Origin of the sequence: Coprococcus eutactus (assembly GCF_001404675.1) — a bacterium.
Taxonomy (GTDB): domain Bacteria; phylum Bacillota; class Clostridia; order Lachnospirales; family Lachnospiraceae; genus Coprococcus; species Coprococcus aceti.
Genome location: NZ_CYXU01000005.1, coordinates 1 through 57,671, shown reverse-complemented (window position 1 = coordinate 57,671; position 57,671 = coordinate 1). Strand labels below are relative to the sequence as shown.

At 45.1% G+C, this 57,671-nt stretch carries 34 protein-coding genes, 6 tRNA genes and 1 other RNA gene (1 of these 41 running past the window's edge); 4 read left to right on the top strand and 37 right to left on the bottom strand.

Features of this window, described 5'->3' with window-relative positions:
- Nucleotides 1-94 carry the start of a nitroreductase family protein gene (locus ARA78_RS10235; RefSeq protein WP_015533958.1) on the bottom strand. It extends 449 nt beyond the left edge of the window, so 94 of the gene's 543 nt are visible here — the first part of the coding sequence; the start codon lies at nt 92-94; its stop codon lies beyond the left edge, outside the window.
- 24 nt (nt 95-118) lie between these two features.
- Entirely contained in the window at nt 119-832 is a 714-nt protein-coding gene (locus tag ARA78_RS10230; protein WP_055147001.1) for a hypothetical protein, read from the bottom strand.
- 198 nt (nt 833-1,030) lie between these two features.
- Here ARA78_RS10230 and rnpB point away from each other — a divergent pair.
- An RNA gene (rnpB, locus tag ARA78_RS10990) (RNase P RNA component class A) lies at nt 1,031-1,390 on the top strand.
- Nucleotides 1,391-1,506: 116 nt separating this feature from the next.
- On the opposite strand, the gene ARA78_RS10225 is transcribed toward rnpB, so the two are convergent.
- Genes ARA78_RS10225 through ARA78_RS10205 form a run of 5 tightly spaced genes read right to left on the bottom strand, consistent with a single transcriptional unit; the run spans nt 1,507 to nt 7,363 of the window.
- Entirely contained in the window at nt 1,507-2,514 is a 1,008-nt protein-coding gene (locus ARA78_RS10225; protein ID WP_015533961.1) for a uridine kinase family protein, read from the bottom strand.
- 8 nt (nt 2,515-2,522) lie between these two features.
- Entirely contained in the window at nt 2,523-3,248 is a 726-nt protein-coding gene (locus ARA78_RS10220) for a tRNA (adenine(22)-N(1))-methyltransferase (RefSeq protein WP_015533962.1), read from the bottom strand.
- A 47-nt stretch (nt 3,249-3,295) separates the two neighbouring features.
- A complete protein-coding gene (rpoD, locus tag ARA78_RS10215; protein ID WP_022216124.1) occupies nt 3,296-4,483 on the bottom strand; it encodes an RNA polymerase sigma factor RpoD in 1,188 nt (395 codons plus the stop codon).
- Nucleotides 4,484-4,515: 32 nt separating this feature from the next.
- Nucleotides 4,516-6,330 (bottom strand): DNA primase, encoded by a 1,815-nt coding sequence (gene dnaG / locus ARA78_RS10210; RefSeq protein ID WP_022216125.1) that lies wholly within the window; start codon nt 6,328-6,330, stop codon nt 4,516-4,518.
- A gap of 28 nt (nt 6,331-6,358) precedes the next feature.
- On the bottom strand, nt 6,359-7,363 hold the full coding sequence (locus tag ARA78_RS10205) for a deoxyguanosinetriphosphate triphosphohydrolase (RefSeq protein WP_022216126.1): 1,005 nt from the start codon (nt 7,361-7,363) through the stop codon (nt 6,359-6,361).
- Nucleotides 7,364-7,523: 160 nt separating this feature from the next.
- Between ARA78_RS10205 and uvrC the strand changes: the two genes are divergently transcribed.
- Together uvrC and yfbR are read left to right on the top strand one after the other, a co-directional pair.
- Complete coding sequence (uvrC, locus tag ARA78_RS10200; protein ID WP_055280543.1) at nt 7,524-9,347, top strand: excinuclease ABC subunit UvrC; 1,824 nt, start codon at nt 7,524-7,526, stop codon at nt 9,345-9,347.
- Between the two features lie 13 nt (nt 9,348-9,360).
- Entirely contained in the window at nt 9,361-9,963 is a 603-nt protein-coding gene (yfbR, locus tag ARA78_RS10195) for a 5'-deoxynucleotidase (RefSeq protein WP_055147010.1), read from the top strand.
- An 85-nt stretch (nt 9,964-10,048) separates the two neighbouring features.
- On the opposite strand, the gene ftsH is transcribed toward yfbR, so the two are convergent.
- Nucleotides 10,049-11,854 (bottom strand): ATP-dependent zinc metalloprotease FtsH, encoded by a 1,806-nt coding sequence (gene ftsH, locus ARA78_RS10190; RefSeq protein WP_055280542.1) that lies wholly within the window; start codon nt 11,852-11,854, stop codon nt 10,049-10,051.
- Nucleotides 11,855-12,116: 262 nt separating this feature from the next.
- Between ftsH and ARA78_RS10185 the strand changes: the two genes are divergently transcribed.
- Nucleotides 12,117-12,830 carry a hypothetical protein gene (locus tag ARA78_RS10185; RefSeq protein ID WP_055147013.1) on the top strand — a complete coding sequence of 238 codons (714 nt, stop codon included), beginning with the start codon at nt 12,117-12,119 and terminating at the stop codon, nt 12,828-12,830.
- A gap of 76 nt (nt 12,831-12,906) precedes the next feature.
- On the opposite strand, the gene ARA78_RS10180 is transcribed toward ARA78_RS10185, so the two are convergent.
- The 29 genes from ARA78_RS10180 to ARA78_RS10040 form a co-directional block, all read right to left on the bottom strand.
- The gene (locus ARA78_RS10180) at nt 12,907-31,764 is read right to left on the bottom strand and encodes a fibronectin type III domain-containing protein (protein ID WP_055280484.1); all 18,858 of its coding nucleotides are present in this window, start codon (nt 31,762-31,764) and stop codon (nt 12,907-12,909) included.
- A gap of 201 nt (nt 31,765-31,965) precedes the next feature.
- Complete coding sequence (locus ARA78_RS10175) at nt 31,966-32,586, bottom strand: hypothetical protein (RefSeq protein ID WP_055280541.1); 621 nt, start codon at nt 32,584-32,586, stop codon at nt 31,966-31,968.
- Nucleotides 32,587-32,690: 104 nt separating this feature from the next.
- Nucleotides 32,691-33,653, bottom strand: a complete 963-nt coding sequence (gene srtB, locus ARA78_RS10170; RefSeq protein WP_055280483.1) for a class B sortase — start codon at nt 33,651-33,653, stop codon at nt 32,691-32,693.
- Nucleotides 33,654-33,660: 7 nt separating this feature from the next.
- Nucleotides 33,661-34,635, bottom strand: a complete 975-nt coding sequence (locus tag ARA78_RS10165) for an LCP family protein (RefSeq protein WP_172674920.1) — start codon at nt 34,633-34,635, stop codon at nt 33,661-33,663.
- Nucleotides 34,636-34,732: 97 nt separating this feature from the next.
- Nucleotides 34,733-35,968 (bottom strand): serine hydroxymethyltransferase, encoded by a 1,236-nt coding sequence (gene glyA, locus ARA78_RS10160; RefSeq protein ID WP_015533968.1) that lies wholly within the window; start codon nt 35,966-35,968, stop codon nt 34,733-34,735.
- A gap of 46 nt (nt 35,969-36,014) precedes the next feature.
- Complete coding sequence (locus tag ARA78_RS10155) at nt 36,015-36,959, bottom strand: glycosyltransferase family 2 protein (RefSeq protein WP_242849715.1); 945 nt, start codon at nt 36,957-36,959, stop codon at nt 36,015-36,017.
- Between the two features lie 43 nt (nt 36,960-37,002).
- Complete coding sequence (locus ARA78_RS10150) at nt 37,003-37,944, bottom strand: hypothetical protein (RefSeq protein WP_022216134.1); 942 nt, start codon at nt 37,942-37,944, stop codon at nt 37,003-37,005.
- 146 nt (nt 37,945-38,090) lie between these two features.
- Nucleotides 38,091-40,667 carry an ATP-dependent chaperone ClpB gene (gene clpB / locus ARA78_RS10145; protein ID WP_055280480.1) on the bottom strand — a complete coding sequence of 859 codons (2,577 nt, stop codon included), beginning with the start codon at nt 40,665-40,667 and terminating at the stop codon, nt 38,091-38,093.
- 129 nt (nt 40,668-40,796) lie between these two features.
- A complete protein-coding gene (locus ARA78_RS10140; RefSeq protein ID WP_055280479.1) occupies nt 40,797-42,245 on the bottom strand; it encodes an LPXTG cell wall anchor domain-containing protein in 1,449 nt (482 codons plus the stop codon).
- 207 nt (nt 42,246-42,452) lie between these two features.
- Complete coding sequence (locus tag ARA78_RS10135) at nt 42,453-43,901, bottom strand: glycoside hydrolase family 1 protein (protein ID WP_055280478.1); 1,449 nt, start codon at nt 43,899-43,901, stop codon at nt 42,453-42,455.
- 65 nt (nt 43,902-43,966) lie between these two features.
- Nucleotides 43,967-44,689: an NAD-dependent protein deacylase gene (locus ARA78_RS10130; protein WP_022216138.1), complete on the bottom strand. Its 723-nt coding sequence runs from the start codon at nt 44,687-44,689 to the stop codon at nt 43,967-43,969.
- A 23-nt stretch (nt 44,690-44,712) separates the two neighbouring features.
- Nucleotides 44,713-45,972 (bottom strand): YbbR-like domain-containing protein, encoded by a 1,260-nt coding sequence (locus tag ARA78_RS10125; protein WP_022216139.1) that lies wholly within the window; start codon nt 45,970-45,972, stop codon nt 44,713-44,715.
- Nucleotides 45,962-46,885, bottom strand: a complete 924-nt coding sequence (cdaA, locus tag ARA78_RS10120) for a diadenylate cyclase CdaA (RefSeq protein ID WP_055147046.1) — start codon at nt 46,883-46,885, stop codon at nt 45,962-45,964. Before cdaA ends, ARA78_RS10125 begins: the two co-directional genes overlap by 11 nt.
- A 91-nt stretch (nt 46,886-46,976) precedes the next feature.
- A complete protein-coding gene (locus tag ARA78_RS10115; protein WP_015533973.1) occupies nt 46,977-47,999 on the bottom strand; it encodes a hypothetical protein in 1,023 nt (340 codons plus the stop codon).
- Nucleotides 48,000-48,001: 2 nt separating this feature from the next.
- The gene (locus ARA78_RS10110; RefSeq protein ID WP_015533974.1) at nt 48,002-48,433 is read right to left on the bottom strand and encodes a hypothetical protein; all 432 of its coding nucleotides are present in this window, start codon (nt 48,431-48,433) and stop codon (nt 48,002-48,004) included.
- Between the two features lie 124 nt (nt 48,434-48,557).
- Nucleotides 48,558-49,301 carry a tetratricopeptide repeat protein gene (locus tag ARA78_RS10105; protein WP_022216142.1) on the bottom strand — a complete coding sequence of 248 codons (744 nt, stop codon included), beginning with the start codon at nt 49,299-49,301 and terminating at the stop codon, nt 48,558-48,560.
- Complete coding sequence (locus ARA78_RS10100) at nt 49,298-50,245, bottom strand: vWA domain-containing protein (RefSeq protein WP_015533976.1); 948 nt, start codon at nt 50,243-50,245, stop codon at nt 49,298-49,300. Before ARA78_RS10100 ends, ARA78_RS10105 begins: the two co-directional genes overlap by 4 nt.
- A 19-nt stretch (nt 50,246-50,264) precedes the next feature.
- Entirely contained in the window at nt 50,265-51,296 is a 1,032-nt protein-coding gene (locus tag ARA78_RS10095) for a VWA domain-containing protein (protein ID WP_022216143.1), read from the bottom strand.
- A complete protein-coding gene (locus ARA78_RS10090) occupies nt 51,287-51,763 on the bottom strand; it encodes a hypothetical protein (RefSeq protein ID WP_022216144.1) in 477 nt (158 codons plus the stop codon). The genes ARA78_RS10095 and ARA78_RS10090 overlap by 10 nt, the downstream gene beginning before the upstream one ends.
- 45 nt (nt 51,764-51,808) lie before the next feature.
- The gene (locus tag ARA78_RS10085; protein WP_022216145.1) at nt 51,809-52,699 is read right to left on the bottom strand and encodes a DUF58 domain-containing protein; all 891 of its coding nucleotides are present in this window, start codon (nt 52,697-52,699) and stop codon (nt 51,809-51,811) included.
- A 16-nt stretch (nt 52,700-52,715) separates the two neighbouring features.
- Entirely contained in the window at nt 52,716-53,705 is a 990-nt protein-coding gene (locus ARA78_RS10080) for an AAA family ATPase (protein ID WP_015533980.1), read from the bottom strand.
- Nucleotides 53,706-53,988: 283 nt separating this feature from the next.
- Nucleotides 53,989-55,659 (bottom strand): Na+/H+ antiporter NhaC family protein, encoded by a 1,671-nt coding sequence (locus tag ARA78_RS10075; protein WP_022216147.1) that lies wholly within the window; start codon nt 55,657-55,659, stop codon nt 53,989-53,991.
- A 984-nt stretch (nt 55,660-56,643) separates the two neighbouring features.
- Nucleotides 56,644-56,823, bottom strand: coding sequence for a DUF951 domain-containing protein (locus ARA78_RS10070; RefSeq protein ID WP_015533982.1), 180 nt, complete (start codon nt 56,821-56,823; stop codon nt 56,644-56,646).
- Nucleotides 56,824-56,938: 115 nt separating this feature from the next.
- Nucleotides 56,939-57,011, bottom strand: a tRNA-Phe gene (locus ARA78_RS10065).
- Nucleotides 57,012-57,022: 11 nt separating this feature from the next.
- A tRNA-Met gene (locus tag ARA78_RS10060) sits at nt 57,023-57,096 on the bottom strand.
- A 14-nt stretch (nt 57,097-57,110) separates the two neighbouring features.
- Nucleotides 57,111-57,192: transfer RNA gene (locus ARA78_RS10055), tRNA-Tyr, on the bottom strand.
- Between the two features lie 37 nt (nt 57,193-57,229).
- Nucleotides 57,230-57,302: transfer RNA gene (locus ARA78_RS10050), tRNA-Thr, on the bottom strand.
- A 16-nt stretch (nt 57,303-57,318) separates the two neighbouring features.
- Nucleotides 57,319-57,390 (bottom strand) — tRNA-Glu (locus tag ARA78_RS10045).
- A 16-nt stretch (nt 57,391-57,406) separates the two neighbouring features.
- A tRNA-Asn gene (locus ARA78_RS10040) sits at nt 57,407-57,478 on the bottom strand.
- Nucleotides 57,479-57,671: the final 193 nt, after the last annotated feature.

Here is a 57,671-nt window from a genome sequence, read left to right as displayed (position 1 = left end):
GCTCAACAATCTCTCTGACTGTGTCAACACTCACCATCTCATCTGTAAACTTTCTCACACTTCTTCTGGTCTTGATACATTCTACTGCGTTCATACAATGTCCTCCTGGTGTAAAATCTTATAATAATCCCTGGATATATAATATCCCGCTCGTGAACTTGTCACCGACGTTATTCACGTAATTCCTGTATTCCTTATAGTCTATATAATACTTCTTTCCCCATGAAGATACAACAAGATATTCTCTTCCTTTTATAGTGCACACTCCTGTAACAGTCACATAATGTGAGTGGACATTCTCCCTGATGGAGCTCTTCAGCTCACCGTCCTTGTCCACATAAAGGCTGATACCCTTCTTGCCAAATGGATTGTATCTGTTAGGTCCTATGGCCAGTATGACCGGCTTATTCTTTCTTATGAGATGTCTTATATCTCTCAGCATCGATTCATCGGACTGCATCATCTTCCACTTTGCCTTGAGCCCTATGTCGTTCAGCATGAAATATCTGTTCATCGTATGCTTGAGTGTTATTCCCAGCATACCCTTGTGCATGAGAAGTATCACGTAGTGCACATAGAAAAATCTCACATACTCAAGATAGTCATGCTTGTTGTATAAGCCTTTTGGCTTGTTGATCTTTCGGATGGCATCGGTCATCATATTCGGATTCTGCTCAGCAAGATACATCGTGAGGTCTGCCATGGCTATAACACCACATCCGACCTTCTGCATCTTCTTTGACTTTGACCAGTTCTGATTGCCACCGTAGCTCACCAGATTCAGATTCTTTATCTTCACATAATCTCTATTAGTTAAATATACATCTTCCATTGTTAGTCCTTTCCAGCGCTGTGTGCGCCATATGCCTGAAGTCATATATTAGTCTGCTCGTCTTTGCTATAGATTATATCATGAATCGCAATCCACATCAAGCATTCTTAACTGTGTTAAGTAGTTTTAAAAACTACATTCGTTGTTTTTTGATTATTTTCACTTTACTTTTTGTCGGTGATTTGTTATAAGATTATATGAGTTGGATAAGTGATCGCGGCTGCATTTTTGCAGGTGAGGAAAGTCCGGGCTTCACAGGGCAGGATGCCGGATAACGTCCGGTGGAGGCGACTCCCAGGCCAGTGCAACAGAAATATACCGCCATATTCGTATGGTAAGGGTGGAAAGGCGAGGTAAGAGCTCACCGCTGCCATGGTAACATGACAGGCTCTGTAAACCCCATCCGAAGCAAGACCAAATATAGCTTCTGCAAAGGAGCTTGTGGAATGATACAGTTGCCCGCTGCATTTCAGGTAGGTTGCTTGAGTTTTATGGTAACATAAATCCTAGATAGATGATCACTCTCGACATAACCCGGCTTACAGTCCAACTCATTCCCTTTCATAGTATTTTTCTTATATTTTGAACAAAAAATACGGCACGGAGACATTTGTTTTGCCTCTGTGCCGTATTTTTGTATTGTTGGTTATTCTTTATCCTTGTGTAAACCTTCATCATATCCTGAAGCATCCGCCACCTATAAATTCTCTGAGTATGGAATTTGCTGGTATGTATTCTGTGTCTATGTCGTGGAACATATCTATCAGACGCAGAAGTCTCGCCGCATCCTGGTAATGCTCTGAAGTCTCATCTACCCCGAGCAGCAATGGTCTCGCCTCACGCCGTATGGCGGTATATTCGTACAACAGTCCCGAGTTAAACATCTCATCAGCCTCGCTCTCATATGGGAAGATATATTTCTCCTCTCCCCTTCTGACTGAGCTCCACATGGAAAGTGTCTTCTCCACATCGTTCCCTCTGGTCCTGCTGTCTCTGACTATTCTCCTGAGCAGTCTGCTGTCTATGGTTGAAACCTTTGCCGGCTCGCCGTCCTCACCTTCAACGTACAACTGATTAAGGGGACTTATGTATATCTTGTACTTGTCTTCATCCGCCAGTCCGTATGTCATCTTCGGGTTAAGCGAATGGATTCCTTCCATGATGATAACATCATTTTCACCTATTTTGAGAAGGTCCCCATGATATTCCCTCACTCCGGTCTTGAAGTTGAAAACCGGAAGCTCTATCTCTTCACCGTCCAACAGCCTTGTCATATCCCTATTAAGTGTTTCAAGATCCATGGCCTCCAGGCACTCGAAATCATAGTTGCCATTCTCATCCTTAGGATTGTCTTCACGGTTCACAAAATAGTTATCCGCAGCTATCGCATGTGGTCTGAGTCCCATGGCACGAAGCTGGATACTGAGTCTGTGGGAAAGTGTTGTCTTGCCCGCCGAGCTCGGCCCGGATATCAGTATTATCCTACGCTTCTGTTCGGAAACTTTTCTGGCTATCTCATACATGCAGTTACTCTGCATAGCCTCGCATACCAGTATGAGCTCCAGTCCCTTTCCTGAATCGATCATCTCGTTCAGCCTGTCGATCGAATCGATACCGACTTTCCTCGCCCACTCCTTTGCAGTTGTCTTTAATGATGTTATACTTCTCTGCTCATCACCCATATAAATATCTACTCCATATCCGATATAAGTCTCAATGCCTCTTCCATGCATTCCTTTTCATGTGTGAGCTCACCGGCACGCCGTCTGGCATTGACCGTATCCGCCTTCTTCAGTCCATCAAGGACTTTTCCGGTCGAATCAAGCTTATCCCTCAGATACTCTCCGAGGATCTTGTCATGATTATGTATGAGGTAATATCCGTATTTATAATATACTTCATCCATGGCTGACTTATTACCAAAATCCTGTGCTGTCACATCCACGTTCAGTACAACGTAGTATTTGCCAGCATCTATCAGCATTTTTTCCTCTGTGATCTTCCAGCCATTCTCTGCGATGTATCTTCTCAAATGCTCTGTCTCCGACTGGGGCTGCAGCACGAGCTGACCGGCTGACTGTACCACATCCATGCCGGCTTCAAGTATATCCGTTATGAGGATTCCTCCCATGCCGGCTATTATGATGGAATCCACCTCACCCGGAGAGATAGTTGCAAGTCCGTTTCCGAGTCTCAGATCAATACGGTCTGTCATATTCCATCTGGCTATATTATCCCTGGCTATAGCACACGGACCGGTTCTAACATCTGATGCTATGACCCGGTCCGATATGCCATTTGCCACAAGGTATATGGACACAAATGCATGGTCGCATCCAATATCACACACTCTGCCGCCGGGCTTTACCATGTCGGCAACAGTCTTCATACGAAGTGACAATTCTATATCTTTCATAATTATTATCCTCGCACCATCCATGCCAGATCGCGCGGTCCTCTCTGCTAGTTATACAGGAAATCCTTGAGCTTTCTGCTTCTGTTAGGATGTCTCAGCTTTCTGAGCGCCTTTGCCTCGATCTGTCTGATACGCTCTCTTGTGACATTGAACTCCTTGCCGACTTCCTCAAGGGTTCTTGGTCTTCCGTCATCCCATCCAAATCTGAGCTTTATAACTCTCTGCTCTCTCTCTGTAAGTGTGCTGACTACCTCGTCGAGCTGCTCGTGCAGCAGTGTCTGGTTTGTCGCCTCAACAGGTGTAGGGATACTCTCATCCTGTATGAAATCTCCAAGATGGCTGTCCTCCTCCTCACCGATAGGAGTCTCCAGTGATACAGGCTCCTGTGCGATCTTCATGATCTCCTGAACTCTCTCCTTTGGAAGTCCCATAACCTCTCCGACTTCCTCTGGAAGCGGCTCTCTGCCGAGCTTCTGAAGCAGATCTCTGCTCACTCTGGTAACCTTGTTGATGGTCTCAACCATATGAACCGGGATTCTTATGGTTCTCGCCTGATCTGCGATGGCCCTTGTGATGGCCTGTCTGATCCACCATGTCGCATATGTTGAGAACTTGTAACCCTTTCTGTAATCAAACTTCTCCACGGCCTTGAGCAGACCGAGGTTACCCTCCTGTATTAGATCGAGGAATAACATTCCACGTCCAACATATCTCTTGGCTATACTTACAACAAGTCTGAGGTTGGACTCAGCAAGCTTCTTCTTTGCCATCTCATCGCCTGCCTCCATTCTCTTGGCAAGCTCTATCTCCTCCTCCGCGCTGAGCAGAGGCACCTTTCCTATATCCTTCAGGTACATCTTGACAGGATCCTGTGTTGTGCTTGATATATCACCTGTATCTGTGAAATCTATCTTCTCAACATCCTCGCCCTCAGCGATCACGTCCTCGTCAAGTGTTGGCTCCTCCTCATCGTCATCTGTTATCTGAAGTATGTCCACACCGTTCTTTTCAAGGAAATTGAAGATCTTCTGCATGGTATCCAGATCAAGGGCAACCTCCTTGAGATCGTTAAAATGCTTGATGAGCTCTGTGTCCTCTATAACGTTCTTCTTGCTGTGAGCTATGTCAAGCAATTCCTGAAGCTTTGTGTTGAACTTTGCGTTGATCGCATCGTCCTCACTCACCTTGATCATATACTTGTCTTCATTTGAATTGATCGCATCCATTGTACTCATATCTTTCCTCCACATAATGTATTGTTTATTTCTTATAAAATAACTTTAAACTTTTCTATCTTTTTCCTGTCCTTGATGAGCTGCTGAACCTTCATCATGTCATTCTCGCTCTCAAGCTGTTTTTTTATGCTGGCAAGCTTTATCTTTTTCACGACCTCGGTTATGGCATTGCCAACCTCCTCCTCGGTCATGTCTATCGCCAGATCTGTCTGGAGCATGCCTGCCACCAGTCTCTGTTCCTCCACATCCTGGAATGTGTTCACCACCACAGCGGGCTCAACCTTGTGCTTCTCCCTGTACTGTGAGTACAGCTTGTCCGCTACGGTCCGGTATATTCCCGGCTCAAAGTCCGCCTCACTCACCACGCCGTCAAGTCTGGCAAACAGCTCCGGCCGGTTCACAAGCCATGTGAGCAGCAGCTTGGCGGTCTTATTATCCTTTGTCTCAGGTCTTCCCGGAGCTCCCGCGCTCTGGTCTCCCGGAAACTCTTCATAGCCCTGCTGTTCCTGGAGTCTGCGGGTCTCCCGCTCCACTATCTCCGGCTTTGCCGTGCCCGCAACACCGTAGGCATGTACCTTCGCGGCAAGGGCATCCTTGTCGATCACATATTTCCTCGCTATGGCATCGACATAATTATTTCTCTCCAGGTCGTCCTCAATATATGCCAGTTCCCTCGCTATCTGGTTCTGGAACTTGGTCAGCTCACCCGGATCGCTCTGGTCATATTCCTCAGAATATATCCTTGCAAGGAACATCATTCCGCTCTCAGCTTTCTTTATCCTCTCCTCAAATGCCTCGCTTCCAAGGTTCTGTATGAACTCATCGGGATCCTTGTACGGTCTCATATTGATGACCCTTGCGCCGACTCCGACCTCCCGGAGAATTGCTATGACCTTCTTCGTCGCCTCCACGCCTGCGCCGTCACTGTCGTACGCCAGATAAACCTCATCGGCATATCTCTTTATTATCCCAGCATGTCCAAATGTAAATGCCGTTCCAAGGGATGCCACGGCATTGTCAAATCCTGCCTGATGCATGGAGATGACATCCATATATCCCTCACAGCATATAAATCCTTTTCTCCTGCTCCGCCTTGCTATGTTCATGGCAAACAGCGTATGGCTCTTGTCGAACACCGCAGTATCACTGGTATTTATATATTTCGGTTTTCCATCGCCCATGACTCGTCCGCCAAATGCGATGACCTTGCCGTTTATATCCAGTATCGGGATCATGGCTCTGTTCCAGAACTTGTCCACACCGCCTTCCTTCTCGCTGATCTCAACAAGTCCCGAGCCCTTCATCTGATCATCTGTATATCCCTTGCTCTTCAGATACCTGTACAGATCATCCCTGTATATATCTGAATATCCAAGCGCAAATTTATTTATCGTCTCATCAGAGAGACCTCTTGTCTCGTGAAAATACTCATAAGCCTTCTCACCATGCTGGCTGTGCTTCAATATATAATGAAAATATGCAGCCGCAGTCTTGTTCATCTCCCTGAGCGTTATCTTATACTGCTCCCTCGACCTCTCCTGGGCGTTCATGGACTTCTCAGGGAGCTGTACTCCAGCCCTCTCCGCAAGCCTCTCCACCGCCTCCGGGAAATTGAGGTTCTCATATTCCATGACAAATGTAAACACGTTGCCACCGACTCCGCAACCGAAGCAGTGATACATCTGTTTTTCCCTGTTGACCTTAAATGACGGAGTCTTCTCATGGTGGAACGGACAGCATGCCTCGTAATTCGCGCCCTTCTTCTTAAGGCTTGCGTAGCTTCCGATAACATCCACTATATCATTTCTTGACAAGACTTCATTTATCACGTCATCCGAATAATACAATTCGATTCCTCCTGTTTGTCAGGTATGCTCAGACCTTCCAGGACTTCGGTATATATATACTCTTAAATGTCTCTATCGCATAATTGTCTGTCATACCAGCTATGTAGTCGCACACGACTGTCTTGGGATCCTCTCCCATATATATCATCTCAACACATTCATTTGTCAGCCTGCTGGCGTCCTCAATGAAGTATTCATACAATATCCTCAGCATCTTGTCGGCCTTGAGCTCCTCGCTCTTGGCTATCGGGTTAGTGTAGAGATATCTGAACATGTATGTTCTCAGCTTCCCCAGAGCATCCCCGATCTCCGCCGACATACCGACATAATCCTTGTCCTGACTCGTATTTATCACATCATGTATGAGACAGTTCAGTCTGGTGCGGGTATTCTTCCCGAGAATGTCGGTGATATTGGTCGGAAGATCCTCCTCCTTCAATATGTTACCCCTTATCGCATCATCTATATCATGATTGACGTACGCTATCTTGTCCGCCAGTCTCACACACTGTCCCTCCAGCGTATGCGGAGTGCATGATGTCTTATGGTTTAGCATTCCGTCCCGGACCTCCCAGGTTAGATTAAGTCCCTCACCACGGTTCTCAAGACGTTCCACAACCCTTACGCTCTGAACATTGTGGCTGAAATTATTGCCCGCGCAGGCCGCAAGTGTCCGCTCACCGACATGTCCAAATGGCGTATGTCCCAGGTCATGTCCCAGCGCTATCGCCTCCGTCAGATCCTCGTTGAGCCTGAGTGATCTGGCTATCGTCCTTGCTATCTGCGACACCTCCAGAGTATGGGTCAGTCTGGTCCTGTAGTGATCATCACCCGGCGACAGAAATACCTGAGTCTTATGCTTAAGTCTCCTGAACGCCTTGCAGTGGAGTATCCTGTCCCTGTCTCTCTGGTAGACCGTTCTGAGGTCGCACTGCTCCTCCGGTCTGTCACGTCCTGTGGACTGATCACTGAACGCCGCATATCTGCTGAGCACTTCGTGCTCCCTTTTTTCCTGCTGTTCCCGTATCGTCATAGAATCTCTCCTATCACATGATCAATATTTCTTACCACACATTTTTATTATTCTCCGTTTTTTCTCAAAATCCTTTTTTATTTTTCAAATTTTCTGAGGAAAGAATGACATGATAGTAAGTATAGTGATATACTTATCTAAGATTTTTGAGGTGAATGACATGTTTGATTTTGAAGAAGAACTTAAGAAGCTCCCCCATGTCCCAGGAGTATATCTCATGCACGATTCGGGGGATCATATTATATATGTAGGAAAAGCCATAGATCTGTACAACAGAGTACATCAGTATTTCCAGACCGGCTACAAGAAATCCCCGAAGATTCAGAAGATGGTATCCCATATTGCATGGTTTGAATATATTGTCTGCGGTTCAGAGATCGAGGCTCTCGTTCTAGAGTGCAACCTTATAAAGGAGCACAGACCGCATTACAACACCATGCTCACGGATGACAAGGGTTATCCCTATATCCGCATTACTGTGGAGGAGGATTACCCGCGCATACTGTACAGCCATCAGATGAAACGGGATCACTCCAAATATTTCGGCCCATACACCAATTCCAAAGCGGTGAAGGATATCATAGAGCTGCTGAAAAAGCTGTATCACATCAGGAGCTGCAACAAGGTTCTGCCAAGGGATATGGGCCTTGAAAGGCCCTGCCTGTATCACCAGATAAAGCAGTGCATGGCGCCCTGTCAGGGATATATCTCCAAGGAGGATTACAACAAAAATGTCCAGGATGCCATAAGCTTTCTGAACGGCAACCACGGTCATGTGATCAGGGATCTCGAAAAGCAGATGAAGGAGCTGGCCGAGGATATGGAATTTGAACAGGCCGCCGAGATCAGGGATCTGATAAAGAGCATCCATCACATTGAGTCCACCCAGAGAGTCGGTGACACAAGCGCAGACGACAGGGATGTGATCGCCATGGCCACCGATCTTGGAAATGAGTGTGTCATATCCATATTCTTCATAAGATCCGGCAAGATGATCGGCAGGGAACACTACCACATGAGCGGCGTAAATGCTGAGGCTTACAGCACGATAATGGAGTCTTTTCTCAAGCAATACTACGCTTCCACTCCATATCTGCCAAAGGAGATCATTATCGAGCAACAGATTGAGGACTACAAGGTCATCGAGGAATATCTGAGCGCCCGCCGGGGAAGTCAGGTACACATCATTGTTCCCCAGAAGGGAGACAAGCAGAAGCTTCTCAAGCTGGCAAAGGACAATGCTTTTCTGGTCATGAACCAGGATGCCGACAAGCTCAAGCGTGAAAAGGAGCGCACTGAGGGTGCGGCAAATGAGCTGGCACAGCTTATCGGAGTTTCATCCGCAAGACGCCTTGAAGCATTTGATATATCGCATATAAGCGGCTATCACTCCGTGGCATCCATGGTGGTATTTGAAAACGGACGCGCCAAGAAGAATGACTACAGAAAGTTCAAGCTCAGGACCATAGACGGGCCGGATGACTACGCAAGCATGAGGGAGGTACTCACAAGAAGGTTCACAGACGAGCGGTTTAATATCTACCCTGATGTACTCATGATGGATGGCGGCCGGGGTCAGGTCAACATAGCTCTGGAGGTTCTTGACGAGCTTGGTCTCAACATCCCGGTATGCGGAATGGTAAAGGATGACCACCACAGAACCAGAGGACTCTATTACAACAACAAGGAGATAGATTTCCCTGCAAATACACAGGCCTTCAACATGATAACAAGACTTCAGGATGAGGCCCACAGATTTGCAATCGAGTACCACAGAAGTCTCAGAAGCAAATCCCAGATCCACTCAGTTCTGGACGATATTGAGGGCATCGGTCCGGCAAGGAGAAAGGCTCTTCTGGCATACTTCAAGGACATAGACAAGATCCGTGCCGCCAGCATTGCTGATCTCGAGATCCCGCAGGGAATGAACAAGACTGCAGCCACTGCGGTATATAACTTTTTCCACAACGATAAACAGATGTAACGAGGATTTTATGATGGAATACAACTTTTTTGCACTTATATCACGAATGAAATATATTGACAGATGGGCACTCATGAGGAACAACCGCGAGGAGAATCTGTGTGAGCACTGCCTGGAGGTGAGCATGATAGCCCACGCACTGGCAACCATCGGCAATGTACGCTACGGCAAGACTCTGAACGCCGAGAGAGCTGCACTCATAGGTCTCTATCACGATGCATCGGAGATCATCACCGGCGACATGCCGACCCCGGTGAAATACTACAACGATGATATCAAGACAGCCTTCAAGGATGTGGAAGATATCGCATGCCACACACTTCTTGACAAGCTGCCGGGCGATCTCAGACCAGCCTATGAACCGATATTTTTTAAGGATGCCGACGACGAGAACGATGTATATCTCTGGAAGCTCGTCAAGGCGGCTGACAAGCTGTCCGCCCTGATCAAATGCATGGAGGAGACAGGATCGGGAAATACCGAGTTCTCCAGTGCCATGGGTACGATCATGAATTCCGTGTCACAGATGGCTGAGACTTATCCTGAGGTAAACGACTTCGTGTGCGAGTTTTTACCGGCATACGGCAAGACCCTGGACGATCTTCAGCAGATATAATCTAAAGCAGATATAGAAAAAAGAGAAGCCGGAGCTTTTTGCCAGCCCCGGCTTCTCTTTTTTTGATCTTATTATTGTTTTAATTTTATTCCTGTTCAACATTTTGTTCAGCATTTTCAACTCTGTTGAATATCTCCATGAACTCCTGGCCTGTTATCGACTCCTTCTCTATCAGATACTGTGCGATGGCATCCAACGCATTCATGTGCTCTGAGAGAAGCTTCTTGGCCTCATCATATGCCTTCTTGAGCTGATTCCTAATCTCCTCATCGACCTTTGCAGCAGTCTTGTCTGAACACTGGAGCACTGCATTTCTGTCGAGATATTTTCCCTGAACAGTCTCAAGCTGCATGAGTCCGAACTTGTCTGACATTCCATACATGGTTATCATCGCTCTCACTGTCTTGGTCGCCTGCTCTATATCATTTGCCGCGCCGGTGGTCACTGACTCGAATTTCAATTCCTCTGCAGCTCTTCCGCCGAGGGTCGTCACAATGTTCGCCTCAAGCTCAGCCTTGGTCTCCATATACTTCTCTTCCTCAGGCACCTGCCATACATATCCCAGAGAACCCATCGTTCTAGGAACTATTGTAATTCTCTGAACAGGCTCAGTGTGCTTCTGGAGAGCAACCAGAAGAGCATGTCCAACTTCATGATATGCAACGACCTTCTTCTCCTGGTCGCCGAGCAGCTTGCCCTTCTTCTCTTTTCCTGCAAATACAAGCTCCACCGCACCAATCAGATCAGCCTGTGAAACCATGCTCCTTCCGGATCTGACCGCAGTGAGCGCCGCCTCATTTATTATGTTGGCGAGATCTGCTCCAACCGCACCTGCTGTGGCAAGCGCAAGCTCACGGAGATCCACAGTCTCATCCATCTTGACATTTCTGGAGTGTACCTTCAGCGTGTCTATTCTACCCTGAAGATCCGGCTTCTCAACTATTACTCTTCTTTCAAATCTTCCCGGTCTCAGGAGTGCCTTGTCAAGTGTCTCCGGCCTGTTGGTCGCAGCCAGTATCACTATTCCCTTGGATGTGTCAAATCCATCCATCTCGGCAAGAAGCTGGTTCAGTGTCTGTTCTCTCTCCGAATCACCGCCCCTCACGCTGTCTCTGCTCTGGCCTATGGCATCTATCTCGTCTATGAATATTATACAAGGAGCCATCTCAGATGCCTGTTTGAACAGGTCTCTGACTCTCGATGCTCCGACTCCCACGTACATCTCCACGAAGCTTGATCCCGACATGGAGAAAAATGGCACGTTTGCCTCTCCGGCAACAGCCTTTGCCAGAAGTGTCTTTCCGGTTCCCGGAGGGCCGACCAGCAGTGCTCCCTTTGGAAGCTTTGCACCTATAGCCATATACTTCTTAGGGTTGTGAAGGAAGTCGACCATCTCAGTCAGGGATTCCTTTGCCTCATCCTCTCCTGCAACATCTGCAAATGTGACTCCGGTCTTCTTCTCCATATATACCTTGGCGTTTGATTTGCCAAAGCCCATCATTCCGCTCCGCCTTGTCACTAACGAGAGGAACAGATAGAATGCAGCTATCATGACCACATATGAGAGTATCGTTCCGACCATGGCTGAACCGCTCTCGTCTTTGCCCTTGTATGTTGTGGCATACTTCTCATGGGCTGTCTTAAGTCTGTCTGCCAGCTTATCGTCGCTTATCCTCACTGTCACATAGGTGTTCTTATCCAGAGTGCCGTCAGACTCCTTTGAGGTAAATCTGATCTTTTTGGCATATATCTCCGCATTGTCCACCTCTCCCGAATCCAGCATCTCCACAAATCCGCTGTACGGGATCTCTTTTTTCGTTCCATTTGTGATCTTGTCGTATGCTCTCCAGCACAGCAGTGTCAATATCACCGAGATGACAAGCAGAACCATGACATTCCTGTTTTTGCCTTTGTTGCCATTATTCTTGTTGTCGTCATTCTTGTCGTTTTGTTCTTTGTTGTAATCGTTATTCAACACGTTTCTCCTTTTACTCTGATATGGATATCCCATTTATCCATCTATGACTTTACCGCCTAACAAATTATAAGTCAAGTAAACTGTTTGTATGAAATTGTCTTTATTGACATTACGGGGGCTCCGGGGGTACACTTTTTTACAAATTGACAAATATATTCTATATGGGAGGGCTGCAATGCCGGGATACATAATACACCTGTGCGAGGGCAGATACATCGCAGACAAACTTCATATTTCAAAGGAATCCCAGCCGGAGCTGCTGAATGATTTCCTGCTGGGCTGCGTTCTTCCAGATGCGGTTATGGACAAAGCCCTGACACATTTCAGGCCGGAATGGCAGAACGATCTCATAACAAAATATCCGGACATCGATCACATATTGTCAGAATATCCAGTGGAAGCTATGACACCTGCCGACCTTGGCATACTTGCCCATCTCATGATGGACGCCGCCTATGTGGAGGAATTCTGGCCGCAATATTTTCAGTTTGAGGCAGGCGATAACACTCCCACCTGTGTGACACGCGACATAGACCATGTCCGAATGCACGAGCTCAGCATGCAGCCGGAGGGAAGGAGCATCCCATTCCGGGATTTCTTCTCAGAACAGTTTTTCTACGGTGATTACAATGTGACAAATCCATTGTTTATCAGGGATTTCTCACCAATCATACCGAAGGTTTCATCACCTGATATGACCATAAAAAAATGTCTATGTTTCTCACAGAGCAGACTGCAGAATGATCTCGACTCATTCACCTCCATAGACACCGATGTAGGCAATAATACAACGAATGTATTTCCATATAAAGCACTTAAGGACTTTATCATCTCTCAGGCGGACAGATTCCTCCGCCTCATAGATAACAAAAAAGCATCCACCAGATAAGCCTGTTTCCAGGCTCACCCGGTTGGATGCTTTTTATAGTTTTATTTCCGGCTTTCCCTTATCTAACTGTCAGTCACTATTTGACAACGATCTTCTTTACTGTTGAGTATGAACTCTTATATGTTGTCTTACCTGACTTGTTAAATGCACGCACCTTGAAGTAATATGTCTTGCCTTTCTTCAGGCCTTTCTTGGTGTATGAAGTAGTTCCTGCCTTTCTTATAGTTGCAACAGCCTTATACGTGCCACGCTTTGATGTTGACATGTATACGATGTAACCTGTTGCTCCCTTGGCTCTCTTCCATGCAATTTTCGCCTGCTTGACTCCGGCCTTCGCTGATACAACAGGTGTTGCAGGAAGTGTAAATCCTGATACATATGTTCCGGCATTCTCTACGATCGCCTTTCCATCCTTCTTGTATGCCACAACTCTGTACTTATACGTTGTTCCGGCACTGAGCTTTGAGCTTACAAATACGACCTTTGACTTGCTTGTGATGGTCTTGATCTTGACTGCTCTGTTGCCGCGGTATCTGTAAACTATGTATCCATCAGCGTTGTTTACCTTGCTCCATTTCATCGTTATCGATGCATTGCTTCTGGCACTGATCTTAAGATTCTTGACTGCCGATGGCGTTGTCATGATCCTTGCTGTAGCATCCTCACCAACGAGCTCCTTGCTGCCGACCTTCTTGTATGCAACTACCTTGAATGTGTAAGCTGTACTTCCAGTCAGACCGTTTACATTATAAGCTGTCTTTGATGTCGAACCAAGATATTTGTAATTGTCCTTTGCTACAAGTCTGTATACCTTGTAGCCTGTAGCTCCCTTAACTGTATTCCACTTGAGCGCTATCGACTTCTCTGCCCTGCTGCTGAATGAAATACCTGAAACCTTAGCTGGCTTTGTTGCTGCATTTATGACTGTCTTCTCGCTATACAGTGTCTTGCCTGACGACTTCACATATGCTGATACCGCGAACTTGTAATCAGTTCCCGCTGCCAGACCTGTGATATTGCTGCTTGTGCCCTTCACTGTTGCAACCTTCACATATGTCTTCTTACCTGTATCATATCTGTACACCTCATATCCCTGGGCATATGCACTGCTGCTCCATGATAGCTTCAGTGATGTTGTTGTCTCACCGCTTGCCGCAAGGTTCTTCACCTTTGCAGGAAGGATGTTGAATGTAACCTTCTTTGTTCCGTAGAAGTTGTTAAGTCCTGTGATCGTAACACTTGCAACACCCGGCTTCACGTTGTTGCTGTACTCAACCGTGTACTCCTTTGGATTTATCACTGTACTGCCGATCTTAACTGTAACCGCCGGCTTGATCGCTGATCCTGTGTAGGTCTTGTCTGCTATCGCTGATACGGTTGCCTTTGATATGTCAAATGCCTTGATCCTGAACTGCTTTGTAACGCTTCCCTTGTAGTCGCCCATGAACTTCACAGTGACTGAAGCCTTACTTGTTCTCGTCATGGTGATTCCGCTGTTGTTCTGGTATGTGATCGTGTAATCTCTGCCTTCCTTCAGCACATTTGTTCCCCATGTTATCGTGACATTATCAAACTTAAATGCTGTGCCCTTGTATATAACCTCGGACTCAATTCCGTTTATAACAGCCGTGTTGCTTATATCTGCCTTGCTTATCACAAAGCTCTTCTTTACAGAATCTGTGTAGTTGCCTGCACCTGTTATTGTTATGACTGCTGTTCCTACATGAACATTGTTCTCGTACTTCACAGTATAGTCCGTTCCCTGGCTGAGCTTCTGTCCATCCAGTTCAACTTCAATATCCTGTGTTATTGCATTACCTGTGAATACCTTTCCTGTAATACCCTTGATCTCAGCTCCAGCGATACTCTTCTTTGTAATTGCAAAGTATCTTGTCACTGAATCCTTGTAGTTGCCCTTACCGGTCACAACCACCTTTGCGCGTCCTGTCACATCTGTGTTCATATCGAAGCTGAGTATGTAGTCAACTCCCTCTGTCAGCTCCACATCACCATTCTTTACCTTTACAACAGGTATGAGCTGGTTTCCTGTGTACTCGATCGATGTACTGCACTCAACTGTACAGTTCTTGATACTTCTTGCTGTTATCTCAAATGTACCTGTTGTCTCTCCGGTGTAGTTGCCCTTTCCTGTTATGCTTACCTCTGCGGTTCCGACCTCAGTGTTGTTACTGTAAGCCACTGTGTAATCCGCTGCTGATAACACAACACCGTTGACTGTCACTGTAACGGCTGGAGTTACCGGCTTTCCTGTGTATTCCGTATCCTCTGCCACAACTACTGCATTATCGATTGATGCCGCTGTTATGGCAAATGTTGCTGTCACACTTCCTGTGTAATTAGACCGGCTTCCTGCTGTAGCTGTAACCGTTGCTGTTCCAACGTTTACATTTGAAGCATATCTCACTATGAAGCCCGCGATATCTTCATCGTCAAGCACAAATGCTCCGTCACTGCTGTTAATAGCTGTAACTGATGGAGTGAGTGCCTTTCCGGTGTATGTCATGCTGCTCTTTGAAAGCTCTGCTACATAACCTGTTACGTCTCTCTTGACGATCTCGAAAGTTGCCGTCTTAGAACTTACGTAGTCTCCATATCCTGTGATCGTCACTGTGGCAGTTCCAACATTATAGTTATTGATGTATGAAACCTTGTAATCAGTTCCCTGTACAAGCGTCTTGCCACCGTATGTAACATTTACCGCAGGTGTGATATTCTTCTTTGCAAACTCCTGATCAGGTATTGCACTGATCTTGGCTCCGCTTATATTTACAGGATCCTTTGTAATGGTAAATTCTCTCTCCACAGTTCCTGTGTAGCTTCTCTTACCTGTTACTGTTGCCTTTGCCGACTGTCCGCCTGCTGTAGGCTCAATATTATTGCTGTACTCGATCTCGTAGTCAACACCCTCTACAAGCACCAGATCTCCATATGTAATTGTGAGCTCCGGCTCTATCTTCTTGCCTGTGTAAATCTGACCCTCGATCTCGCTCACATGACAGTCTGCAAGATTTCTTCTTGTTATAGCAAAGTATCTGTTAACACTTCCTGTGTAGTTGCCAATACCTGTGATGGTAACACTTGCCTTGTCCGTCACGTTCTTATTTCCACTGTATGATACAGTGTAGTCTCTTCCTGCCACAAGTACATCGTCGCCGTATGTTACCTTAAGTCCGGCAAATGTTATTGCCTTTCCTGTGTAGGTTACGCTGTCTTTTATACCTGTTATATCTGCATCTGCAATATCTGCACCGCCAATAGCAAACAGCTTGCTGGCAGTTCCTGAATAATTGCCCTTTCCTGTTATCACCGCAACTGCTGCCGTTGTCACCTCGACATTGTTCTTGTAGCTTACGGTGTAATCCCTGCCTGCCACAAGCTCTCTCTGTCCGTCAACAACAGTGAGCTTTGGTGTAACCGCATTACCGGTATAATTCTGTCTGTCGATGTCCTTTATCTCTGCAAGAGATATGTCTCTAGCTGCGATATCGAATTTCTCAACCGCCGTTCCAGTGTAGTTGCCTATACCTGTGATGGTAACGCCTGCCTTATCTGTGTCTGTTGTGACATTCACATTGTCACTGTATGAAACTGTAAAGTCTCTGTCCTCCACAAGAGCTGTTCCGCCAAGTGAAACTGTAACTGCAGGTGTAAGTGGATCTCCTGTGTATCTTGCCGATGCCACCGTAATGTCTGCATCTGCAAGATTTCTGGCACTTATCTTAAATCTTGCTGTGGTGCTTCCACTGTAGTTACCCATACCTGTGATGGTGAGCACTGCACTGTCTGTCACGTTCACATTGTTGCTGTAGTCTGCTCTGTAGTCGCGTCCCTCAACAAGTGTCCTGCCTCCGAGTGTAACTGTGTGATCCGGAGTTACAGCTTCACCCGTATAAACTCCGTTTCCAACCTTTACTGAAGCATTGTCGACTGAAGCACCTACTATTGCAAATGTCTTGCTGACACTTCCTGTGAAGCCTTCACCCTCAAGTGCCTTTATAGTAACCTTACCTGTTCCAACATTTGTATTTGACGAGTAGCTGATCTCAAGGTTGTCAAAATCAGTAACTGTCACTGTCTTTCCAGCTCTCTTCACTGTAAATGAATTGATCACCGGTTTTACTGCTGTTCCTGTATACATATACTCGGATGCATCAAGAGCTATCTGTCCATCACTTATATCGACCGGATTGATGTTAAACTTAGCCGATAAAGATCCGGTATTTGAATTGATACCTCTAACTGTTACGGTTGCCACACCCTCATCGATGTTGTCCACATATACGAGTGCGTAATCCTCGCCGTATACAAGTGTCTTTCCACCAAATGTAACTGTCACATCCGGTGTGAGCGGCTGGCCGAAGTTGTAAAGCTGATCACTGATCTTGCTTATCACAGCCTTGGATATATCCACAAGATTCTTAGATATCGTGAAGTTCACTGTTATGCTTCCTGTGTAGTTACCAGATCCTGTGATCTTGATCTCAGCCTTCGAGCTGGCCGTTGTCTCATTTATGTTGTTGCTGTACTCTGTCTTGTAATCTGTTCCAGACACGAGAACCTGTGTTCCGTCTCTCACTGTGACCTCAGGTGTTACAGCCTTTCCTGTGTGTACCTGTCCGCCAATCGCATCGACTCTACACTTGCTTATGTCCTTAGCTGTGATCTTGAATGTTCTGCTCAGCTCTCCGCTGTAATTGCCGATACCTGTTATCACAACCTCCGCACTGTCTGTCACGTTTACATTGTTCTTATACTCTACTGTGTAATCCTCATCCTCGGACAGTTTCTTTCCGACCAGTGTCACAACGATCTCGCCAAATGTTATGGTCTTTCCTGTGTATTCTGTGCCGGCTGGTATACCTGATACCTCTGCGTCCTCAAGAGTGAGACTCTTTATACTGAAGTTCTTCTCTACAGTTCCCTTGTAATTGCCCTTACCGGTTACGATAAGCTTGGCTGAATCTGAAACCTCTATGTTGTTCTCATATGTCACAGTGTAGTCCGTTCCTGCAACAAGCTGTACTCCATCGAGTGTCACCTTTGCATCCGGTCTGATCTCACTGCCGCTGTACATCTGATCCAGTATATCATTGATCTTCGCCTCATTGATCGCCTTTGGCTCAATGTCGAATGTAGCAGTCACAGTGCCCTTATAGTTTCCTGTTCCCTTGACGGTCACAGTCGCCTTTGACTTTGCTGTCGTAGCGTTCACATTGTTGCTGTAAGAAACAACATAATCAATGTCTGCATTTAATATCTCATCATCGAGAGTTACTGTCACAGCCGGTGTAAGTGGCTTTCCAGTGTAAACTGATGACTGGACATTCACATCTGCCTTGCTCAGATCCTTTGCAGTTATCGCAAAGTATGCGACAACTGTTCCCTTGTAGTTTCCTGTACCGGTCACTGTGAGGATGGCTGCTGTTCCAACATTTACATTGTTGCTGAACACCACATTGAAATCTGTTCCCGCAGTGAGTTTCTTGCCATCAAGTGTCACTGTATATGCAGGCTTTACTGCACTTCCTGTGTACACATGGTCTTCCACATCAACTACAGCCTGTGCGATATCCACCTCTGTGATCTCAAACTTCTTTGTCACAGATCCTGTAAATCCGCTTCCCTGTGCTGCCTTTATAACCGCACCAGCAGTTCCGACATTTGTATTGTCCGTGTATGTCACATCAAATGCTGTCATAGATGTCACTGCCGTCGCCTTGCCATCCCTGCTTACTGTTATCATCTTAACTGCAGGTCTGATCTCTGATCCCGTGTACTCAAATGAGTCATTCTCAAGTACAACCTCAGCAGTTGTTATATCTACTGGCTTTATGGCAAATGTTGTGCTCACCGAGCCTGTGTTCTTGTTGATACCATTTGCCTGTATCGTCGCCGTACCTTCATTGATATTGTCGATGTATACAAGCTCGTAGTCCACATCCTGTGTCAATGTCTTGCCGCCATATGTAAGTGTAACCTCTGGTCTTATGGCATTTCCAAAGTTGTAATACTGGTCATCGACCTTGCTCATTACAGCCTTTGATATATCCACAACCTCCTGTGTGATGGTGAATACCGCACTGTTGCTGCCTCTGTAGTTGCCCTTACCTGTTATGGTGACCTCAGCACTGTCTGTCACATCTGTGTTGTTGCTGTAAGTAATGTCATAATCCTTTCCGGTCTCCAGTATCCTTGCGCCATCTCTGACTGTGATCTCAGGCTCAACCGCCTTACCTGTGTATATCTGTCCGCCAATCGGATCAATGCTGCATCTGCCGATATTCTTAGCTGTTATGGCAAATGCTGTTCTAACCTGTCCGCCGTAGTTTCCTGTGCCCTTTATGATCACATATGCAGGATTCTTCTCATCTGTAACGTTCAGGTTGTTCTCGTAGCTTACTGTGTAGTCCGTACCGTTCACAAGTGTCCTGCCGTTTACTACAACTGCTATATCTGCAAATTCAATGGCATCTCCTGTAAATACTACCGCATCCTGGATTCCACTTATCTCTGCATTGTCTATGCTGTATGCCTTTATAGCAAATGTTCTGGTCACTGATCCCTTGTAGCTTCCTCTACCTGAGATAATAGCGCTGGCCTTGTCTGTAACCGAATCGTTGTTCTCGTATGCCACTGTGTAATCAGTGCCCTCTGAGAGAACATTGTTGCCATTTACAATTCTCAGTTCAGGTTTTACTGCCTGACCGCCGTATGTCTGATCTGGTATCTCCGGTATGTCAAGCTTTGATATATCCATAGGAGTTATAGAGAACTCTCCTTGGACTGTTCCTGTGTAGTTGCCTGTTCCTGTCACTGTCACAACAGCCTTTGCTGTGTCAGATGTGACATTCACATTGTCGCTGTAGCTGAGCTTATAGTCAGTTCCCTGAACAAGAGTCTTTCCATCAAGGACTACACTGACTGTTGTCGTAACTGCGCTTCCTGTGTATTCAGCATCATCGGCCTTTACCTCAGCCTGTGATATCCTCTTAGGAGTTATGCTGAACTTCTGTGAGAGCTTTCCGGTGTAATTTCCGGTTCCCTCTATAGTAACCAGTGCATTGTCAGTAACATTCACATTGCCTGAAACTGTTACCTTGTAGTCAACGCCCTCTGCAAGAGTCTTTCCTCCAAGAACTACTCTGCATACAGGAGTGATCGCGCTTCCCGTATATACTGCACTGTCAACGCTGACCTCTGCCTGCTCTATTGAAGCTGCAACGATCCTGAAGGATGTGCTTGTGCTTCCTGTATAGCTCTGGCCTTCGCCTGCGGCGATCTTAACTGTAGCCGTACCGACATTTACATTGTCTGTACATGTGATCTCAAATCCTGCGAGATCTGTGAGTACCTTCTTAACTCCATTTCTTGTGACTGTTATCGATTCTACATCTGCTGTTACCGCATCTCCTGTGAAACCATATGGATCCTTCACAAGTGCGATCTCTGCAGTTGTTATATCTATAGGAAGGATCTTGAATGTCTTACTTACCTCGCCCTTATTCTGGTCGATTCCCTTCACTGTAGCTGTAGCCGTACCGGCCTCAATGTTATCAGTGTAGGTTACGCTGTAATCAACATTCTCTGTAAGCTTTCTTCCTCCAAGATTTACACTGAGTGCAGGTGTGAGCTCCTCACCGAAGTTGTAATACTGATCTGCGATATCACTTATCACCGCATTTGAAATGTCGAGCACTTCCTTTGCGATGGTGAACTCTGCTGTAAGCTGTCCGGTGTAGTTGCCCTTACCTTCTATAACTGCCTTGGCATTCTTGCCCACCTCGATATTGTCACTGTAAGATACCGTGTAGTCTCTTCCATTTTCGAGTACTTTTAATCCATCTCTTACTGTAACCTCAGGGGTGATCTCCCTGCCTGTATATGTCTGTCCTCCGATGGCATCGACCTTGCACTTCTCAAGACTTCTTGGGGTTATGCTGAAGGCTGTTCTTATCTGTCCACCGTAGTTGTCGTTACCCTTTATGATAACATATGCCATGCTGTCCTCAGTGGTTGCATTGACATTGTTCTCATAACTTACTGTGTAATCTGTTCCATATACAAGTGTCTTTCCATTCATCACAACTGTTATGTCCTTAAAGGTTATGCTGTCACCTGTATATTCTGCGCTCTCAGGTATTCCTGTCACAACCGCCGGTGCTATGCTTGCTCCGCATATCTCAAACAGCTTTGTAACGGTTCCCTGATAGTTACCCTTACCTTTGACTACTGCTCTCGCCTCTGTAGTCTTGTCTGTATTGTTGCTGTATGTTACATCGTAATCTCTTCCCGCAACAAGAACTGTGTCTCCGTTTCTTACGACCACCACTGGCTCTATCGCCTCGCCGGTGTATTCCTGAGCATCAATGCTGTCAACATCGGCTGCTGTAAGAGTCTTTGCCGTGATGTCAAAGTAAACTGTGAGCTTTCCTGTGTAGTTGCCCATGGCCTTGATGATCGCTGATGCCTTCTTCTCAGCCGTTGTGACATCTATGTTGTCTGCGTATGTAACTGTGTAGTCCTCACCCTTGGTCAGAGTCTTGCCTCCAACCTCAAGAACTACATCAGGTGTCAGCGCAGATCCTATATATACCTGAGCCGGTATGCTGCACTTTCCGCCGTCTATGCTCTTTGCACTGATCTCAAATGTCTGGCTCAGTACGCCCTCATAATTACCGCATCCGGTGATCTTTAACAGAGCGTCCTCTCCTGCCTCTACATTGTTTTCAGCCGATACCGTGTAATCCACGCCTGCTGTCAGCACCTTATCTCCCAGAGTTACCTTTACATCCGGTATAACCTCTGATCCGGTGTACTCAGCATCTGCCACGCTCACGACCGCACCGCTTATGCTCTTTCTTGTGATAGTAAATGTAGTTGATGCAGTTCCGGTGTAGTTCGTATCCTTTCCTGCACTTACAGTAACCTTTGCCGTTCCGGCATCTGTATTGTCACTGTATTCCACAGCGAATGAAGAGAGATCTGTGATACTCTCAGTCACACCACCATTAGGAACGCCAAGTCTTGTCACTGCAGGTGTAATCGCCTCACCTGTGTAGGTGAATGATGTTCCCCTGAGAACTACTGACGCCTTTGATATATCTGCCGGCTTTATGACAAATGTCTTTGTAACTGACTTGTTGTAATCACCTGTACCTATGATCTTTACAGTTGCAGTTCCCGCATCAATATTATCGGTATAAGTCACTGTATAGTCGGTGTTAAGTGTGAGTGCCTTTCCTCCAAAGCTTACCTTGACTTCAGGGGTTATGGCCTGTCCGAACGTATATGTCTGATCCGGAATAGCCTCTATCTCAGCCTTTGATATATCTGTAAATACTCTTCCTATAACGAATTCCTTCGTTACCTTTCCTGTGTAGTTGCCCTTTCCTGTGATTATAGCCTTAGCCTTTGTTGTCTCTGTAGTCTCATTTATATTCGACTCATATGTGACATCATAGTCAACGTCGCTCACAAGAAGAACATTACCATTTCTTATCGTTACTTCCGGCTCTATGGCCTTTCCTGTGTATACCTGGCTTTCAATCTCCTCGACATCACATTCCCTGAGATCCTTTGCCGTAATCACAAAGTGTACATCCTTGCTTCCGGTGTAATTGCCTGTACCTGTTACTGTAAAGTATGTACCATCCTCTGTTGTGACTGCCTTGTTGCCTGTGTATGTGATCCTGTAATCAATTCCCTCTGTGAGGATCTCGCTTCCATCGGCAACTATAATATCTGCAAATGTCACATCAGCACCTGTGTAAGCCACAGACTCACTGTATCCGCTGATGGCGACTCCTGTAAGTGACTTAGGTACTATCGCAAATGTTGTTCTGAGGGTTCCTACATAGTTGCCCTTTCCTGTGATAACCACCTGTGCAGGTGCATCCTTTGTCGTAACATCTGTGTTTCCTGTGTATTCAGCCTCATAGTCAACACCGGCTTTCAGTGTTGTTCCATCAGCCATGCTTACTGTCACTACCGGGGTGATAGGACTTCCGGTATATGTCTGATCACTGATCTTATACGCAACTGCACTTGAAATGTCTGCTGCAGCTATTCTAAAGGTCTTTGTGATAGTGTCTTTATAATTGCCGGTTCCCTTTACTATAACGTTTGCCGTGCCGACATTGACATTCTTCTCATAGGTAACTGTGTAATCCACACCATTTGTCAGAAGCTTGTCTCCAAGTGTTACTTCCACATCAGGAATGAGCTCCTTACCTGTGTAGATCTGATCTGCGACTTCCACATCGGCATCAGTGATCGTTCTCTCTGTTATAGCAAAATCTGCACTGACGGTTCCCTTATAATTGCCACTTCCTGTGATCTTTACAGTACCCTTGCCTACGTTTGTGTTACTGCTGTAGCTCAGAGTGTAATCCCTGCCCTCTGTCAGAACCACTGTACCAAGTGTTACCCTGACAGCCGGGGTAAGAGGTGTTCCCTGATATACCGCATCGTCTACCTCAACTGCTGCGCCTGACAGATCTGCCTCTGTTATGGCAAACTCACCTGTCACGCTGCCCTTGTAGTTGGTGTTGCTCTTTGCTGATACGCTGATGGACGCTGTTCCTACATTGACATTGCTGCCAAAGCTTATGTCAAAGCTGTCCATATCAGTTATCATCACATCTCCAAACTCTATGCCTGTAACCTCAGGCTTCTGGCTCTTTCCTGTGTACACAAAGCTTTCCTGATCTATAACCACACGGCCTGCTGATATGTCCGCAGGGTTGATGGCGAAGCTTACTCTCTTTGTCTTGGAGTAATACTTTGTTCCGGTTATGATCACATATGCTGTTCCAGCATTTATATTGTTCTCATATGTTAAGGTGTAATCTGTATTCTCTTTCAGTGTAATTCCGTTATACATAACAGTGACTGAAGGAGTTACAGCCTTGCCAAATGCATATGTCTGCGCCGGTATAGCCGACACTGTAGCGCCGTTTATATCCACAACGCTTCTTGTTATCGAGAAGTAGACTACAGCAGTTCCTGTATAGTTGCCAATACCGGTGATCTCTGCCTTCGCCTCATCCGTCTCGTCTATATTGTTGCTGTATGTAACTTCATAGTCTGTTCCGGCCTTCAGGGTGACGCTGCCATTCTTTATGGTGAGCACCGGCTCTATGGCCTTACCTGTCCATGTCTGTCCCTGGATCGGGCTGATTTCGCAGTTTGCTATATCTGCCTTTGTTATCTTGAAGGCTGCAGTCTTCTCACCGCTGTAATTGCCTGCTCCGATGAATCTGACAGTCGCTGTTCCGATCTCCTTATTATCAGTGTACTCAACAACGTAATCCTGATTCTCTACAAGTTTTGTATCTCCAAGTGTGAGCTCATATCCTGTGAGGACTATGCTCTCACCGGTATACTCTACACTCTCAGGTATTCCTGTTATGACTGCATCTGCAAAGTCTGCCTTTGTTATCTCAAACTCAGCCACACACTGACCTGTGTAATTTCCACGGCCTGTGATAGTTGCCTTTGCCTTTCTTGAGTCTGTTGTAACACTTACATTGTCGCTGTATGTGACGTCATAATCACTGCCATCTGTCAGAACTATCTCTCCGTTCTTGACTGTAACCTTTGGACTGTGGGCTGTTCCGTCGTATACAACAGACACTATAGGTGAGACCACGCACTTGCTTATATCCATTGCGGATATGGTGAATGTCTCTGATGCTGTTCCTGTGTAATTGTGCTTACCTGTTATCGTCACTGTGGCTGTACCCTTATCGGTATTTCCACTATAGTCAACATCATACTCGGTGTCTGCGATCTGCTTTCCACCTAATGTAACTGTTATCTCCGGTGTAAGCGGAGCTCCAGTATACACCTGATCTGCAACAGTTATCTTTGCTGCACTTATGGATCTTGCTGCGATCTTGAAGGTCGTCTTAACTGTTCCGGCATAGTTGCCCATACCCTTTACAGTAACCGTTGCTGTTCCGGCATCGGTATTGTCAGCATATCCCACTGTGTAATCTGTTCCCTCTATAAGCTTTGTCTGTCCCAGATATACTGTCACTGCCGGCTTGAGTGCAGCACCTGTGTATGTCTGATCGGCAACCGTGAGCTGGGCATCTGTGATGTCTGCCGCAGTGATCGCAAACTTGCCTGTAACTGTTCCCTTATAATTTGAACTGCTTCTGGCTGAGAGAGCTATCTCTCCACTGCCTACATTTATATTGTTGCTGTATGTCACGTCAAAATCTGTGCCAGGCTCTATGCTGCCGCCAGCCAGAGTGATTCCTGTCACTACAGGCTTGATCTCGCTTCCGGTATATCCGTAAGCATCCTTCTCAAGCTCAAGGACTCCTCCTGTCACATCGAGCTGTTCGATAGTAAATGATGTATCTATGACTCCATGATACTCTCCGGCTCCTGTCACGATTATGTATGCCTTTCCGGCATTCACATTGCTCTGATAGCTTACTGTATACGCATCCTCTGGAAGCACCTCTCCATCCAGTGTAACTGATATAGCCGGTGTGATCTGCTTGCCATAGTTATATACAAATGGTCCCTTGTCTGTTATAGAGATGACCGCAGGTGTTATATCTATAACTCTCTCTGCTATCATAAATGTCTTCTGTACAGATCCGGTGTAGTTGCCCTTTCCTGTGACAACCGCCTTTGCCGGCTTGTCTGCTGTTGACACCTCAATATTGTCGCTGTATACGACATCATAATCCGTGCCCTTCACAAGAGTTCTGCTGCCATCCTTGACTGTTATGTCAGGTGTAAGTGCCTTTCCTGTGTGGGTCTGTCCCGGAATATCGCTGACTGTACAATCCTCTATGCTCTTTGCTGTGATAGTGAATGTCCAGCTTGCTTTTCCTGTATAATTACCCTTTGCACTGAAGATGATATTCGCCTTGCTGCTGGCAGTAGATACATTCAGATTGTTGACATATTCAGTCTCGTAGTCCACACCATTTACAAGCTTAACACCGTCCACAGTGAGCACAGCCTGATCAAATGTAATAGCCTTTCCTGTGTATACGACTGAACTCTCCACGCCGTCTATCTCTGCATCTGTTATATTCTTCTGTCCAATTGTAAATTCTACACGTCTTGTTGTACTGCTGTCATAGTTACCCTTACCTCTGACTATAACTGCAGCCTTTGAATCTGTGGTCGATGCATTGACATTATTCTCATAGTCGACAGTGTAATCTGTTCCCTCTGTGAGAACCGCATCTCCATCCTTAACTGTTATATCCTGTGTTATCTCAAATCCGGTGTATGTCTTATCTGCCACACCTGCAACCGTAATGCCCTCAGCATTTATACTTCTCGCATTTATGACAAATGTGCCGTCAAGCTCTCCGGTATAGTTGCCCTTACCTTTGATCTTGAATTTACCGGTTCCTGCATTTGTAACTTCGCCTTCTACATACTCTACTGTATAATCCTGGCCCTCCACAAGTTTCTCGTCTCCAAGTACGACTGAGATCTTCGTGGTGAGCGGCTTACCTGTATAGCTCTGTGCCTGAGCACTTACCTTTGCTCCCGTGAGCGACTTCGCACCGATAGTAAAGAGAAGCTTTACCTCTCCTGTATAGTTACCTGTACCTGTCACCATCACGCTTGCCTTATCGGAACACTCCACATTGCTGTCGTAGCTGAGTGTATAGTCGACATCCTTCTTGAGAATGACATTTCCACTTCTGACAACCGGCTCAGGAGTTATCTCAGATCCGGTATAGCTGAACTCTGTCTGCTCAAGGCTTGCCCAGCTCTCCTCTATCTTCGCTGCAGTTATTGTCGCTGCGATATCAAAGCTTCCTGTAAAGTTACAGTCAGCCTTTGCAGTAACTGTTATTGTTCCTGTTCCAACATTTATCAGGTTCTTCTGTGTTACAGTGAAATCTGACATGTCCGTCACAGTGTACTTCTTGCCATCAACTGTGATGTCAAAGCTCTCAACTGTAAATGTCGTTCCAGCCGGTGTGTACACCGCTGAATAAGTCTTAGATGCCACTGCCTTTGCAATAGACAATGGAAGTATCTTGAATGTCTTCTCGACAGTTCCTGAATATCCCTGTACAGTGATACCTGTAACTGTCATTGTCGCAGTTCCGACATTCACATTGTTTGTATAAGTTACCGTATAGCAGTCAGCGTCAAGCTTCACGCCATCCACTGTGACTGTTGCAGCCGGCTCTATCTTATCTCCCATGTGGTATGTCTGATCTGCTATATCAGCAACATCCGCATCTGTTATCTTGACGATCTTCTTGGCAATATCAAATGTTGCCTTCACAGATCCCTTATAGTTGCCTGTTCCACTTATATCAGCAACAGCCTTTGACTCGGTTGTTGTGACATTGATATTGTTGCTGTATGCAACGGTATAATCCGTTCCCTTTACAAGAGTGTTTGCACCGTCAGTGACAGTCACTTCAGGCTCAACAGCCTTTCCTGTATAGATCTGTGCGCTGATCGGCTGAACTGTGCAATCTGCTATATCCTTCTGCTCGATCACGAACTGAACTATCTTCTCACCGGTGTAATTGCCCTTACCTGTGATAAGTATCTCTGCCTTGCTGTCAGTTGTGGAAGCATTTCTGTTATTTGTATATTTCACTGTGTAGTCAGCAGCAGTGAGCTTTCTGCCCGACACTGTAACTGCCAGTCCTGCAAATGTTATATCTGCGCCAGTGTATACCACACTGTCCTCAACGCCTGTTACAACTGCCTTGCTGACTGATGCAGGAACAATATTGAACTCGATCTTCTTTGTTCCGCTGTATACGCCCTTACCAGTTATGGTTATCGACGCCTTAGCTGAAGCCGTGCTGACATTCTCATTATTATCATATGAAGATACAACATAGTCCTCACCCTCAACAAGCTCGGTGCCATCGTAGCTGACTGTTATATCCGGTGTTATCGCTGAGCCTGTGTATGTCTGGTCAGCTATATCAGCCACATCGGCTCCGGCAATATCTATAGCCTTTATCTCGAAGCTTCCTGTAGCGGTTCCATCGAAATTGCCATCCTCCAGAGCTGTTACCGTGATCTTAGCTGTACCAACATTGATATTGTTGGCATACTCAACGCTATAACTTCCTGAAGGCACTGCCATTCCGTCCTTGCATGTAACTGTCACCGCAGGAGTCTGTGCCTTACCTGTGTATGTCACACTTGAAGCTGAAACTGTTGCACCTGTAATACTCTTCTTGTATATTACAAATTTCTGTGTGAGCTCTCCTGTATAGCTGCTGTCCGCCTTTGGAGTGATGGTCACACTTCCATTTCCAACATTTGTATTCTCACCGTATGTGACATTGAAATCATCAAATGATGTTATTCTGTTGACGGTTCCAACCTTCACAGCCACAAGTGATGGCTTGATAGCAGTACCGCTATATTCAAATGTGTCGCCTGATATGATCAGTGTATCACCTGATATGTCATACTTGGCGATCTTGAACGTGTATTCCTTTGTTCCCTTGTACTTGCCCACACCTGTTATGACAAGTGTTGCGGTACCGACCTCATAGTTGTCCTTGAAGGTATATGTATAATCACCGTTTGATCCGGCTGTCATCTCCTCGCCGTCATAGCTCAGAGTAAAGCTTGGTCTGACCGCCATGCCAAAGTTGTATGACTGATCCTCAAGTCCCGTCAAAGTGATCTTGTCACTTGTGCTTATGTCTATAAATTCCTTAGTAATATTGAAGTATTTGATGATCTGACCTGTGTAATGATCACCACAGCCTGTTATGGTCACTGACGCTTTTCCGGCATCCGTGTTGTCTGCATACTCTACTGTGTAATCCTCATTCTCAACAAGCTTGATCTCACCGTTGTATATATTGATCTCAGGTGTTATAGCTGAGCCTGTCCACAACTGATCCGCTATAGCATCCATCTGACAGTTATACACAGCTCTCTTCTCTATCTCGAAACGTATAACCTTCTGTCCTGTGTAATTTCCTATACCGGTTACAGTGATCGAAGCCTTCTCTCCTGAACCTGTTACCTCTATATTATTCGCATACTCAACAGTATAGTCCTTGTCTCTCTCCAGCTTGATAATTTCACCATTAACGTATCTGGTTACATTTATCACCGGTTCGATGGCCATACCTGTGTACATCTGTGACTGGTCGGCCTGGGTTATTCCCATTCCGCTTGAAGATGAAATGATTGAAACAGGTGTTATCTTGAAATACTTGACGATCTCGCCTGTATAATTATCATTTGCAGCCTTTATTACGACCTTGGCATCATCTGTCACATCCGTGTTATTGCTGTACTCTACCGTATAGTCTACATCCTGCTCCAGCTCAACACTGCCATTCTTGATGGTGACTGCCGGCTCTAATGCCTCTCCTGTGTACTGGCTGTCGGATATATCTTTGACATCGCAGTCCTCAAGAGGCTTAGGTAAAATGTTGAACTCAAGAACCTTAGTTCCGCTGTATGAGCCCATTCCTTCTATAGTAATAGTAGAAGTTCCTACCTTGTCATTGTTCTTTCTGTCGGTGACTGTGAAGTCTGTTCCCTCCTTCAGAACATAACTGCCATTCTTAATGGTAAGCTCCGGCTTCACCTCGCCGCCGTTATAATACTGGTCAGGTATATCCTCATATGTGAGTTTGCCCATATCACCTGACGGAGCAACTATAGTGATCTGGAATGACTTTGAACCGGAATAATATACCGATGCTGACATGGCAATGACTGTCCATGTTCCGGTCTCCTTGTAGCTGAACGGGAAGGTGTAGTTAACTCCCTCAACCAATGTCATTCCGTTGTATGTAATTGTTATATCCGGCTTTATGTTCTCTCCGGTATATTCATAACTGGACTTATTCACAGTCAGCTTTACATCGGCATCTGAGAATGACTTTGCAAGTATGTTAAATGATTTGTACACAGTACCCGCATAGTCTCCCATACCTGTAAATGTAACCTTACCATTGTTGGTTCCCGGCACGATATTCTCGCCGTAAGCAACAGAGTAATCGGTTCCCTCCACAAGTGTCTTGCCGTCGTATGTCAATGTCACATCCGGCTTCAACTGTGCTCCGGTATATTTCATCGATGATATCGTAGAAAATTCCACATCATTCATGCTGATCTTAGATGTCTTTATCGCAAATGTACCTACACATGTTCCCTGGAAATTGCCGAGACCCTTGATCATGACTCTGGCTGAATTTCCGATCTCCACGTTGTTCTCATAACCTGATATCTCGTAGTCAACGCCCTCCACAAGATCCGTATTGCTGAATGTGACCTTTGACAGGGTTGTGGTCACCTCAGAACCTGTGTACTCGGCGTCATCGGCAGTTATTACAGCTTTGGATATATCCGCTGCAACAATCTGGAACTCACATGGAACAGTTCCAGTGTAATTTCCAATACCTACTATATTAAACTTATGTGTTCCTACATTGTAATCCTTGGCATTCCAATACTCACTGAAGTCATATGAGAAATCCTGGGATAACTTAAGTGTAGTTCCAAGTTCCTTATCCTTGACAGAAATATTCTGTGGAGAAACCTGTATCGTTATGTTGTTTGCGGTGTTGAACACTGCATCATCAAATGTTACGGAGAGATTTTCCGTGCTCCTAGGCTTGATGGTGAAGTTCACCGTCTTTGAACCCACATATGAACCAAGTCCTGATATAGTCAGTGATGGCTTAGATGTGGATGTGGATGCATTTGTATTGTTGGTGTAGTATGACACCTTATAATCCTTGCCCTCGACAAGTGTCGTGCCCTTATACTTAACCACCGGACTTGGAGTCTTGGCAGTTCCGTCATATACAAGGTCGTCATCCACCGTAACGTCAGCGTCTGCTATGCTGTATACCTCAGTTCCCTGATCCACGATCTGGAAAGTCTTGGTTACAGTTCCCTTGAATCTGGTAGGTGCTCCTGTTATTGTGACAGTCGCCGTTCCAACATCTGTATTGTTGGTATACTCAACCTTGTACTCATAGTCATTTGTACCCCACTCGTCTATGCTGTGCAGATACTTGTTGTTGGTCTTGTCCAGTATCTTAACAGCCGGCTTTATAGGTTTTCCTGTATATACAAATGTATCACCCTCCAGTGATATCTCCTGATCACTGAGGTTTGCAGCGCTGATTCCGTAGTATATGTAATACTCTCCGTCGCTACCGATCTTATAATTGCTGTTCTTTGCAGCGGACACTACAACTCTAGGGCCGTCCCCAAGAGGATCCTCCACTACCTCTGACTCCTCGTCGTTGTTATAATAATCGACAACATAGTCAGTTCCTTCTGTAAGGAAATATCCTGATGATGTATTCGCTGTCTTTACATATATCTGCGGCCATACACCACCAGCCTGATATGTGTAAATTTTATTTTTGCAATTTTTATGCTGGTTCGCTTTCTCTTTTCCATCTATATAGAAAAGTGCAGTCGAAGTTATACTCTTTGCCTTTATAGTAAAGGTACATGTAAGAGTACCGCTACAGTTCATGTCTGCATTACCTCTGACTGTAACTGTTGCCGTACCAACATTAACATTGTTACTGTATTCTACAGTATAATAATCTGACGACAGCTTCGTGTCGTTGGTCGTATCTCCAATCTTCTTTACCACCAGCTCTGACGAAGTGAGCGTCCATGGTTTTCCCGAATACGTCTTACCGGATGTCACCGTTGTATAACAATAATATCCGTCCGCATTCAGATCTATAGCATCATCCGCCGCCAGCGTGGCAACAGAATCCCCCACATCACTCTGCTTCTCCGCATCACTGGCCGTCGCCACATTCTGTGACTGTGCCGCCAGCACCTGCGCAATCCCTCCGACCGCAATATCACTCTGGAACAATACGGACAATGCCATAATGAATGCCATGAGAAATGCGATCATTCGTCTGCCATAACTTCTTCTCATAAATTACTCCCTGCCTTTCTTGATATGTACATTTGCGGAATAACCAGTATAAGTGTCTGGAAACCCCATTTATATACAATTTTACCAAAAATCAATATGTTATTCAATGTGCTTTATGAAATAATCACTTGACTTTCTAAACATAAAAAAGAACTTTTGCACATATATATGCAAAAGTTCTTTTTTTATATACACTATATATTATTTTCTTATCCTTCTCACTGATACAACCACAAGTGCCGCCGCTACGATTCCGGTAAATATGTATATTGGAAGTCTGTCTCCTGTCTGTGGTGCCTTTCCTGCCTGTGATACACCCGCAGTCTGAGGATCATCATCCGGTATATCTATGTCATCCTTGACAAACACTGCAAGCTGTCCATCCGATGGGAATTCTGCCAGAAGAACTCCGCTCTCTACGCTGAATGGAATCTTGGTCCAGTCTCCGTCATCCGGAAGAAATCTCACCTGAACTGTCATATCACTGGTGATGGCTGCTCCTCTTATCTTTGTCGTCTCTATCTCAGAATAATCATAATCATTCACCGCTGTAACTGAGAACACTGCAAGAGTTGAATATCCATCCAGTGATTTATCTCCAAGCACCTCCGATGGTGCATCTCCAAGCATGAGATTGTCAATATCCGCTATAGTTGTATCCGCCTCGGATATGAGAATGTGTGTCGAATCTGTCTCATAATCATTCTCCGGGCTGTTATTCGCAAATGCTGTTGTTCCGCAGCCTAATGTTATCGCTACCGCTGCAAGCCAGGCTGCCGCTTTTCTCTTAAATGAAGCTGCCTTCCCCAATCTTGTTGTCATAACCTTCACTCCTTGTCTCCCTGATGTCCTTCTCCTGACATCATACTTTGTTCCAAAGTATACCATCATAAAAAGAGAGCGTCAATTGTGCAAAACTCCCTTTTTTATCTGGCATCCGCTTCTATTTCCCCTGTGAGTACCGACTGCACGATCCATCTTTTTCCATCCATTCCACAACATGTAGAAAGAGTCAGCAGTCTGCTGTCAACATCTATTTTTTGGTCATTTTGCACAACCCCAGTATCAAAATTCTCGTCAAATATTCCATCTATGTACGACCGTCTGCCTTTTTTGTCAGAGAAATCATTGTATGTGAATATATGTCTGTCATTTGTCCTGTATGCAGCAAACACCGTATAACACAGCGTACTGTTCGGTGTGTATACATACACATTCCTGTTGTTTCTGAGGAATTCCTCATCCTCATAATTGTGCAGAGTCTTGAACATAGTTCCACTGGACATGTTGTGTCCATACATGACCGTATCAAAATCCGAAAATCCTCTGGAATTTGCAGAGTCTATGAAGATTGCTCCATCAGGGCTGTACTCCCCATATGCATCATGGCTCAGATAATAGCTGTTGTCACTGCCCTGCAGTACCGCATAATCGACATCTGTTCCAGGTATGTATATCCACGCACATATATCCTGATTCTTTTTCTGAAGTTCATCAAAGTCCACCTTCACATGCGGGAATATCACATCATCAATTCCTGCATCCTGCTTGGACGAGGCATCGCTCTCCGTAGCTCCATCTGTTCCATAATCCACATACTCCCTGAGTGCCCGGTTTGCACGGTTGCTCCGGTTATGTGCAAACGCATATCTCACGATCAGGCAGATGCACACCAGCAAAACCACCGATGATACCCCCAAGACTACCTTCCATAAGAGCTTCTTACGCTCTCCTCCCGGTTCGGTCATCACTGCCTCTGTCTCAGGGCTGTCGGTATTTCCATTTTCTGCGTGACTTTCCCGCTCATTGTCCTCGACAACGGATTGCGCGAGCGCCACCGCCTCTGCAATTTTTCTTTCTAATTCTTCCTGTCTATCATCGTTCTGCATACAGGCATTACTCCACTTCTCTGTAGAACATTTCGACAAGCTGCTCCTTTAACGCCGCATCGTCAACAATATATTCATCATAATAATTCTCTCTCTCATATGAACCCGGGAACTCATACATTCCGTCATCAGTAAACTCCGCCCCGGCAAATTTCCACGCCAGATACAGCATCCCGGTTCTGGATATGTCTGTTGATATATATCCCGACATCTGTTCATACATATCCCATATCTTCAGGGGATTTCTCTTAAGCTTTTCCTTTAGCAGACCGCACCATGCACACATGTACTGCTTCTGCCTGTCCATACGGGCGGCATTTGTTCCTATATCCTCCGAGGCACTGTTGCGCTCCGTCACATAATATACCGCCTGCTCCCCTGACAGTGTCACTGTCTCGCCCTGGCGTATATCTGCTCTGTCCAGATCCTCCATGGCTTTCACCGTCACTCCGCCGACAAGCTCGTTCATCTTGCTGATCCCATCAAAGTCAAGCGTCACATATGCATGTATCGGAAGTCCGTCAAGCAGTTCTGATACCGTATATTCCGTGAGTTCCGCACCGTCAGCCACATCACTGCCATATGAAAATGCCAGTGCTGCCTGAAGATTCTGGGTCGTGATATATTTGCCCGCAACACCAAATACCTTGACAGGTGCCAGAGTATCCCTGTTGATATTCAGGCATCTTATCGTCTTGTCCCTGACATTGAGTGTGACAAGTATCAGGGCATCCCCCTGTCCCACGGTGTCAGCCTCTCCTCTGGCATCCACACCGATACACAGTATATTAATGTTGTCTTCATCATACATGTAGCTGTGACCTTCATACAGCATTTCAGCATTCCTGGATCTTTGTCCTCTGAGGGAGCTTCTGCCCGCATGAAGATATGCCGCACATACCAGAATCACCGCCACAACTATAGCCAGAACAGCCACGGCTGCTATGAGTAATTTTTTCTTAACTTTACTGTTACTTTTCATGTTCATGTTCTCAAAAAGCGGCACGGAAACTTCCGTGCCGCTCTTGTTCTTATCTTATATGCCTGACGTACTGCAATGCATCAATATTTCTTATCGATTATGCATACAGTGGATACTTCTCTACAATACTCTTTACAAGCTGCTCAGCCTTTGCCTTATCATTGTCAAGGACTGCTGCCTTTATGGCGTCTGCTATGATCTCCATGTCAGCCTCATTTGCACCTCTTGTGGTAACGGCTGGTGTACCAAGTCTTATTCCACTTGTTACAAATGGTGACTTAGGGTCGTTTGGAACAGTGTTCTTGTTTGCTGTGATATGAACCTCGTCAAGAAGCTTCTCAACTTCCTTACCTGTAAGTCCAAGTCTCTTGAGATCCATGAGCATCAGATGATTGTCTGTTCCGCCTGATACAATATCAAAGCCTCTTGCCATGAGTGCCTTTGCAAGTGCTGCCGCATTCTTGACAACCTGCTCCTGATATGCCTTGAACTCAGGTGTAAGAGCCTCCTTGAAGCATACTGCCTTACCGGCTATCACATGCATGAGAGGACCGCCCTGGATTCCAGGGAATACAGCCTTGTTGAAATTAAACTTCTCATTTATCTCGTTGCTGCACATGATCATACCACCACGAGGTCCGCGGAGAGTCTTGTGCGTTGTGGTTGTTGTCACATGGGCATATGGGATTGGGCTCATGTGAAGTCCTGCTGCCACAAGTCCGGCGATGTGTGCCATATCTACCATGAGATATGCTCCAACCTCATCAGCGATCTCTCTGAATCTCTTGAAATCAATAGCTCTGGCATATGCTGAAGCTCCTGCTACGATAAGCTTTGGCTTGCACTCCTTTGCAATCTCGAGAACTCTGTCATAATCTATAAATCCGTCATCGTTTACACCGTATGGCACGCAGTGGAAATACTTTCCAGACATGTTGACCGGTGAACCGTGGGTGAGATGTCCGCCGTGATCAAGATTCATTCCCATAAATGTATCGCCAGGATTAAGTATTGCGAAGAATACTGCCATGTTTGCCTGTGCTCCTGAGTGTGGCTGTACATTCACATACTCACAGCCAAACAGCTCCTTGGCTCTCTCTCTCGCAAGGTCCTCAACAACATCCACATACTGACATCCACCGTAATATCTCTTACCAGGATATCCCTCTGCATACTTGTTGGTGAGATGGCTGCCCATGGCTGCCATAACCGCCTTTGATACGATATTCTCGGAAGCTATGAGCTCCAGATTGTTATTCTGTCTGTTGAACTCGTCTGTCATTGCTGCCGCTACTTCTGGATCTACCTTTGTTATCTCGTCAAAACTGAACATCGAATTTACCTCCATCAAAAATTTGTTCCTATTATACTCATATATATCACTGTTTTTCAACAGTAAAATTTAACATGTCCTTGTACTGGCCATACTCGTACTCATCATAAAAATATTCCTCAGGCCTTGCGGATATTCCAAGCTCGTCATACCATTCGCCGAGAAGCTTCTCTCTGAGCTTTGTCTTTGTCGGCTCCGCCAGCGTGTTGTAGTTCCACAGGCTGAAGTGAAGAGCGTAATTTATATAGTCCTTCTCTATCTCTGTGTACAGACCGTGATCCTTCAGCATCTGTCTGAGTGCCAGCAGCATGTGATAGAAGTTATCCCACGACTTCTCTCTGGTCTTGGACAGCGAATCCCGGGTATCCACTCTTCTGTGGATGAGTATCTCACTTACTGTACATATGCGCTCCGCCAGCACCAGCGCGCTGAACACGAACAGCGCATCATTTGTGGTTCTCTGCTCCTGGAATTTCAGATCATTCTTCATCACAAATTCCCTGAGATACAGCTTATCCCACGCCCATCCCACAAATGCTCTGAATATATTTGTGGATATCTGTCTGCGGTTAAACGGCTCATACGGTGGAAGTGCCCACTCTATCATGGCCCACTTCTCATATACATACTCCTCAGTATCCATTTTGTACTGGTCTGATTTGTAGATGACTATCTCCGCCTGCTCCTCCTCGGCTCTGCGGAAAGCCTTCTCTACCATCTCAGGCTCGTAGAAATCGTCGCAGTCGAGAAACAGTATATATTTTCCTGTTGCCTCCTGCATTCCGCGGTTTCTTGCCGCACCCGCTCCGGCATTCTTCTCTCTTATAAGTACGATCCTGTCATCCTTCTGCGCATACTGTTCTATGATCTGCGCCGAATTATTGGTGGATCCATCGTCAACGCATATTATCTGTATATCTCTAAGGGTCTGTCCGGTTATCATGTCCAGACATCCCTCTATGTAACTCTCCGCATTGTATACTGTCAACACAATCGATACATCAATCACTGATACACCCCCTCCATCTCATCTGTTAGTTTCTATGCAAAAGCTTCTTTACAGCCTTCTTCAGTGTCACCGGAACAAACATCACAGCCTTGCCCACACGGAAAGTGGTTGATGTCTCATAGTTGATCCGCTGAGCTTCCATCTCTCTTCTGAGTTCATCATTTTCTCTGTGACTCGCATCCAGCTCTTCAGCGCGTCGCCCCAGTTCATTGTTAAGGTCAAATATCTTTTTGCTGTAGACTACCTTGCCGAGATAATATCTCTTGAGAAATCCCGGATCCTTAGCAAGAACATAAAGCCCTGTCTTCTCCTCCTGGCTGAACAGCTCCTGGTCAAGCTCATCAAGTTCCATGCTCCTGTGGAAATCAACAGCCATACGCTCAGCAAACTGCCAGCCCGCATCCTCTGTCATCCAGTGAAGCATCTCGTAGTAACATCTCCATCTCTGAAGAGTGTAATATCCCTTCCACTTCTCCCACACAGACCAGTCCTGCATGAGATGATCCTTTATGCGGTCGTAGGTTATATTGACCGTGTACGCCGCACCCACATCGTCTATCCACACTGTGTCTATCTCAACTCTGTCACACATGTCACAGGTTGCAAACATCGCCCTATCAGCATGTACAAATGCCATCCACAATATATACAGATCAGGAAACAGACCCTGCTGATGTGCCTCCACTCCGTCGCAGTATGTGTCCAGAAAGCTTCTGCTGTAAAGCCCCGCGCACACATGCCGTATCGCTATCGATATCTCAGGAGACGATGCCAGGCTCATAACCACTTCCCGCTGGACACTGTCATCCATTCTGTCATCAAACACTCCGATAAATTCCAGTTTTCCCTGCACGGCCCTTTCTGCCAAATGCTTCACAGCCTCCTCCGAAACAGCCACGCATGGTCTCGCCAGAAAAACATAATCGCCAAGATCTATCTTTTTTAAGCTGACATTCTCTGTACTCACTCCCTGCCCTCCTCATGTAAATTTCAAATAATATACCGAACATTTTTCACCAGCGCCAATTATACCATTAATTTCATTTTTTGTGAATACAGAGAAGGGCACAGGAGTATTACCCCTGTGCCCTTCTCTGTATGACCTGTATTATTTTATCTCTCATTTTCTGCCACAAGAGCCGTTCCATCATAATCGATGACTATGGCTGACTGTGTGCTTACGCTGCCCGCAAGTATCATCTTTGCAACCAGTGTCTCCACATTCTTCTGCAGATATCTCTTGAGCGGTCTTGCGCCATACACCTGATCATATCCCTGATCGATGATGTGCTGCTTTGCACTCTCCGTAAGCTTGATCGCGATCTCTCTGTCTGCCAGTCTGCTGTTGAGATCTGCCATGAGAAGATCAACTATACCACTGATGTTGTCCTTGGACAGTGCCCTGAATGTAATGATCTCATCAATACGGTTCAGGAACTCAGGTCTGAATCTGCTCTTTAGCTGAGCCATTACGTCATTCTTTAGTTCATCTGTGATCTCTCCGCCGGCAGCTGCGATATCCGCACCGCCGATATTGGATGTCATGATGATGATCGTATTCTTGAAGTCCACCGTTCTGCCCTGAGAATCCGTGATACGTCCGTCATCAAGTACCTGAAGGAGCACATTGAACACATCCGGATGTGCCTTCTCTATCTCATCAAAGAGGACAACCGAATATGGCTTTCTACGAACAGCCTCTGTCAGCTGACCGCCTTCATCATAACCTACATATCCCGGAGGCGCTCCTATAAGCCTTGACACGCTGTGCTTCTCCATATATTCACTCATATCGATACGGACCATGTTCTGCTCATTGTCAAACAGCGCCGCAGCAAGACTCTTTGCAAGCTCTGTCTTACCTACACCGGTTGGTCCAAGGAATATAAATGAACCGATTGGCTTGCTAGGATCCTTTATTCCTGCTTTTGATCTGATGATCGCATCGCTGACATAGTCAACGGCTTCATCCTGACCTACAACTCTCTTCTTAAGTTCACTGGCAAGATTAAGAGTTTTACTCTTTTCACTCTCCGTAAGTTTTGCAACAGGTATTCCCGTCCACTTGGATACGATCTTGGATATCTCGTCCTCTGAAACCACCTCATGTACGAGCTCCCTCTCCTTATCTGAAGCTGTAGACTCAGCCTCTGCAAGTTCCTTCTGGATAGCAGGAAGCTTACCATACTGAAGCTCTGCTGCCTTGTTCAGGTCATAGTTTCTCTGAGCAGCCTGTATATCGGCCTTGACCTGCTCCATCTCTTCCTTGAGTGTTCTTATCTTCTCAACTGCAGCCTTTTCATTCTCCCACTTTGCTTTCAGGGAATTTGCCTGATCCTTGAGTTCTGCCAGTTCAGCCTGAAGGTCTGCCAGTCTCTGCTTTGACAGATTATCCTCCTCCTTCTTAAGGGCTGTCTCCTCAATCTCCAGCTGCATTATCTTACGTGTGATCTCATCCACTTCAACAGGCATTGAATCAAGCTCTGTCTTGATCATGGCACACGCCTCGTCAACAAGATCTATTGCCTTATCCGGCAGGAATCTGTCTGTTATATATCTGTTGGAAAGAACCGCTGCGCTTACAAGGGCACCATCTGATATCTTAACTCCATGGAACACCTCGTACCTCTCCTTGATTCCTCGAAGGATAGATATTGTATCTTCAACGGTTGGCTCATCCACCATAACCGGCTGGAAACGTCTCTCAAGAGCCGCATCCTTCTCTATATACTGTCTGTACTCGTTCAGTGTTGTGGCACCTATACAGTGCAGCTCACCTCTGGCGAGCATAGGCTTAAGCATGTTTCCCGCATCCATTGCACCATCAGTCTTGCCTGCTCCGACGATAGTGTGAAGCTCATCGATGAACATAATCACTTCACCCTCAGACTTCTTAACCTCATCAAGGACATTCTTAAGTCTCTCTTCAAATTCACCTCTGTACTTGGCACCGGCCACAAGAGCTCCCATATCAAGTGCAAATATCTTTTTGTTCTTAAGTCCCTCTGGCACATCACCTCTGAGTATCCTCTGTGCAAGTCCCTCTACAACCGCAGTCTTACCTACGCCAGGCTCACCGATAAGCACCGGATTGTTCTTTGTCTTCCTTGACAGGATCCTGATCACATTTCGTATCTCAGCGTCACGTCCTATTACCGGGTCAAGTTTCTGCTGTCTTGCCCTCTCGACCAGATCATATCCGAACTTCTCCATAGCCTCATATGAGCTCTCCGGATCATCGCTGTCCACCTTGTGGTTACCTCTGATTTCTGCCAGCTCCTTGAGGAATGCATTCCTGCTAACTCCCCAGCCTTTAAGAAGCTCCTTGATATCCGAATCAGCCTTATCCACCATGCCGAGGAATAAATGCTCAACAGACACATATGTGTCGCCCATCTGCTTTGCTTCCTTCTCTGCCTGGATGAGAGCCTTTGAGAAGTTATTTCCGGCATACATATTGCCACCGCTGACCTTCGGCAACCTTGCCAGCTTATCCTCCACCGCATTCACGGCACCAGTAACATTCACGCCCATCTTCTCAAATATCTTGGCTATCAAACTGTCATCTATCTCAAGCAAGCCAGCCAAAAGGTGCATCTGCGTAAGTTCCTGATTGTCGTACTCCAGAGCTTTTTCTTTTGCTTTCTCTACAACTTCCAACGATTTACGTGTGTATTTATCCATCTCCATAGCTGTTTACCTCCTAAACTAAACTTTCAGGGAACTGATACCTTAATATCACTTCCCTGTCTGATGATAATATAACACACTTGTTAGCACTCGTCAATACCGAGTGCTAACATTTTTTATTATTTTAAATTATTTCTCTCTACGGTAAACTACCACCCCGGCAGCCCCTAATAAACATGCCATCATGACTATGAGCATCAATGCCACATTTCCGTCATCTCCGGTATTTGGTACACCTGACCCCTTTTTTGAGTCTGCTACAGTTGTATTCTCTGTTGAGGTCACGTTAGTCTTCTCATCGGTTGTCTGTCTCTCTGTTGTTACCTTCTCTGTCGTCTGCTCACTTGACGTTGGTTTTTCAGTTGAAAGTTCATTTGTAGTCGGTTCATTTGTTGCTGGTACATTCCCCTTCTTTACCACTACCTTTGCAGCAGGAGATGCATAATAATTTTTGGTCTCCTTATATCTCACATAATAATTTCCATCTGCAAGCTTCTTAAGTACCGTGCTTTCGCAATCCAGCCATTTTTTCTTGTCAACACTATATTCCATTGACGTCTTCAGATTAGATATCTGACCATCATTTTTCCCATCCACAGTCTCTGCCGTTGCGACCAAACCTGTAGGTGCCTTCTGCTTTGCCTTATCTATTGTGAACTCTTCCACGATCTGTCCATGCATGGTATTCTCACCCTTGATAGTAACTGTAGCTGTTCCCGCATCAATATTATCCGCATATACACATGAGTAACTTTTTCCCTCTGTCAGAGTCTTTCCGCCATAAGAAACCGTAACCGCAGGTTTCTTTTCTTTTCCATCGTACACATACGATTTTGGAGCAATGCTGACAGCGACATCTGCACCATCCGACAAGCTGCGGTAACGGAGAATAAAATCCTTAGCCTTGGCTCCTGTCTCATCATCAATGATTGTCGTTCCTTCTACAGAAAGTCCCTCTGGTACAAACTCTTTCACACCGTCAAATCCATCTGCAATATGCCCAAAGTTGCTAAGTCCGTCACTGTTCTGTACCGTAAATACACAGTCTGTATCCATCTCAAGTTTTTCAAACCAACACTGTGAACCGTTGAGCGTCACATTTGAGCCATTATTCAGACAGATTCCATCTTTTGTCATCCAGTTGATACTATCCGTAATGAATTTGACATTTGACAAAGTCAGCATAGCATTAGTAAATCCAACACTTCCATTTGTGATACCGCAATTTAATGTTCCGTTTTTCACGTATAACGAATAATCAAAATTCATCATCTGCAAAGTGACACTTTTACCGTTGAGATCTATAATGATATGTTTATTATGTTCACCATCATTGTATCCTATAGAAGCCGAAGGATCATATATATCACTAATTATACATATTGTATAGCCATTCTGTGCGGCTACAAATGCATCAGCCAGTGTAGCATATGATCCGATCTCATCGCCATTGCCATCCGTCACAATTGCCACATCCCCATCCGCGGCCTGCACCTTCACAGAGTTCTTTCCCGCAATAATCACTACAGCAAATATACATGCCATAATCAACCCAGTTACCAATTTCTTTGATTTCATAATTATCCCTTTCCTCCTGTCTTTAATCCCTGGCAGTTACTGCCAGATATTGCCATCAACATAACAAATAATTATAATACACTGGGGCTTTTAGTAAACTAGCCAAACGGCTAGTTTTAAAAATTAAATGACTAAATGCATAACTTTAGTACGAAAAAGAACCAACACTTATGTGCCGGTTCTCCCTGTTATGATATTATTCTATTATCACAGCTCCTCACCATTGGTCTCTATAACATGTTTGTACCAATAATAAGAATCCTTCTTGTATCTGTTCAGAGTTCCACTGTTCTCGTCCTCTTCTCTGTCCACATACACAAACCCGTATCTCTTCTGATATCCGTTGAGCCAGCTGAGAAGATCTGTGTAAGACCATGTGCAGTATGCCAGGACACGGCAGCCATCATCACACGCTTTCTTGAGCTCCTCTATGTGATGTTTCAGGTAATCTATCCTGTACGGATCATGGATCTCCCCATCCTCAAACTTGTCAAATGCGCCAAGGCCATTCTCAGATATTACGATTGGAAGGTCGTATCTTGAAGTGATCTGTCTGCAGCACATACGAAGTCCCATCGGATCGATGGTCCAATCCCAGTCTGTCGTAGGGAGGAATTCATTTGCAGGATTCTTGTAAAGTCCCGGAACACCCTGAACCTTTGTCGTGCCCTTCTTGCCGGTCGTGTTCATCTCGTGAGTCGTTCCCACTCCGTCTATCGGGTTGTGCTCGACAACGCATGACTGATAATAGTTTACACCCATGAAATCTATGAGACCTGCAGCCTTCCTGAGGATATCCTCGTCACCGTCCTCCATAACCGGAGTTAGATCCTTGCTCTTGAGGTAAGCAGCGGCAGCCCTTGGATAACGGCCATAGGCATACATATCCATCCAGTAGAAGTTGTTCAGATCATCATAATCCATCTTCGCCATCGCATTTTCAGGCTTTCTGTCAAATGCGTATGACGGTGTGTATGCGAAGGATGAACCGACCTTAGCATCCGGGCAGATCTCCTTGAGTGCAATAACACTCTTGGCGTGTGCCATAAATGCATGATGGTTTACCTGATAGAACATCTTCTGGTCATCAACCTTTCCTGGTGGGTGCATTCCTGCATTCCAGCCAAGACCTGTAAATACATTCTGCTCATTCATGATTATCCAGTGCTTTACCCTGTCACTGTATCTCTCAAACAGAACCTTTGCGTATCTGACGAAATCATCGACTATTCGTCTGCTCTCCCATCCGTGATACTGCTCCTCAAGTGCCTGTGGCATATCCCAGTGGTACACTGTTACCATAGGAACAATTCCATACTTAACCAGTTCATTGATCAGGTCATCATAGAACTGTAAGCCCTTTTCATTTATCTCGCCATTGCCATCAGGTATGATCCTTGGCCAGGATATTGAGAACCTGTAAGTCTTAAGTCCCATCTCCGCCATAAGTGCCACATCTTCCTTGTATCTGTGGTAATGGTCAACCGCCTTATCACCTGTCGTAGCCTTAAATGTTTTTCCCGGGATCCTTACGAACTGATCCCAGTTGGATGGGCCTTTGCCATCCTCATTCCACGCTCCCTCTATCTGATATGCAGCAGACGCACTGCCCCACAGGAAATCTTTCGGGAAGCCATTTGATCTGTCAAAATACATAAACCGTCCTCCATACTATATAGAATCTGTATAGCATGCCTTCAACATGCCTTTGTCGTCATATGCTACAGACTGCCCAGCACATCTCCTATCTTATCCGCTATCAGAAGATCTGCATTGCTGTCCGACTGTGTCGGGGACATATTTATAACCACCAGTTTCCGCCCCCTGAAATATCTGATAAGTCCTGCTGCCGGATACACAACAAGCGATGTACCACCGATTATCATCGTATCCGCCTCGGATATATACTGGAGTGCCCTCGACATATTGTCCTCATCAAGTGCCTCCTCATACAGCACCACATCCGGTTTTACAGTGCCTCCGCACTTTTCACACTTAGGCACACCATCCGAATTGACTATATAATCCAGGTCATAGAAAGCATGGCATTTCTCACAGTAATTTCTGTGAACAGAACCATGGAGCTCTATGACATTCCTGCTACCTGCCATCTGGTGAAGTCCGTCGATATTCTGCGTTATCACCGCCTTGAGCTTTCCCTGTTTCTCAAGCTCCGCCAGCTTTATATGAGCCTTGTTCGGCTTTGCATCAGCAAATATCATCTTGTCCTTATAGAATCTGTAAAATTCCTCCGGGTTACGTCTGTAAAAGCTGTGGCTGATTATAGTTTCCGGCGGATACTTATACTTCTGATTATACAGTCCATCCACACTTCTAAAATCCGGTATACCGCTCTCCGTCGATACTCCTGCACCGCCAAAGAAAACGATATTATCCGAATCTTCTATGATCTGTCTCAGCTCATTCAACTTTTCTGTATCCATATACATACACCTCCAGACAATGACTACTGTGTCTCAGTAACCTTTACCATAACTGTACACGTATTTACCACGGTGTACTTATCTCCATCAGGGACACTGAGCGTGATCGTATTATCGCCATATGAGAGCTTGGAAGCATCTATGGACAGCTTCAGGCTCTTGGCCGATACCTTGGACACCGCACTTGAGATTCCGCTCACGGTTATCGTATTGCTATCACCCATGCTCATCTCATAGCTGTATCCACTCTGCTTGCCCCTCAGGATGATATCCCCTGTGGTCACCGTTATATTTCTTGTAACTGATTTCTCGATCGCTATCTTCACATTGATGTATGCGCTCTCCTTTGTCACGACCACACCCTCTGGAAGATACTTTGATACATCAAGTGTCGTCTCAACATCTGCTGTACATCCGCTCACATCAACATCCGTTATATCAAGGCTTGTTATATCCTTTATTATCGATGCGTCTCCACCTATATCAACGGTCTCCGGTACATATGTTATATCTGATACAAGATATCCATCCGCAGGATCTCCTGTGACATCCACATGAACAGGTATATTCTTAGTCTTGTATACCGGAACTGTGACTGCTATCGATATCTCATCGTAGGATATCGACTTGTCTGATATCTTCTCACCATCAGCGGTTACAAATACAGGCGTACAGTTTGTCGTTATATCATCCTTTGCACTGGTCACATCAACTGTCACCTCTGCACGATCTATGCTCGAAACTATACTTGCAGCACCCTTTATCGTTATGAGGTTTGGAGCTGCCACACTGTTACCAACCGTATATCCGGAAGCAACCTCGCCTGTTGTCACCACGGACACAGGAACTGACACTGACTTCTCGTCCTCAAGTTCAACTGACAGCACGTTGTCCACAACAGTTATGCTGACCTTTTTAGCTATGTTGGTGCTGTTAGCAGTTACAGTGATAGGCACCGCATTTGTTATGGATATCTTTGACATATCCGCTACAGCCTTGAAATCCGACGCATCAAGATCGCTTATAAGTGATTTACGTCCTTTGACGACTATATCCACGGTATCACCTGAAGTTATCGTGTACAACTGATTCTGACTTGTTATGGCGTCAGTATTTACCAGATTGACCGGAATGTCCCTTATGGTCCTTGTCACGGCTGAATCATCGATGTTCAGTACAAGAAGCCACACCAGAAATCCAAGCACAACCGACAGAAGCTTAAGACCTATATTGCTGTATATCTTATTTGCCTTTTTCTTAGGCTCTGCGCTGTTATTTTTCATTCTCATCAGCCTCCTTTCTGGAAGCTTTATTCTTATTCTCCACAACGACTCTCTTTCTCCGCTTAACCGGACGGGCACCTGAAGACCTGTGGCTCTTTCTTCCATTATACTCCTTGCACAGCGTCTGAAGATGCCTTCTCACGCCCTCGCTGTCCAGATTCCTGAAGAGCTCGCCTCCCTGTGCAATGGATATTGAACCTGTCTCCTCAGATACGATAAGAGTCATACTGTCTGACACCTCACTGATACCTATACCGGCTCTGTGTCGTGTTCCAAGCTCCTTGTTGATGGAGTCATTTGCAGACAGTGGCAGATAACATGTGGCAGAAACTACCCTGTTCTTTCTTATGATCACCGCACCATCATGAAGCGGTGTGTTGTGCTCAAATATATTGAGAAGTAACTGGTTAGTCACGACCGCATCGATCGGTATTCCCGTATCAATATACTCGCCCAGTGCAACTTCATTCTCAATGACTATGAGTGCACCGGTACGGTTTGCAGACAGGACCTGGGCCGTCTTCACAAGCTCATATATCGTTTTCTCCGATATAACACCATCATCCTCGCCATCTCGTATAATGTAATTGATCAGCTTCTTTCTTCCAAGCTGTTCAAGTCCTCGTCTGAACTCCGGCTGGAACAGGATCACCACCGCTATTATTCCCACACTGAATGCATTCTTAAGCAGATATAAGATCGTATTGAACTGGAACACCGCCGCAATGGCAGTGAAGAGCACGATCATAACTATACCCTTCAGAAGAGTCCATGCTCTGCTCTGCTTGAACCACAACATGATCCTGTATATAAAGAATGACAAAATAAGTATCTCTATTATATCTACTGTGCCTGGAACTGTTATATAAAACCAATCAAAATACGTTGATATAAACGTTGATATCTTATCCATTTCATCCTCCTTTCGGTATATAAATACTCCGTATAATTAATGTGACCTGACAAAAGTCAGGTCACTCACATGTAAGCTCTTTTCAATGTATCTATCTTGTTGATCCTGTAACAGAATCTTCCTTTGCCGCTGACCGGCTTCTCTGTGCGCCTGATCCGGACGAAGTCGTCCTCTTCTGCTGTGGTCTTGGCGATGGCTGCTCTCTTCTGGCTGCCTTTCTCTGGGCACCACCCATGACCTTGGGCACAGCCTTTACATAGTAGTAGTAGTCATCGTCCTCAAACTGTGTATTCTCAACACTTGAGTAGTCCACAACTATCTTGAAGAACTGAACCACTATGGCCACCAGTATCGCCAGTATGCATCCAAGCAGAGCCCCCGCAAGGGATACCTCAACTTCCATGGACAAAGTTCCAACCAGGAACAGTATGATCTCTACCACACCGCCTGTGATGATGGCAACGTACCATGAATATGCAAATGACATTCTATATATTATGTATGTAAGAACTATAACAACTGCAAACACTATTATGGTGAGCAGAAGTGTCTTATCCTGCACCAGATGCTGGAAAATATACTTGTATCCCTCTATCAGATCACCCTCTGCTGAACTTGAGCTTAAAGCAACGTAATCAGCAGTATGCTTCAGGAAGAAGTAGAATATACAGCCAAATGCTGCAGGAACCATTCCTGTGAATCCAGCTGTCATTCCAGCCAGGATCGGCATGAAATACTGGAACTTTATAATGTAAAAGAATGGCATAAACAGAATGATCCATGATGCCTTAGGGAAAAATCTTATATATACACAATACATTATCACAAATATGACAACAAATGAGATTCCAAGCTCCAGACTTGCGCTGGCAACCTGGGCACATGCGTACAGTCCTGCAATGGCAAGTGTGAGCTGGCCTGAAAGGAACGCACACACAAAAGCTGCTGCCAGGACCACTACGATACTGCTTATCGTGCTGTTATATCCTGTAAGATGGTTTATTGACCAGAACACAACAAGTGCCAGTATAAACTTACACAGTGGTGAAACAAATTTATCATACTTACTACAAAAATTCTTTACTCCATCGCGGAAATCCAGAAGTGTTGACATTATCAGTTAGCCCTCCTCTTTTTTTTGACAGAACGGCGTGTTCCGTCCTCGTTCTCATAAAATTCTATCAGTTTCTTAAGATTCTGGTTATACTTTATGAGTTTTGGCTTTGCCTTCATATATCTGTATGTATATAAGACCCACGCGAAAAGCGCAAATGCAATACACACCACTGCATAGCCGCCCACAATGCTGCTCGCCACCTTCACATAGTCAAGCTCTGTGAGCTTCTCAACTATATCTGCAAGATTATAGTATATGTAAGCTGCGGCAAAAACTACAAACAGCACCGTAGATGAAACAATTGTCTTAAGACAGTTAAGCTTCACATAGTCACTTTGAAAATATTTACCCTTTTCGAGATCCTCACGTCCAAGCGACTCCTTGTACATGGCGATCTTCGTCATTAGAATGACCTTTTCTTCATTTACCATTGCTCGATTCTATCTCCTTATTCTGGTCACTTTTCCACAAATGACCATAACTAGCAGTATTATACCCCGCGTCTTAATATTGCGCAAGTTTTATATTTAGAATTTAATGTCTATTAATGTATGATCACCAAGTGCGTCCGCCGTAGTAATCATGTTCATTTTTGTATGTCTCGTATGCATCCATCTCCTGATTTCGTTGCTCAAGACTGTCTCCCTGGATGGCATCGAGCTGCTTTCGTATCTCCGATTCCTTATCAGAAGACTGAGGCTCCTGTGTATCCTCTTCGTTTTCATCGTCACTGCCCTGATCCTTCTGGTCATTTGGATCCTGATCACCTTTCTGATCCTGTTCCTCCGTCTGCTTCCTGAGCTGTTCCTCAAAGGCATCTATCTCATCCTTCAGAGTCTGTGCATCCTCGTAATGTCCATCCTCATCATCCCTGTGAGCGCAGTCATTCTCTATGAGAATGTCCTTTGCCCCCTCAAGTATGTCTATCACCTCATCCAGATTCTCTTTGGTAACACCCTCAGGATCTATCTGCTTCACTATGGACAGCGCAAGGTTGACCCTTGTCTTACAGTCGGACTCACCACCCGGCTTCTTTTCAAGTGCCTTACGAAACTCCTGCTCGGCGCCCTCGTAATCTCCCTGACTGTAATATACATCACCAAGATTATAATGGTATATATGTGGCTGAGTAAAGCCAAGCACGGCGTTCACTGTGCTGTCCACATATTGTCCCTTTTTGTATTCACTTATAAAATGCTCATTGCACAGATAATTCACCAGAAGCACCGCCATACACAGCAGGCTGACAGCTCCGGTCACTGCAGCAACGATCTTTATTATTCCTGATCTGTTTTTCATTTTATGACTTTCTTTCTCATATCAAAAAATTCATATACAACAAGTCCTGCAAATAATGCTGCAAACAGATAATATATATCCACATATCCTATGGTCTTACCCTTATCCGTTGACTCAGCGGTTCCCCGTGACTTCTCCACAACCTTATCCAGCGCAGAACCATCGTTCATATTTATATAGTCGACGCCCAGATCATCGGCAATCTTTTTCAGATTATCCTCATCGATCTTCGACACCGCTGGTTTATACGGGTAGTCCGATGTGTCCTCAAGCAGCTCCTTCCGGTCATCGTAATATGATTTCACATACATGTTACCGCCTTCCTTTGTGCCGTACCCCAACACTGCGCCTCCATCAATATATTTTTTCGCCCCGTCAAATGACTTGAGTCTGTCGTCGTTGGTTATTTCACCATCGCTTATAAAGAACACGACCACATTTCCATCATTTTTCTCCTTTGCACGCTTAAGGGTATCCGTCATCACATCTATGCAGACATTCATGGACGACCCCCTGGCATATAGCGAATCCAGCGGATATATTGAATCCAGAACACTTTTTGCAAAATTTGAATCATCCGAATATGGCGATATCAGATTTGCACTATTATTGAAAGTTATGACTGCAAATTTAGCACCGTCCATCTCATCAACTATGTGCTCGCAGTCTTTCTTCACCGCCGTCAGCCTCTCTGTATCCCCAGCATAATCCTGAGCCAGCATGCTTATGGTGTCATCCACAACGAACAGCACATATGTGTCAAGCTTCCGGACACTTGTCTCCACGTTGCTGCTTGGGACCATGATCCTCAGATTGATGAGAAATATCAGTATGATGGCAGCTATCTGCCTTATATATGCGCTTCTCTTCCGCCTTTTCAGGAACGCCATGCCAACGCACAATATGAGCATAAGCCAGATTGGTATAATTGGATCTATTCTCATAATTCTCTCCTGTAACGTCTTATAATTTGAGCCAGCGGCCAAGTCCTAGCATTCCTGCAAACAGAACCAGCATCAATACAAATGGATATAACAGCTCAGGTGTCTCAACATCCACCATCCTCACCTTGACCAGATTCTTACTCAGCTTTTCTATCGATGATACTATCTCTCCAAATGATCCGGATTCCTCCTCAAGATAGAATTTACCACCGGTCTTCTCCACCGCATTCTTCATGGACTCCTTGTTTTCCGGTGTCATCTCCTTTGTTCCAACTCCATACACCGTGACATTGTTTGAAACACATATATCGGCCGCCTCATCCAGAGTTGCCACCGGTGTTCCCTGTATATCATTGTCAGTGGAGAATATTACCACCTTTGTCCTCTCCTTGTCAGCATCCGAAAAATCGATTGCCGCAGCAGCAAGGCCGTCCCCTATAAGTGAGCTTCCCCTCTGCTCATTTCCAATCAGAGTTCCAGATGATATATATGCCTGATAATATATCCAGTCGTACCCCGATGAAAATGCATCGTCCAGATTCACTTCATTTCTGCTCTTCAGACACTGTGCGATCAGATCAAGCTGATCCTTCACATACTCATAATCATCCGTGAGCGGAGTAAGCAGCACCGGACTTGTGTTAAATATCACGATTCCAAAACGTTCGCCCTGAAGCTCATCAACTGTTTTCTTCAGCTTGTCCAGCAGATTCTCGTTGAGATAATCCACGGATGTTGATATGTCGATACACAGAATGATGTCCCTGCAATACTTTTCATCCTGCATACGCCTGCTCGTGTATGGTTTTGCCATGAGCAGGAATGCCGATACGACAACCAGTACGCAGCATATGAGCGTGGCTGTAAGCCCGGTCTTATATAATATTTTTCTTTTCCTGAAATATGCCTCATCTTCCTGGCATATGAGCCCTGCGATCTTTTTTCCTCCGGCATATTTCTTTGTCTTTTTGTATTTCACAAACACAAATACCAGCATAAACAGCGCAATAGCCAGGCCTGCATATAGAACAATATGATATTTTATTGCCATCTCTCAATCAAACTCCTTGTCTTCTCAAGGGAAGCCCTCACATCACCATCGGACTTTCTTGCAAATTCCGGCGCATAATACTCAGCCACAAGATAGTACAGCTCCGGCATGTTTAATCTTTCTATATCATACAGAGTATAATTCTGAACCCTTATGCCGGTTGCAGCATGAACAAATCCCCTGATACAACGGCTCATACGCTGATATGCACCTCTTACATCAAGTTTTCCCTGATCATACTGTCCCGCAATATCCGCCAGTTCTGACAGATATCTGGCCTTCACTCTACCCATATCCATAGGCGCAGGCTTCACCACCTTCGGCAGCTCCGCCGCCATTTTTCTACGTCTTCTCAGATACCAGCAGACACCAAAGAACAACAGCACTGCGGCTGTTATCACTCCGGTCAGCACGATTGGCCATACCACATACGAAAGCGGCTCCTGCAAATTCACTGAACTTTCCATATCTTATATCTTCTTCCTCTTATCTCCGGGCATCAGCCCATTTAACTACTTTCCAGAGCTCTCAGTCTTGTGCTTGTTGAGCAGCTCTACTATCTTTTCATCCATGCTGTCAGAAGACCTGACCGTCAGGTACGAAATACCAAGTTTCTTAAGCTTGTCGTCACAGGCACTTGAAAGCTCCTGCCTTTTCCTCTCTTCCTTCTTTGCCAGCTTCATGTCCCTGGTAAAAAATTCAGGAATATATGTGTCACCGGATATGTCATATACATTCTTACCGTTCATCCCGGCATCCTCAACATTTATAAGCAGTATATCATGCAGTACCTTTAACTGCTTTACAGTTGCCTCCGACATATTCAGGATACCTCTGGTGTCCGTCACCACAAGTATGATCATTCTCCTCCTGAAATTCCTCGCAATGAAGCTCAGCGCATCCCCCGTATCCGAGTCATTAGTCATGGTAACGTTCCTGTGGTAACCCGCAAGAATATTTTCGACATTTGCAAAGCCTGTCTTAAACGGATAGTGCTCCACGCCCCTGTCTGAAACATAAGTAGCGCTCACATAATCACCATTGTCACACACCATATATGCCAGGGTTCCTGCCGCCATAAGTGCAACGTCACTCTTCTCCTGAACATCATTGGCATATCCAAGCATACGTTTTCCGGCATCCATCACCAGCATTATATTATGCTTCTTCTCGGCGATATACTGTCTGACCAGAAGCTTCTGGCTCCTGGCAGATGCTTTCCAGTCCATGTCCTTGATATCATCGCCAACGACATACTCCCTGAGCTCATCAAAGTTCATACTCCTGCCCTTATAGATGGAATTGTACGAACCATCGATTATCCTCGACGTTGCCTTGGTAGTATATATGGTCTTATATCCCTTCATATTTCCCTGTATTCTGGATATATATGTCATCTTCATAATTAACTGTCTTCCCCTACGGCGTCTTAACCGAACCTATTATGGCATCTATAATCTTCTCAATCTTCACGTCTTCCGCAACAGCGGCAAATGTAAGCATGATCCTGTGTCTCAGGACTGAATATCTGAGTGCTTTCACATCATCAGGAACACAATATCTTCTCCCATTTATAAGTGCGATTGCCTTTGCTACCTCCATGAACGCAATAGCCGCTCTTGTGCTCGCACCCATGGCAACATACTGTGCAAGCTCAGGTGCAAGTATCTTATCCGTCATTCTGGTTGCCTGAACTATATCAACTATATATTTCTTTATCGCCGGATCTATATAAATCCTCTTGCACAGCTTCTGAAGATACACCACATCGTCAACGCTGGCAACGGACTTCACGTCTGAAAAAACTCCTGCCTCCACTCTGTTGAGTATCTCCATCTCATCCCTTGCGCTTGGATATGTCACAGTCTCCTTGAGAAGGAATCTGTCAAGCTGTGCCTCTGACAGCACATACGTACCCTCAGATTCGATCGGATTCTGGGTCGCTATTACCACGAACACCTCCGGCAGCTTATATGTCTTTCCTCCTATACTGACTTCTCTCTCCTGCATCGCCTCCAGCATGGCACTCTGTGTCTTCGCACTGGACCTGTTTATCTCATCGAGTAGTACAAAGTTCGAATAAACCGGACCTATCTTATCCTCAAATGTATTGGTCGCCATGTTGTACATCTGGGTTCCAATTATGTCGCTCGGTATAAGATCCGGTGTACACTGGATCCTTGAAAATGATCCATTAACCGCCTCTGTCATAACCCTGGCAGCAGTGGTCTTGGCAAGTCCTGGAACGGATTCCAGAAGCACATGACCGTTTGTCATCATTGCAACCAGAAGTGAATATCCCAGATAAGGCTGTCCCACAACCTTACTGTTATAGTAACTCAGCAAATTGTTGATTATCTCCGAAGCCTTCTGGACTTCTTCATTTGTTATCTCTCTGTTATCCTGCATAACTACTCTCTTTCCTTTATTTATTATGATGTCTGTCTCCCCGGCATCTATGGTATATAGAATATACCTTTACATGTGATTGCTCAAGTTAACAAATATAAAGTGCCCATGCTATATTTTGTCCATATAAACAAAAAAGTGACCAGGGGGTACCTGGTCACCATAATGAGGGGAGAGAGGATTCAAATAAATGAAAACTCTACTCTCACATATTAACTTATGTTCCATCATAAGTCAACTATTTTTTTCGTTAAATATACCTTTTATTTACAATTTGATCTGCCTACTCCGCATCCGCTACTCTAGTATCCGCATTCACATAACTTGCAGGATTCCTGCGCTTGATGACCCTGAGTACAAATATCAGAAGAACCATCATTGCTATGAATATCGGAAGCATGATAAACCACTTAACATGCAGATGGTATGTAAGCGGTCCAACTATAGCATATGACACGAATGACATGATAGCCGCTGTTATCGCATATGGAAGCTGTGTTGCCACATGATTTACATGGTTACACTGCGCTCCTGCTGATGCCATGATAGTGGTATCTGATATAGGTGAGCAGTGATCTCCACACACAGCTCCAGCCATACATGCTGATATCGCTATGATCATAAGCTCATTATTCTTACCCTCAAATACTGCACACACAATAGGGATAAGTATTCCAAATGTTCCCCATGATGTTCCTGTTGCAAACGCCATGAGACATCCAACTATAAATATAACCGCAGGAAGGAAACTAAACAGACTTCCCGATGCAGATGTCATTGCTGTCTGTACAAAATCCTTTGCACCCATCATATCGGTAGTTCCCTTGAGCGTCCATGCGAATGTAAGGATCAGTATAGCCGGTACCATTGCCTTAAAGCCCTCTGGTATAGCCTCCATACATTTACCAAAATCCAGGACTCCTCTTATCACATACAGAAGAATTGTAATAAGCAGTCCGAACAAGCTTCCAATTGCAAGTCCAACAGATGCATCACTGTTTGAGAATGCCTCTACAAAGCTTACACCGCTGAAGAATCCACCTGTGTAGATCATTCCTATAATGCAGCAGATAACAAGACATATGATAGGTATTATAAGATCAACTACCTTGCCGTTGCTGTTGACCACATCAGTCTCCTCTGCTGTGACAGTCTTCTTGCCATCTCCCATTGAGAGAAGATCTCCCTTCAGGGCATTGAGCTCATGCTTCTCCATGGAACCAAACTCAACCTTCATAACGATCATTGCGATCATCATCGCAAGTGTGAGGAATGAATAATAGTTATATGGTATGGCTTTTATAAACAGACCAAAGCCATCCTCACCCTTTACAAATCCACTGACGGCTGCAGCCCATGATGATACAGGGGCTATGATACATATAGGTGCCGCTGTTGCATCTATAACATATGCAAACTTCGCCCTTGATATCCTGTGTTTATCAGTTACAGGCTTCATAACACTGCCGACTGTGAGGCAGTTAAAATAGTCATCGATAAATATCAGAACTCCCAGAAGAACTGTGCAGAGCTGCGCGCCCTGTCTGGTCTTGATATGGGTAGCTGCCCAGTCACCAAATGCCTTGGATCCACCTGCCTTGTTCATAAGTGCAACTATGGTTCCAAGAATGACAAGGAATATCAGTATACCTACATTATATGAATCTGAAAGCTGTGCGATCAGTCCATCCTGCAGTACATTCGATATACTGCCCGTAAAACTGAATCCGGAGGCAAACACACTTCCTATTACAATTCCTATAAACAGTGAACTGTAAACCTCCTTCGTTATAAGTGCCAGCGTGATAGCGACAACCGATGGTACAAGTGCCCAGAATGTCGCATATGTCGATGGCGATGGAATCTTATCTACATATATAGACAGAATTCCGAGAACCGCAATAATGAGAATTACCACGGCGATGGCAATAAGATTTTTCTTGCTGCTCTTCATCTTGATCCTCCCTGATCTTTTTTCGTATGCATATTATCTGTGATAATTCATCTGTGGAATAATGTATTATCACGTCATATAAGTAAAGTTATATCACATAAACATACCATTTGAATAGTACAAATGTCTGATTTATTCCTTTTCAGTCAAAAACAGTCAAAATTTATTATGAATATGTGAATATGACGGAAAACAGTCAAATGCTATTGCATAAATAACGTTTATGTCATATTATCAGCTTGTAAGCAAGAGATACAAAAACAACAGAAACATCTTCAGCTTACACTGGAATTTGACAATTTACTATTTTTTGTTTTTACTCCCTTTTTTCGTAGTCAGAAATGACTACACCCCCCAATCCCTTAATTGACGCAGCCGTCAAGCGGCTGCGTCCCTCCCTTAAAGGTGAGTAACCAAATGTTATGATATATTCAATATCAGCTCACAAAAAATCTTATATAAATAAAAAGAGCAGAAGCATGATCGCCTAATCGTGATTCTGCTCTTTTATTATTATATATCTCTTCTGTATTGCGCAACTTGTCTGTGTGCAACTTGCGCAATATCGTTGCGTTATGTTACATCAGATGATTTTTTACGATTATACATGCAAAAGTAGTCAAAAACAGTCAAAATCGCCAACAAATATGGCATTATAACCTAAATGAGCCAAATGCTATTGCAATCCTGATCCATTTATCATATTATCAACTTGTAAGCAAGAGATACAGAAAGACAACAGAAAGCGTTGACAGCTTACACTGAAATTTGACAATTTACTATTTTTTGTTATTTACTCCCTTTTTTGTAGTCAGAAATGACTACACCCCCCAATCCCTTAATTGGCGCAGCCGTCAAGCGGCTGCGCTCCTCCCTTAAAGAGAGTAAAGCTAATATATGAGTTATACTCAATCGGCTCACAAAAAACTTTATATAAAAAAAGAAGCAGAATCATAATCGCCTAATCATGATCCTGCTTCTTTTTTATTCTTCAATAAATCCCTTGAAGTTCTTCTCCACCAATTTTCTGGGCACCATGACCTGATGATCACAGCCAGTACATCTGAGTCTGAAATCCATTCCTACTCTGAGTATCTCCCAGGAATTCGTTCCACAAGGATGCGCCTTCTTCATCTTTATAACCTGTCCAACCTCAAATACCATTCTGATATCTCCTCCTTCGGAATCCTATAAATATACATACTGTACGTTTTGGAGGGCTTTGCCCGCATAAACAAATAAAAGCTGAAACTCATAAAAGTTTCAGCTTTTCATCTAGTGCCCAAAGCTGGAATCGAACCAGCGACACGAGGATTTTCAGTCCTCTGCTCTACCAACTGAGCTATCTGGGCTTACATAAAAATAGCGGGGACAGGATTTGAACCTATGACCTTCGGGTTATGAGCCCGACGAGCTTCCAGACTGCTCCACCCCGCGGCAAAAAAATAAAATGGGCGGAGATGGATTCGAACCATCGAAGCATTACGCAGCAGATTTACAGTCTGTCCCCTTTGGCCACTCGGGAATCCACCCATTTATTGCTTTTGGCAACTTCTTGCTTTAAGCAAAAAGCCGATGATCGGACTCGAACCGATAACCTGCTGATTACAAATCAGCTGCTCTGCCAATTGAGCCACATCGGCATATTTAATTGTCAAATGACCCCAACGGGATTTGAACCCGTGTTACCGCCGTGAAAGGGCGATGTCTTAACCGCTTGACCATGGGGCCAGGTTTTCAAAAGCAGCTCCCCGAGTAGGGCTCGAACCTACAACCCCTCGGTTAACAGCCGAGTGCTCTACCATTGAGCTATCGAGGAATATCACCTGGTAAACCACGGCGTCTTTGTCAATGTTAACACATTTGACTTGAAAATGCAAGTGTTTTTTATATTTTTTAACTTGTACCTTCAGAATTTCACACAGAAAGAGGTATCTTCTAAAGCTTATCTCTTAGAAACCTCTAAGGATAAGTCCTCGACCTATTAGTACTTCTCAGCTGAGTGCGTTACC

What these genes read in the sequence shown, in the direction of transcription:
- ARA78_RS10205 (WP_022216126.1), bottom strand. Translation starts at nt 7,363, where the DNA reads ATGACGATACGGGAACAGCAGGAAAAAAGGGAGCACGAAGTGCTCAGC.
- ARA78_RS10180 (WP_055280484.1), bottom strand. Translation starts at nt 31,764, where the DNA reads ATGAGAAGAAGTTATGGCAGACGAATGATCGCATTTCTCATGGCATTC.
- uvrC (WP_055280543.1), top strand. Translation starts at nt 7,524, where the DNA reads ATGTTTGATTTTGAAGAAGAACTTAAGAAGCTCCCCCATGTCCCAGGA.
- ARA78_RS10095 (WP_022216143.1), bottom strand. Translation starts at nt 51,296, where the DNA reads ATGGCAATAAAATATCATATTGTTCTATATGCAGGCCTGGCTATTGCG.
- ARA78_RS10220 (WP_015533962.1), bottom strand. Translation starts at nt 3,248, where the DNA reads ATGAAAGATATAGAATTGTCACTTCGTATGAAGACTGTTGCCGACATG.
- rpoD (WP_022216124.1), bottom strand. Translation starts at nt 4,483, where the DNA reads ATGAGTACAATGGATGCGATCAATTCAAATGAAGACAAGTATATGATC.
- ARA78_RS10110 (WP_015533974.1), bottom strand. Translation starts at nt 48,433, where the DNA reads ATGGTAAATGAAGAAAAGGTCATTCTAATGACGAAGATCGCCATGTAC.
- ARA78_RS10080 (WP_015533980.1), bottom strand. Translation starts at nt 53,705, where the DNA reads ATGCAGGATAACAGAGAGATAACAAATGAAGAAGTCCAGAAGGCTTCG.
- ARA78_RS10100 (WP_015533976.1), bottom strand. Translation starts at nt 50,245, where the DNA reads ATGAGAATAGATCCAATTATACCAATCTGGCTTATGCTCATATTGTGC.
- ARA78_RS10075 (WP_022216147.1), bottom strand. Translation starts at nt 55,659, where the DNA reads ATGAAGAGCAGCAAGAAAAATCTTATTGCCATCGCCGTGGTAATTCTC.
- ARA78_RS10125 (WP_022216139.1), bottom strand. Translation starts at nt 45,972, where the DNA reads ATGAAAAATAACAGCGCAGAGCCTAAGAAAAAGGCAAATAAGATATAC.
- glyA (WP_015533968.1), bottom strand. Translation starts at nt 35,968, where the DNA reads ATGTTCAGTTTTGACGAGATAACAAAGGTAGATCCAGAAGTAGCGGCA.
- srtB (WP_055280483.1), bottom strand. Translation starts at nt 33,653, where the DNA reads ATGCAGAACGATGATAGACAGGAAGAATTAGAAAGAAAAATTGCAGAG.
- yfbR (WP_055147010.1), top strand. Translation starts at nt 9,361, where the DNA reads ATGGAATACAACTTTTTTGCACTTATATCACGAATGAAATATATTGAC.
- ARA78_RS10140 (WP_055280479.1), bottom strand. Translation starts at nt 42,245, where the DNA reads ATGAAATCAAAGAAATTGGTAACTGGGTTGATTATGGCATGTATATTT.
- clpB (WP_055280480.1), bottom strand. Translation starts at nt 40,667, where the DNA reads ATGGAGATGGATAAATACACACGTAAATCGTTGGAAGTTGTAGAGAAA.
- ARA78_RS10185 (WP_055147013.1), top strand. Translation starts at nt 12,117, where the DNA reads ATGCCGGGATACATAATACACCTGTGCGAGGGCAGATACATCGCAGAC.
- ARA78_RS10085 (WP_022216145.1), bottom strand. Translation starts at nt 52,699, where the DNA reads ATGAAGATGACATATATATCCAGAATACAGGGAAATATGAAGGGATAT.
- ARA78_RS10090 (WP_022216144.1), bottom strand. Translation starts at nt 51,763, where the DNA reads ATGGAAAGTTCAGTGAATTTGCAGGAGCCGCTTTCGTATGTGGTATGG.
- cdaA (WP_055147046.1), bottom strand. Translation starts at nt 46,885, where the DNA reads ATGGATAAGATATCAACGTTTATATCAACGTATTTTGATTGGTTTTAT.
- ARA78_RS10175 (WP_055280541.1), bottom strand. Translation starts at nt 32,586, where the DNA reads ATGACAACAAGATTGGGGAAGGCAGCTTCATTTAAGAGAAAAGCGGCA.
- ARA78_RS10070 (WP_015533982.1), bottom strand. Translation starts at nt 56,823, where the DNA reads ATGGTATTTGAGGTTGGACAGGTTATAAAGATGAAGAAGGCGCATCCT.
- ARA78_RS10130 (WP_022216138.1), bottom strand. Translation starts at nt 44,689, where the DNA reads ATGGATACAGAAAAGTTGAATGAGCTGAGACAGATCATAGAAGATTCG.
- ARA78_RS10230 (WP_055147001.1), bottom strand. Translation starts at nt 832, where the DNA reads ATGGAAGATGTATATTTAACTAATAGAGATTATGTGAAGATAAAGAAT.
- ARA78_RS10135 (WP_055280478.1), bottom strand. Translation starts at nt 43,901, where the DNA reads ATGTATTTTGACAGATCAAATGGCTTCCCGAAAGATTTCCTGTGGGGC.
- ftsH (WP_055280542.1), bottom strand. Translation starts at nt 11,854, where the DNA reads ATGGTTCTGCTTGTCATCTCGGTGATATTGACACTGCTGTGCTGGAGA.
- ARA78_RS10225 (WP_015533961.1), bottom strand. Translation starts at nt 2,514, where the DNA reads ATGGGTGATGAGCAGAGAAGTATAACATCATTAAAGACAACTGCAAAG.
- ARA78_RS10165 (WP_172674920.1), bottom strand. Translation starts at nt 34,635, where the DNA reads ATGAAAAGTAACAGTAAAGTTAAGAAAAAATTACTCATAGCAGCCGTG.
- ARA78_RS10115 (WP_015533973.1), bottom strand. Translation starts at nt 47,999, where the DNA reads ATGTCAACACTTCTGGATTTCCGCGATGGAGTAAAGAATTTTTGTAGT.
- ARA78_RS10105 (WP_022216142.1), bottom strand. Translation starts at nt 49,301, where the DNA reads ATGAAAAACAGATCAGGAATAATAAAGATCGTTGCTGCAGTGACCGGA.